The following is a 56,755-nucleotide window of genomic DNA, read 5'->3' as shown; positions in this document are numbered from 1 at the left end:
GCCACTGCTGAGGCGAGGAGGCCGCCCGGCGGGCCTGCGGCAGCTCGACGCGGATGCCCGCGACCAGACTCTCGCGGACGACCGGGGCGCCGGAGGACCCGTCCAGCCACTCCACGGGCCGGCGCAGCCCCCGTACGTGCTGGAGCATGTCGGCGACCGGGATGGGGCCCGCGCCGTAGCCGGGCATGGCCGTGTCGGCCACCCGCAGCTGGTCCATCGGGCGGAGCCGGGCGATGACGGGGACACCCGCCGTGTGGAAGCGGCTCAGCACGCTGCTGCTGACGACGTCCCGGGACGGCAGGACCACCGGGCGGGCCTCGGCGCCCCACTCCAGGGCCTCCAGGGCGGAGGCCGCGGCGCACTCTCCCGGCGACTCCTTCTCCACCCAGTCCGGGATGTCGGCGCGGCGCCGCTTCTCCTCGTTCTCCAGCCACGGCGCGGAGAGGTGCAGCCGCCAGTTGACCGGGGCGCTCATCGCCTCGGACGCCATCCACATGCCGAAGGAATGCTGGCCGTGGACGGAGTAGCCCAGTTCCGGGACGAAACGGCGGTCGATGCCCACCGTCTGCTCGCCGGCCTTCTGGATCGGCATGGACTGGACGACCCACGCCCGGGGCCGCACCGTGCGCTCGACGTGGCGGGTGAGGGCGGCGCGCATGGGAGCCCAGTTCCAGGTGGACTCGGTGATGAAGTGGTGCAGGGACTGTTCGGTGCCGGCCCCGCCGACGACCGTCGCCAGGTTGCGGATGGACTTGCGGCCCTCCGCGTACAGCAGACCGCGCAGGTACTGCTCACCGCGTGCGCGCTGGTCGCTGCGGCGCAGCGACGTGAAGAGCTGCGGGCCCAGCTCCGCGATCATGGCCTCGAGTATCTGCTCCCGCGGGTTCCCGGCCACCGCGGGCTGCGTCGGGGCGGCCGGGGCGAGGGGTGCCGGCTGGGCGGGGGGTACCGGCGCCTGGTAGGCGCTGTGCGCGGTGGCCGGCTTGGTACCGGCGTGGTTCGACGCACGGCGCAGTGTCCGTCGTGTGCCATTAAGGCCGAAAGTCTGCATCTCTGCTCCTGAGTCCGAGTCAGGACGCAACCTTCCGAGCTGCCGATACCGCATCGTTCCCGCTTCGCTACCCCTTCGCTAGGTAACGGCATAGGATCCGGAGAATGTGCTTCCCCACCAGGGAGTACTGAGGGGATCAGGGGCAAAGAGGTTCATGGGGGACCCATTGGAAGGCCAGGTGTGCTTCAACATTCTCGGACCACTAGAAGGCTGGACCGCGGGGGCGCGTATCAGACTCGGTGGCCAAATTCATGAGCGGGTTCTAGCCACGCTTCTGCTCGAATCGCGGAGCGTCGTCCCTGTTGCCCGGCTTGTGGAAGCAGTTTGGGACGAAGAACCGCCGGTAACCGCTTCCCATCAGATTCGGAAAGCCGTTGCAGAACTGCGCAGACGGATTCCCGATGGCGGGAAGTTGATCGTCACCGACGGCCCGGGGTACCGGGCCGACGTGGGCGACGGACGGCTTGATCTGAACGAGTTCTCCCGTCATCTGCGGCAGGCCAGGGGGGCCGCCGCCGACGGGCGCACTCCGGAGGCGGTGGCGGAGCTGCGCGCCGCGCTGGCGCTGTGGCGCGGCCCCGTCATGTCCGGAATCGGCGGTTCCGTGGTCGAGGCCGCGGCGGCCGTACTGGAGGAGCGGCGGCTCGGCGCCGCCGAGCAGCTCTTCGGCCTGCGCCTGGACCTGGGGGAGGCCGGCGAGCTGATCGGCGACCTGCGCACCCTCATCGCCCAGCACCCGCTGCGGGAGACCCTGCGCGGTCAGCTGATGCTGGCGCTGTACCGCTCCGGCCGGCAGGCCGACGCGCTCACCGAGTACGCCAAGGTCCGCGAGCTGCTCGTCGAGGAACTCGGCATCGACCCGAGTGCCCAGCTCACCAAGATGTACGAGGACATCCTGCGGGCGTCGCCCGAACTGGCGGGCCCGGCCGTCCCGCAGGCCGCCGCTGCGGCTGCCGCCGTCGAGCCGGCCTCAGAACCGGCGACGGGGCGGGTGCCGGTACCGGCACCCGCCGAGGGCGTGGCGGCCGCTGCCGCCGACGTCGTGGTTCCCGCGCCCGTTGCCCTTCCCGCGCCGGTTCCGGCGGCCAGGGAACAGCGCGGCTCCGCGCCCAGCACCCTGCCGCCGGACCTCGCGGACTTCACCGGACGCGAGCGCGAGCTGGCCGAGGTCCTGGAGGCCTGCCGCCGGGACACGAGCGGCGGCCCGCGGGTCGTCGCCGTCGACGGCATGGGCGGCTGCGGCAAGACCGTGCTCGCCGTCCGCGCCGCGCACCAGCTGGCCGAGCAGTATCCGGAGGGCCAGCTCTACGTCGACCTGCGCGGTTTCAGCCCGGGCGAGGAACCGCAGCGCCCGGCCGTGACCCTGAGCGGGATGCTGCGTGTCCTCGGCGTACCGGCCGACGGGATCCCGGACGAGGAGGCCGCGCTGATCGGGCTGTGGCGGGCCACGGTCTCGGGCCGCCGCCTGCTGTTCCTCTTCGACAACGTTTTCGACGCCGGCCAGGTGCTCCCGCTCCTGCCCCCCTCCGCCGACTGCCTGGTGCTCGTCACCAGCCGGGCCCGGGTGTGCGAACTCGACGGTGCCGCATGGATCTCCCTCGGCGTGATGCCGCCGCAGGAGAGCCAGGTGATGCTCGCCGAACTCCTGGGCAGCGACCGGGTGGCCAAGGAGCCCGAGGCGGCGGCAGAACTCGCCGCGCTGTGCGGGCACCTGCCGCTGGCCCTGCGGCTGGCGGGCGCGCGGCTGCGCAACCGGCCCCGGTGGACCCTGGGTTACCTGACGGAGCGGCTCGAGGACGAGACCCGCCGGCTGGACGAACTGAGCGCGGGCGAACGCAGCGTGGCCGCGACCCTGAGCCTCTCGTACAAGGCGATGGAGGAGAGCCTGCGGGACGCCTTCTGCCTGCTCGGCCTGCATCCCGGGGCGGAGGTCGACGTCTATTCGGCGGCGGCCCTGCTCGACACCCGGCTCCGGGACGCGGAGGACATGCTGGAGGACCTCCTCGACATGCACCTGCTGGTGCAGAAGGAACCGGGGCTCTACTCCTTCCACGATCTGGTGCGTACCTACGCGCTCTCCCTCGGGGACGGGCCGGCCGGACCGGAGGGACGGGCTTCGGGCGGGCGGCTGCTCGGCTACTACGCGATGGCGACCGAGGCCGCGTGCGTGGTGCTGTTCCCGATCCGGTCCAGCATGAAGCCGGCTCCGGGGCCGGAGTACGCGCTGCCACCGGTCGGCCGGGAGGACCGGGCCCTGGAGTGGTTCGACCGGGAGTCCGCGGGCATCCAGGCACTGCTGGCCCGGGACGGGTACGAAGGCTCCCCGGAGCAGGTGTTCGCGCTGGCCCGCAACGCTGCCTTCCATTTGAACTTCCGCAGCCGCTTCACCGAGTTCGAGGCCGTGTGCCGTGCGGGTCTGGCGGCCACCCGCAGCATGGGGGACCCGCAGCTGGTCTGCAGCATGCTCAACAACCTCGGGGTCGCGCGCTGGAAGCTCGGCCGGCTCGCGGAGGCGGTGGAGGCCAGCGAAGAGGCCCTCGAATGGGCCCGGCGGATCGGCGCCGAGGACGTCGAGGTGGTCAGCCTCGGGGTCCTCGGGCTCGTCCACTACGGGCTGGGGAACCTGACGAGTTCCTACGCGTACACCACGGAGGCCGTCAAGGCGCTCGAGGCGCGGGGGGCCGCCATGCCGCAGCAGCGGCTGGAGGACCTGAACACCCTCACCGCGGTGTGCACGGCCCTCGGCCGCCACGACGAGGCCGCAGATGCGGCGCGCCGGGCCATCGGTCTCTGCCGGGACTTCCACCACCCGGACCTGGAAGCCATTGCCCTCACGGGTCTGGCTCTGACGCAGTGCGCGACGGGCGACGCCAAGGAGGCCCGGACCAGTCTGGACCGGGCTCTGGCGTTGAGCTCCTCCTGTTCGACGGAGACGCTCGTGCTGGCGCTCGCCGTCTCGGCGGACGTGTGGGACCTCCTCGGCGAGACGGAATCAGCACTCGATCACGGCACCAAGGCATGGGAGCTGATCACCTCGACCATGTCGCCGCAGCGGCGTTCGCGCGTGGCCAACATCCTGGCGCTGGGGCTCGGCCGCCACGGTCGGCACGAGGAGGCCCTGCACCGGCACGAATGGGCCCTGAGCTGTGCCGAGGGATCCGGATACCGGGTCGAGATGGGCCATGCCCTCGACGGCATGGCGGCTGCCGCCGAGCACCTCGGGCTGGCGGAGGCGGCCGGGTACCGGGACCGGGCCGAAAGGCTCTTCGAGGCGATGGGAGTACCGCCGGGCGGCCGGCGGACCGCCTGAGCGGTGAACCGCGGCCCACGCGGGCAGGAACGGGCGGAGAACGCCGAAACCGCGGGGGGCCCGTCCGGATTCGGACGGGCCCCCCGCGGAGTTTCGGCAGCGGTTCAGCGGCGCGGGCTGGGCGCGGGGACCGGGGCGTGGGGGCCCTTGTCCTCGGCCAGGACGACGTGTCCGGTCGTCGTACCCTCCGCCTGCTCGTTCAGCTCGCCGGTGACACCCAGACCGAGCGCGAGGGCGACCGAGAAGATGCTGATCAGACCAGCGAGCTTGACGCGCATATCTATTTCCCCTTGGTTTTTGTTCGAGTGCCGCTTTCGACAGAACAGAGATTCGCTTGAGGAGTTCCCGGAAGGTTCCCGCCCGGTTCCCGCCCTGTGAGGGCGGTGGGAGCCGCCCGGTATTGGTGGCGGGAACTCGCGGGAACGACCGGAAACGCGTTCTGTCAGCGGAGAGGGGAGTCCGATTACTGGACGATGGAATTCCGGAGTTCGGCTTCGAGCCGTCCGAGATCACGGGCGTGACCATGGGCGACGATGTGCCCGTCGGGCCTGATCAGGTAGTAACCCGGTGCCCGGCACCCGGCCTGCGCTCCCGCGTCGCGGCGGCGCAGCGTCACCTGGCGCAGTCGTGGCCACCGGGCGACGACGTGCCCCAGCTCCTCCTCCCAGTCCCGGCTGCCGTCGGAGACGACCGCCAGGTTCCAGTGGTCCGGGGCGGCTCCCGGGCCGGAGATGCCGTACGCGAGGGCGAGCCGCCGGGGGAAGACGGCGCCGACCTCCAGCGCGCCCGGCAGGGCACGGCGTACGCGGCAGCCGGTCCAGCCCGAGGGCTGCTGGGTGTCGCGGACCGGCGGGTAGGACAGCCTGCGGCCGGCCATCACGGGGGCGTAGAACTCCGAGACGATGCCCGTCCGGTCGAGCAGACGGAACGCCGCGTCGCGCGCGGCGACCGTCACCTTCGCCTTGGCGAGCCAGGCGCGGGTCTGCAGGTCGGTGTCGCGGACGATCTGCCGGGTGACCTCCGAGCGCTCCTCGCCGTAGGAGGCGAGCAGCGAAGCGGGGGATTCCCCGCGGATGACCGCGGCGAGCTTCCAGGCCAGGTTGTGCGCGTCCTGGAGGCCGTTGTTCATGCCCTGGCCGCCGGCCGGGCTGTGGACGTGGGCGGCGTCGCCGGCCAGGAAGACCCGGCCGCGCTGGAACTCGCTGGCGCGCCGGGCGTGCACCCGGAACACCGCCTTCCAGACGGCCTCGTCGATCCGGACCCCGCGCGGGCCGCGCTCGTCGATGATGTCCTGCATCATCTGCGCGTCGACCTCGCCGCTGCCCTGCGGCATCACCGACAGGAACCGGAAGATGCCCCCCGGAATGGGGACGATCACCAGGGCGCCGTTCGCCGACTGGTAGAAGTGGCACTCGTCCGGCGGCAGGTACCCCTCGATGCGGGCATCGACCAGGGCGAACGCCATCTCGTACGTGGACCCCTCGAAGCCGATGCCCAGCTGGCCGCGGACCGCGCTGCCCGCGCCGTCGGCACCGACGACGAAGGGAACGCGGATCCGCTCCAGCCCCTCGGGCGTCTCCAGCACGGCGGTGACCCCGTCGGTGGCCTCGATCCGGCCGGAGAAGTCCACGCCGTCCAGGGCCAGGAGCCGCACACCGCGCTCGATCTTGCCGCCGAGCTCCTGGAAACGCTCGGTGAGCAGCCTCTCGGTGACGTGCTGCGGGAGGGTGCGGCACGCCAGGTCGTCCGAGAATCCGAAGGAGGCCAGGGGTCGCCTTTCGGAGAAGTAGCTCAGTGTGTTGATCCGTACGGACTCCCGCTGCACCGCCTCGCCCAGACCCGTGTCCTCGAGGATGTCGAGGGCACGGGGCCAGACGGACAGGGCCTTGGGCGTCAGCATGGGTTCGGTGGCCCGGTCGATCACCCGGACCCGGATGCCGCGCCGCAGCAGTTCGAGGGCGGTCAGCAGGCCGGTGGGGCCGGCTCCGACCACCAGGACATCCAGGTCGGACGCTCCGGACGCTGACACCGCTTCGTCTTCTCTCGTGGGCCGGCTCCCGCCGGCGATCAGGTCAGCCATGGCCTCTGGCACTCTCTCAGTCGGTACGGACGCCGGTGGTGGTGGAGTTCACCGGCTCGGCGGGCAGCACGTCGAGGCTGATGCCGAAGTGGGTCTTGTACGCCGCGATGACGTCGGCGTCGTCCTCCAGGACGGTCTTGGTGCGCTCGTCGCCGTTCACGACGTTCAGGTGGCGGCCCTTGAGGGTCACGAGGCCGTTCTCGGTCCGGATGGAGCAGAAGAGCGCCTGCAGGAACGAGGAGTCGGGCGCCGTGCGGTACCACCACAGCGAGGGCGCGTAGTCCTCGATGCGGACCGGGGTCTCGACCACCTGGTAGAGCGGGCGGCCGCCGAGCCACAGGTCGATCGTGCCGGCCTGGCCCTCGACGTCCTTGAGCTGGTACTCGCCGTGCGGGTCGCTCTGCACCTCGCGGCTGCCCAGGTCCAGCGGGAGGCGGCTGTTGCGGCCGAAGCCGGTGTCGACGAGGTAGGCGTCGTCCCCGATGGTCACCTTCAGGGCGAGGTGGCCGAGGAAGGGGCCGAGGCCCTCCGGGCGGTGGACGCGGCCCGGCAGGATGTCGACCTGGTAGCCCAGAGCCTCCAGGACGAAGCCGAGCGCGGGGTTGACCTCGTAGCAGCCGCCGCCGCGGCTCTCGCGGCCGACCTTGTCGACGGAACGCTGGTCCATGTGGATCTCGCGTCCCTCGAGGTGGTAGTCGAGGTTCTCGAACGGCACGGAGAGCACGGCGCGTTCGGTGAGGTGGCGCAGGCCCGCGAGGTCCGGGGCCGCGGGCCGGGTGGCGCCGATGCGGTTCAGGTAGGCGTCGACGGTGGCGTCGTCGATCAGGGTTGAGTCCAGCACGGGATCTCCTTGAGGGTGAGGTTTCCCCAGGGGTGGTCGGGGAGGGAGGGGGCCTACCAGCGGACGAGCGAGAGACCGAGGGCCATGCCGCCGCCGAAGCCGGCGAGCAGGACCAGGTCGCCGGCGGTCAGCCGGCCCGATCGCGCCGCGTGGTCGAGGGTGATGGGTACCGAGGCGGAACCCGTGTTGCCGTATTCCTCGTACGTCGCCCAGGTGCGGCCGGGACGGACGCCGAGTTCTGCGGAAAGGTTTTCCAGCATGCGGCCGTTGGCCTGGTGCGGAACGAAGTGGTCGAGGTCCGCCGGGGTGAGGTGCTGTTCCGCGAGGAATGCGCGGATCGCGGGAGGTACGTTGTCGGCCACGAAATCGCGGACCCCGCGGCCGTTCATGGTGAAGTACTGGAGTCCTTCGGCGAGGGTCTCCGGAGTCGTCGGAATGCGGCTGCCACCGCCGGGCACCTCGATGAGGTGCCGGTCGGCCGCGAAACTGGCGAGCCGGTTCGACAGGACCCCGCGTCCCGCTCCGGCGGCCGGGCCGATCACGGCGGCACCCGCCCCGTCGCCGAAGAGGATGGTGGTGCGCCGGTCCTGGGGGTTCAGGATGCGGCTGTAGACGTCGGCGCCGATGACGAGGGCGTAGCCGTCACCGCCCGCGGCGGCCAGCATGCTCTGTGCCGTGGCCAGCGCGAACAGGAAGCCGGTGCACACGCCGTTGACGTCGAAGGCGGCGGTCCCGTGGTCCGCGCCCAGCTCGCCCGCCACGACGGCGGCGGTCGGGGGCTGGGGCTGGTCGGGGGTGGAGGTCGCCACCACGACGAGGGAGAGCTGAGCGGCGCGGATCCCGGCGCTCTCCAGCGCCGCGCGCCCCGCGATCACCGCGAGGTCGGACGTGGCCTCATCGGCTTTCGCCCACCGGCGGTTACGGATTCCTGTCTTTCCGAAGATCCATTCGTGGTCGACTCCGGCCGGCGCCCCGACTTCGTCGTTCGTGACGACATGAGCCGGTACGTACGACCCCGTGCCCAGCACGCCGATTGAAAGAGCATTGCTCGCACTGCGAATTCCCGTCGTGATCATGTGGGCTGACTCCTCGCTGGGTGAAACTAATGGTTCCGGCCCGGGATGAGTTCAGCCAGGCGGGCCACGGGACCTTGTCAGGTTGGGCGGGTGGTACGGGGCGATCCGCTCGGGACCGCCCCGTACCGGTGTCGGGCGCGGGTCAGGCGGCGAGCATCCGGGCGGTCAGCGAGGCCAGTTGCTCCCCGATGATCTGCGGGCCGTTCTGCGTCAGCACCGACTCGGCGTGGAACTGCATCGAGGCGAAGTGCGGGCCGCGCAATGCGTGCACCTCGCCCGTCAGCGGGTCGCGGCTGATGTCCACGAGCCCGACGCCGGGCACGATCGCCGAGTCCACTGCGGAACGCGCGGCGAAGGTGTTGTAGAAGCCGACCCGTTCCCGTCTGCCGAAGAAGTCGATCTCCTTCTGCACGCCCTGGTTCGGTTCGCTGCGCCGCACGAGCTCGAAGCCGAGGGTGGTGGAGAGGACCTGGTGGCTGAGGCAGACGGCCAGGAAGGGCCTGCGCTCGTCCACGAGGGTCCGTACGGCCGACCGCAGGTGATCGATCTTGGGGTGGGCGGTGTCGCGCGGGTCGCCCGGGCCGGGGCCCATCACGACCAGGTCGTGGTCGGCGAACGCGTACGGTTCGTCGAACCGGCGGACGGTGACGTCCAGGCCCAGCGAATGGAGTTGCCGGGCGATCATCGCGGTGAAGGTGTCCTCGGCGTCGACGACCAGGACGCGCCGCCCGGCCAGTGCCGGGTTCACGGCGGCCCGCTCCTTCTCCTCCCCGAGCCAGTAGCCGGCGATGGTCCGGTTGCGCTCCTCCAGTGCCGCACGGACGTGGGGGTGCGAGGCGAACCGGGCCCGGCCGGCCGGCGACTCCAGCGCGGAGAGGATCCCGGCGGCCTTCGCCTTGGTCTCGGCCACCTCCGACCACGGGTCCGAGTGGCGCACGAGGGTGGCGCCGACGCCGATGCCGACCTCGCCGGCGGCGGAGATGTCGGCCGTGCGGATCAGGATGGACGAGTCCAGCGCGTGCCCGCCCTCCTCGTCGCGGCCGATCAGGGCCAGGACGCCGCTGTAGTAGCCGCGGCCCTGGGGCTCGTACGAGGCGATGACGGAGGCCGCGCTCTCCAGCGGGCTGCCGGTCACCGTCGGCGCGAAGAGGGTCTCGCGCAGGATCTCCTCCGGGGCGCGCTCGCTGCGCCCTTCGATGAAGTACTCCGTGTGGGCGAGGCGGGCCATCTCCTTGAGGTACGGGCCGTCCACGCGGGCGCCGCCCTCGCAGATCCGGGCCATCATCTTCAGTTCCTCGTCCACCACCATGTAGAGCTCGTCGACCTCCTTGGCGTCGGCGAGGAAGTCCATCACCTCCGGCAGGGAGGGCCCGGCCGCCGGATAGCGGTAGGTGCCGCTGATGGGGTTCATGACGGCGGCGCCGTGGTGCAGGCTGACGTGCCGTTCGGGGCTCGCGCCGACGAGGGTGCGCTCGCCGGTGTGCACGAGGAAGGTCCAGTACGCGCCGGACTCCCTCTCCAGCAGCCGCCGGAAGAGGGTCAGCGCGTGTCCGGTGGAGTACTCGCGGATGGTCGTGGACCACGAGCGCTTGATGACGAAGTTGGCACCCTTGCCCTCACCGATCTCGTCCGAGATCACCCGGCGCACGGTGTCGGCGTACTCCTCGTCGGAGACGTCGAACCGGCCGCCTTCCAGCTCGATCGGCAGGTCGGGGATGAGGGCGAGCGCCTCGACCAGGGAGACGCGCTCCTGGCCGGTGACGGTCATCGCGACCAGCGGGGTGTCCTCGTCGGGGGCGGCGAACCCACGCTCGGCGATCTGGCGATAGGGGACGAGCGCCAGTACCTCGTGGCGGGCGCCGGCCTCGCCCCGCGCCTCCTGGGCCCGCGGCGGGCGCAGCTGGGCCAGGGTCTCGACGGTGGCGGTGTCGCCGACGACGACCTCGAGGACCCCGGGGCCGGTGGCCTCGGGCCGGAAGAGCAGGGCGAAGGGGGGCGGGTTGGGGCCGAGGACGCGGGCCAGCAGCGGGGAGGTCATCCGGTGACCTCCTTCGCGGTGGTGACGACCGCGCAGCGCTTGGCGGCGTAGTCCACGGCCAGCTTGTGGTCGGCCTCGCTGAAGTCGCCGACGGCGTCCGCGACGAGGAAGGTCTCGATGTCGTGGCTGAAGGCCTCGATGGCGGTGGTCAGCACGCCGACGTGGGCGTACACGCCGCAGATGACGAGCTGGTCGCGGCCCGCCGCCCGCATCCGCTCCAGCAGGTCGGTGTTGAAGAAGGCGCTGTAGCGCCACTTCGTGCACACCCAGTCACCCTCGGCGGGGGCGAGCGGCGGGACGACTTCGCGGTCCTCGGGGCTCGTACGCATCCCGGGACCCCAGATGTCGGCCAGCAGGCCGCGCTGCTCGGGGGTCATGCCGCCGGGCTGGGCGGTGTAGGCGACGGGGGCGCCGGCGGCCGCGAAGTGCTCCCTCAGCAGGACGGCGTTGGCCGTCAGCTGCTCGCGCAGTCCCTCGGGGAACGGCGCGAGGAAGTAGCGCTGCATGTCATGGACGAGCAGCACGGCCCGGTCGGTGTCGAACGTCCACCGGGGCACGGACGGGGGCAGGTCTCCCGCGGTCGGGAGGGGATAGTGCTCGATGGTCGGTATGCCGGCCATGTTGGTCCTCTCGGAGGTGTCGTTCCTCAAAGGGCTGGGGCGATCGGGGGTCACGCGCCGAGCGTGGCCCCGCCGTCGACGGTCAGGACGTGCAGGGTGATGTGGGCCGCGCGGTCCGAGAGCAGGAAGAGCACGGCTTCGGCGATGTCGGAGGTGCGGGCGAGCTTGCCCAGCGGGATGCCGACCTTGTAGGACTCCGGATTGCCGGCGATGGTCTTGGCGGGTCCCTGCTCGTCCTCCCACATGGAGGCGAGCATCGCGGTGTCGGTGGAACCGGGTGCGACGACGTTGCAGCGGATGTTGTAGCGGGCGACTTCCAGGCCCAGGGACTTGGTGAGCATCGTGGCGGCGGCCTTGGAGGCCCCGTAGGCGGCCATCCCGGTCCGCGGGGTGCCGGCCGCGTTGGAGGCGACCGTCACGATGGCTCCGCGGTTGTACGGGACCATCCGGTTCACGGCCGCGCGCGACAGCCGGAAGACGCCGCTGACGTTGACCTCGAAGGTCTGCAGCCAGTCCTCGTCGCTGAAGTCGCGCACCTCGCCCATGCGCAGGATGCCCGCGGTGTTGACGAGGAAGTCCAGCGGACCCAGCTCGGTCTCGACCTGGTCGACGACCGCCTCCACCTGTTCGGTGCTGGTGACATCGGCAGGGTAGGCGCGGGCGTTGAGCCCGTCGGCGGTCAGCTTCTCCACCGCCTCTCGCAGCCGGGTCGCGTCGCGGTCCACGGCTGCGACCGCCGCGCCCTCTTCGGCGAGCCTGCGGGCTACGGCCAGGCCGATACCTCCCGCGGCTCCCGTGACGAGGGCGACCTTGTTGTCCATGTCCCATCTCCCTGCTTGTTCAGGCACGCCATTGAGACACCACGGCGTAGGCCTGGTGCGGATTGAGGCGCGGATCGCAGAAACTCGTGTACGTCTCGCCGACCCCGTCGAGGTGCTCCGCGCCGGTGGCGCACTCGGTGACCGCGTCCGGGGTCGTCTCCAGGTGCAGACCGCCCGCGACGCCGCCGCCCCGCACCACGGCCTCCTGGAAGCCCCGTACCTCTTCGACGACGGTGTCGACGAGGCGGGTCTTGAGGCCACCGGGGGCGCTGACGGTGTTGCCGTGCATCGGGTCGGTGAGCCAGATCGCCGGGTGACCGGCCTGCCGCACCGCGTCGACCAGCTCGGGCAGCCGCTCGGAGACCAGGTCGGCGCCCATGCGGGCGATCAGGGTCAGGCGGCCCGGCTCGCGCCACGGGTCGAGGCGCCGGCAGAGTTCGATCAGCTCCTCCGGGTCCATCGAGGGCCCGACCTTGCAGGCCACCGGGTTGACCACGCCGGCGAGCGTGTCCACGTGCGCGCCGTCGATCTGCCGGGTGCGCTCGCCGATCCACGGGAAGTGGGTGGAGGTCAGCAGCGGGTTGCCCTCCTCGTCCCAGCGCAGCATGGGCAGCTCGTAGTCGAGGAGCAGTGCCTCGTGGCTGGTCCACACCGGCGGGCAGATGCCGGAGCGGCGGGCCGGTTCGGTCCAGCCCAGGTGGGCCATGGCTCTGGACGCGGCTTCGTAGCCGGCCAGCAGGCGGTGCGGGTCCGGGATGCGCTCGGCGAGGCTGGCCTCGGGACCGTTGACCATGTGGCCCCGGAACACGGGCAGTTCGATCCCGCCGACCGTCTCCGTGGGACGCGAGCGCGGCTTGCCGAACTGGCCGGCGAGGCGCCCGATCCGGACCACCGGCTTGTGGGTGATCATCTTGAGGGTGCCGGCGAGCAGGTCGAGGAGCGCGGACTTGCGGGCGATGTAGCCGGCGTCGCACTCCGACGGGTCCTCGGCGCAGTCTCCGGCCTGGACGACGAACGCCTCGCCCTGCGCGACGCGGGCGAGGTGGGACCGCAGGCGGCGGACGTCCCCGGCGTTGACCAGAGCCGGCCGCTCGGAGAGCTGTTCCCGCACCTTCGGCAATTCCGGATTGTCGGCCCAATCCGGCTGTTGACGAGCGGTTTCTTTTCTGACGGTAAGTGCAGCTGTAACCACAGGAAACTCCCAAGGTATGTGCAGGCGTGGGTACTCGGGTGAAGACGAGGGACGACGGAATACGGATACTGCGCCGACCGGCCGAAAGTGACCATGCGCCACGGTGCATTACGTCAGGTGAGTAGAAGTGGATCGCAAGCCTGGTGCGGTGTGTCGGTTCCCAAACGGACGGGGGAGGGGTTCCGGTACTTTGTCCGGAACAAGCGGTGGTGTCCCCTCCGGATACTCCCCGGTGCTGCGGCACCTGACAGACGCCGGATTCAGGGTTTCCCGGGGCGGCCTTCCCGAACAGAATCCGACCCATGCATGCTGCCTATATCGAACAGCTCGGTCCCGCGGAGGTCATCCGCTTCGGTGAGCTCCCCGCTCCGCAGCCGGGGCCGTCCGACGTCCTCGTCGAGGTCGATGCCGTCTCCGTCAACCACGTCGACACCTTCGTCCGCTCGGGTGCCTGGCGCACCCCCCTCGACTTCCCCTTCGTCATCGGCAGGGACCTCGCCGGGACCGTGCTGCGCGCGGGATCCGCCGTCGCCCACCGCTTCGCGCCCGGCGACCGCGTCTGGTGCAACAGCCTCGGCCACGACGGGCGCCAGGGCGCCGCCGCGGAACAGGCCGTCGTCCCGGCCGAGCGCCTCTACCGGCTGCCCGACGGGGTGGACCCGGTGGACGCCGTGGCCCTCGCCCATCCGGCCGTCACCGCCTACCTCGCGCTCTTCGACCAGGGCGACATCACGGCCGGTGACACCGTGCTGGTGGCCGGGGCGGCGGGCAACGTCGGCAGCGCGCTGGTCACCATGGCCGCGCACGCCGGGGCCCGGGTGATCGCGACGGCCTCGCCGCGCGACTTCGCGTACGTACGGGAGCGGGGCGCGGCCGAGGTCGTCGACTACAACGACCCCGACCTGCCGGGCCGGATCCGCGCACTCGCCCCGGACGGGGTCGACATCCACGTTGACACCTCGGCGCGCAACGACCTGGAGACGGCGGTGGACCTGCTGGCGAGCCGCGGCCGGATCGTGGTGCTCTCCGGGATGCGCACCCGCCCGGTGCTGCCCGTAGGGCCGCTCTACCTCAAGGACTGTTCGGTCCGCGGCTTCGCCATCTCGCACGCCACCGCGGGCCGGCTCGCCGCGGCCGCCGCCTACGTCAACACGCTGACGGCGGCCGGCCTGCTCCGGCCGCGCGGAACCGAGGTGCTGCCGCTCTCGGAGGCGGCCCGCGCCCACCGGCTGCTGGACGAGGGCAAGGTGACGGGAAAGCTCGTCCTGCGGGTCAGGAGCTGAACCCGGAATTCCCGACGCGGCCGAGCATTTCGGACCCGGCCCGGAATTCCGAACCGGAATTCATTCGGCGGCGCCGCGACATTTCGTTGCGGCGCCGCTCCGGCATGCCCGTAAACGGTATGTGAAATGTGCTGCCCGGATGATTTTCCGGCACCTGACGGATCTGTTGGAAGGCTGTTGATCGCTGAATGCGCGGGCAGCAATATTTCGGCCATGACGAACTCCATCATCGACTCGACCCCGCTTTTCGAGGTCCGCGCGGACATTCCCGTCGCGGCCACCGCCCAGGAGATCTACGACGTCGTCAGCGACCTGACCCGGAGCGGCGAATGGAGCCCGGAATGCCAGGGCGGCGAGTGGATCTCCGGTGAGCCCTCCAGCGTCGGCTCCGTCTTCCGCGGCGAGAACCTGCGCGCCGAGGACGTCGTCGGCTGGGCCCCGCTGGTTCGCGGCACCTGGTACACCGAGGCGCGCGTCACGGCCGCCGAGCCCGGCCGCACCTTCCGCTGGATGATGCTGACGCACGCGCAGGAGGACCAGGAGTCCATCTGGGGCTTCGACATCGAGCCGGCCGAGCAGGGCTCCGGTTCGGTCCTCGTCCACCACTTCCGGATGGGCAAGGCGACCGCCGGCATCCACAAGATCGTGGCCGACCTCGACGAGGTCCAGCGCAAGCAGTTCATCACCGACTGGACCGAGAAGCTCGAGCAGGACCTCGACGCCACCCTCGCGCGGATCCGTGACGTCGTAGAAGGCCGCTGACCCCCCGCAGCCTCCCGCCTTCCGCCTCCCGCCTTCCCCTCCCCCCGCTTCCCGCTCCTCCCGCTCCACCCTTCTCCGCTCCACCTTCCATCTGGCCGCCGGCACCGGGGTGTCCCCCGTCCGGTGCCGGCCACTCCCCAGGCCAGCAGACACTCTTGAGAGAACGAGGCCATGCTTCTCCAGCGCATAGGAAACAAGGGCATCCGGCTGGGTACGCTCTTCGACCGAGCGGCTGCCCGGACCCCCGCGGGGCTCGTGGTCATGGACCACGACCTGGACATCGCCCCGCAGCTGGGGCGCCGTGCGACGTTCACCGAACTCGCCGACCTCATCGATGACTTCGCCTCCCGCCTGTGGTCGGTCGGCGTCCGTCCGAACCACCACGTCGTCGTGCACAAGTCCGACGGCTTCGACATCTCCCTGCTGGCCTGCGCGATCGCCCGCATCGGCGCCATCCCGGCCCTGCTGTCCCCCAAGCTCGACGGTGAGACGGTCGCCGTGCTGGTCAAGCGCATCGACCAGCCCTTCCTCATCACCGACCAGGACAAGCTGGACCACCACCTGCCGGCCGAGATCATGGACATCACGGCCAAGGTGCTGCTGACCACGGGCACCTACGAAGGCGCCCTGGCCCTGGCCTCGCTCGCCGGAGTGCCCCGCGTCCCGGCCATCCCGATGCCGCCGGACCACCCCACCCTGATCACGCACACCTCCGGCACCACCGGCACCCCGAAGCTCGCCGTGCACACCGGCCACACCTTCGAGGCCCGCTACCGCCCGCAGGCCACCGTCTTCTCGGCCGTCAGCAAGCGCGAACCCGTCGCCGTGCACGTCTCCTTCGTGCACTCCCGGATGTTCACCGCCATGCCGATCTCGATCCTCCAGGGACACACCCTCATCGTCCTGCGCGAGGACGAGCCGGAGACGGTCGGCGACATCTTCGCCCAGGTCCCGCCCGGCTTCATCGAGGCCCACCCCAACACCTTCCTGCGCTGGGAGGCCCTGGCGAAGGACCCGCGCGGCCCGCTCGCGAACGTCAAGTACTTCAGCTCGACCTTCGACGCGATCCACCCGCGCACCGTCTCCATCCTGCTCAACGCCACCGAGCGGAGCAACCCGCTCTTCGCCCAGGCCTACGGCCAGAGCGAGGTCGGCCCCATCGCGGCGCGCACCTACACCCGCAAGGGCGGCGCCGACTTCGACGGCCGCTGCGTGGGATCGCCGTTCCCCGGCATGACCAACGTCCGCGTCGTCAGCCGTGACGGCAACCCCGTCACCAAGACGAACCCCGGCTTCATCGAGATCAAGTCCGACGGCCGCATCATCACCTACCTCGACGAGCACGAGCGCTGGGAGAAGCAGGTCAACGACGGCTGGTGGCGCATGGGCGACCTCGGCTACCGCACCAAGTGGGGCTGCCTGCACCTGCTCGACCGCGAGGTCGACGAGATCCCCGGCATCGGCTCCACGCTGGAGATCGAGGACAAGCTCTTCAGCCGGCTGCACGAACTGATCGAGGTCATCATCATCCCCGGCGCCGACGGCGTCCCCGTGCCCGTCGTCTGCACCCGCGACGACGAGCCGCTCGACCCGATCGCCTGGAAGTCCGCGGTCGTCGGTCTGCCCCACATGGCCGACCCGGTCCAGTGGCGTCTCGAGGACGTCCCGCAGACCTCCACCACCAAGATCAAGCGCCTCGAACTCGCGCGCCTGGTCGCCTCCGCAGCCGCCACGGAGTAGCCCCACCCCGACCGTACGGGTACCCGCGGCGGCCCCGCCGCCTCCGAAGGCCGCAGGCCACCAGGAAGGACACCACGCATGCCCCATTCATCCGTCGAGATATGCGTCATCGGCGCCGGCCCCCGCGGGCTCTCCGTCGTCGAGCGGCTGACCGCCAACGAACGCCGGACACCCTCCCACGACTCGGTCGCCATCCACGTCGTGGACCCCTCCGTACCCGGCGCGGGCCAGGTCTGGCGCTCCAGCCAGTCCCGCCACCTGCTGATGAACACCGTCGCCTGCCAGATCACCGTCTACACCGACGAGAGCTGCACGATCGACGGACCCGTCGAGCCCGGCCCGAGCCTCTACGAGTGGGCCAAGTCCCTCTCCGTCCTCGGCCAGTTCGGTGACTACGACGAGGGCACCCTCGCCGAGGCCGCCGTCCTGGGCCCGGACACGTATCCCACCCGCGCCTTCTACGGCGCCTACCTCGGCGAGTGCTTCCAGCGCGTCGTCGTCGGCGCCCCCCAGCACGTCACGATCCACGTCCACGCCTCCCGCGCCGTGGCCCTCGCCGACACCCAGGGCATGCCCGGCGGCCCGCAGGGCGTCCGCCTGGAGGACGGCACCCGCCTGAACGACCTGGACGCGATCATCCTCGCCCAGGGCCACGTCCCGGCCCGCCTGACCCCCCGCGAGGCCCGTACGGCCTCCCTCGCCCGCATCCACTACCTGACGTACCTGACCCCGGGGAACCCGGCGGACGTCGACCTCGCGCGGGTCCGGCCCGGCCAGTCGGTGCTCCTGCGCGGCCTCGGACTGAACTTCTTCGACTACATGTCGCTGTTCAGCCACGGCCGCGGCGGCAGCTTCCTGCGCGGCGAGGACGGGAAGCTCACCTACCACCCCTCCGGGCAGGAGCCCCGGCTGTACGCCTTCTCCCGGCGCGGGATCCCGTACCACGCCCGCGGTGACAACGAGAAGGGCGCGTACGGCCGTTACTACCCCAAGCTCCTGACGCCGGACTACATCGAGGGCCTGCGCGAGCGCGCTGGGGACGGTGACCCGGTCACCTTCAACGCCGACCTGTGGCCCTACATCTCGCGGGAGGTCGAGAGCGTCTACTACGGGGCGCTGCTCGCCGCGAACGGCCGGCAGGAGGAGCGCGAGGCGTTCACCGAGCGCTACCTCGCCCTCGACGAGGCCGCCGACCGGGCCGCCCTGGTCGCCCGGTACGGCATCCCCGAGGAGCAGTACTGGAGCTGGGAGAAGCTCTCCGTCCCGTACGGCGACACCGAGTTCGCCGACCGCGACGCCTACCAGAAGTGGCTGATCGAGTACCTCGCGGCCGACGTGGTCGCCGCACGCGAGGGCAATGTGACCGGCCCGGTCAAGTCGGCCCTCGACGTCATGCGCGACCTGCGCAACGAGATCCGCCTCGCCGTCGACCACGGCGGTCTGGACGGCGACTCGCACCGCGACGACCTCGAAGGCTGGTACACCCCGCTCAACGGCTTCCTCTCCATCGGCCCGCCGGCCACCCGCATCGAGGAGATGATCGCCCTGATCGAGGCCGGCATCCTCACCGTCACCGGCCCCGGCACCCAGGTCCGCATCGACCCCGAGACGCAGACGTACCAGGCCGCGTCCACCACGGTGCCGGGCCCGGTCATCAAGGCGCAGGTCCTCATCGAGGCCCGGCTGCCCGAGCCCGACCTGCGGCGCACGGCCGACCCGCTGCTCCAGCACCTGCTGGACACCGACCAGGCCAAGCCGTTCGTCGTCACCGGCGGGCAGGGCGGCTACCAGACCGGCGGCCTCGCGGTCACCGAGCGGCCGTACCGGCTCCTCGACGCCCGCGGCACGGCCCACCCGCGCCGCTTCGCGTACGGCGTGCCCACCGAGTCCGTCCACTGGGTCACCGCCGCCGGCATCCGGCCCGGCGTGGACTCCGTGACCCTCGGGGACTCCGACGCCATCGCCCGGGCCGTCCTGGCCCTGCCGCCCGTCGCCCACGTCCCCACGGGCGTCCGAGCCGTCACCCAGGAGGCAGCCGACGACCATCTGCCCGGTGTGATCGTATGACGGACCCCTCCGAGGGGGCCCACCTGATGGATGCCGGCCTGCTCTCTCCCGTGCGGGCCGGCACCGCGGCCGAGGCGGCCGTCGGCGATCGGGCGTGGCTCCAGGCCATGCTCGACGCCGAGGCCGCCCTGGCCCGGGCACAGGCGGGACTCGGCACCCTGCCGAGGACCGCCGCCGACGCCATCACCGAGACCGCCCGGGCCGAGAACTTCGACCTCCGGGCCCTCGCCCTCGCCGCGAGGGAGACCGCCAATCCGGTCGTCGGCCTCGTCCAGGCACTCACCGAGGCAGTCCGCCGGCGCGACCCCCGGGCCGCGGACTACGTCCACCGGGGCTCCACCAGCCAGGACATCTTCGACACCGGAGCCATGCTGGTGGCGGCCCGGACCCTGCGCGTGGTCCGCGCCGACCTGGCGCGGACGGCCCGGGCCCTGGAGGCCCTGGCCGGCACCCACCGCGACACCGCGATGCCGGGCCGCACCCTGACCCTGCACGCCGTACCCACGACCTTCGGCCTCAAGGCGGCGGGCTGGCGCCGGCTCGTCCTCGACGCCGACACCCGGCTGGCCCGGGTCCTCGGCGAAGGCCTGCCGGTCTCCCTCGGAGGAGCCGCCGGCACCCTCGCCGGCTACCTGGAGTACGCCGACATCGACCGCCCCGAAGGGGACGCCGACGGCGAACGCGCCTACCTGGACCGGCTCGTCGACGCCTTCGCCGCCGAAACCGGACTCGCCCGCCCCGTCCTGCCGTGGCACGCGCTGCGCACCCCGCTCGCCGACCTGGCCGCGGCACTGGCCTTCACCGCCGGAGCCCTCGGCAAGATCGCCGTCGACGTGCAGTCGCTGACCCGCACCGAGGTCGGCGAGGTCGCCGAGCCGGCCGCCGCCGGACGCGGCAGCTCCTCCGCCATGCCCCACAAGCGCAACCCCGTGCTCGCCACCCTCATCCGCGCCGCGGCCCTCCAGGTCCCGGTGATCTCCGCCGGCCTGACGCAGTGCCTGGTCACCGAGGACGAGCGCTCCGCAGGCGTCTGGCACGCCGAATGGCAGCTGCTGCGCGAAGCCCTGCGGCTGACCGGCGGAGCGGCGCACACCGCCGTCGAGCTCGCCGAAGGACTGGAGGTCCGCACCGCACGGATGCACGAGAACCTCGGCCTCACCGGCGGTCAGATCGTCTCCGAGCGCATCGCCGCCAGACTCGCCCCGAGCCTGGGCAAGGCCGCCGCGAAACAACTCATGAGCGAGGCGTCGGCCGCCGCAGCGGCGAACGGGCAGACCCTGGGCGCCGTACTCGCGCAGATGCCCGGGCACGGGCTCGACCCCGACACCGTCGCCCGGTGGTGCGACCCGGCCGGCTACCTCGGTGCCGCGGGCGCGCTCGTCGACCGCGCCCTGGCCGACGTACCGCCGGTGCAGTGCCGTTGAACGCCGTGCCCGAACGCCAACCGCCCGAGAAACAAGGAGAACAGGTCAGATGAGTGCGAAGAGATCAGCCAAAGGGCGCTGGATCGAGGACTGGGACGCCGAGGACGAACAGCGCTGGGAGCGCGGCGGCAAGCGCATCGCCCGCCGCAACCTCTTCCTGTCCGTAGCCTCCGAACACATCGGCTTCTCCGTCTGGAGCATGTGGTCGGTCCTCGTCCTGTTCATGACGCCCGAGATCGGCCTCGGCTTCGCACCGGACGAGAAGTTCCTCCTCGTGGTCACCCCCACCCTCGTCGGGGCCCTCCTGCGCCCGCCGTACAGCTGGGCCGTCACCCGCTTCGGCGGCCGCAACTGGACCGTCTTCGCCTCGGCGATCCTCCTCGCCCCCACCCTGGCGACCGTCTACTTCATCCAGCAGCCCGGCACCCCGCTGTGGGTGTTCCTGCTGATCAGCGCCGTGGGCGGGGTCGGCGGCGGCAACTTCGCCTCCTCCATGACCAACATCACCAGCTTCTTCCCCCGCCGTCACCAGGGCTGGGCCCTCGGCCTCAACGCCGGCGGCGGCAACCTCGGCGTCGCAGCGGTCCAGCTGCTCGGCCTCCTCGTCATCTCCACCGTCGGCGACACCCACCCCGCCTACGTCGCCGCCGTCTACCTCCCGCTCATCGTCGGGATCTCCCTGCTGTGCGCGCTGAAGATGGACAACATCGCCGCAGTCAAGGCCGAACCCGGATCCCAGCGCCAGGCCTTCGCCCACCGCGACACCTGGGGGATCTCCCTCCTCTACGTCGGCACCTTCGGTTCCTTCATCGGCTACGGCTTCGCCTTCGGCCTGGTGCTGCAGACCCAGTTCGGTTCGACCCCCCTCGAAGCGGCCTCGTACACCTTCCTCGGCCCGCTGCTCGGCTCCTTCGCCCGCCCCCTCGGCGGCTGGTTCGCCGACAAGATCGGCGGAGCCCGGGTCACGCTCGCCACCTTCGGCGGGATGGGCGCCGGCACCGTCGTCCTGCTCGTGGCCTCCTCGCAGAACTCCCTGCCGCTCTTCATCGCCGGCTTCACCGCCCTCTTCGTCCTCAGCGGCATCGGCAACGGCTCCACCTACAAGCTGATCCCCACCGCCTTCGCCCGGGACGCCGAGGCCCGCATCGTCGCCGGCGGCGACGCCACCGAGGCCTTCGCCACCGCGCGCAGGCTGTCCGGCGCCGCCGTCGGCATCGCCGGAGCGGTCGGAGCGCTCGGCGGAGTCGCCATCAACCTGGCCTTCCGCGGGGCCTACAGCGGCGGCGAGGCCAACGGCACGCCCGCCTTCCTGTCCTTCCTCGGCTACTACGCGGTCTGCGCGGCCGTCACCTGGGTCGTCTACGTCCGCCGCGAGCGGGCCGGTGCCGCCGCCGCCCGCGCGGCCGCCGCACGGAACACCGCCGCCGCCGACTCCCGCCGGACGGAGTCCGTCCATGCGTGACACCGAACGCGTGCCGGCCCCCGCCGGCCAGGTGGCGACGCACTGCCCGTACTGCGCCCTGCAGTGCGGCACCCGGCTCACCGCCACGACGGCCCCCGGCGGGCCGTCGGGGCGGGGCGCCACCGTCGAACCCGACCCCGACTTCCCCGTCAACCGGGGCGGCCTGTGCCAGAAGGGCTGGACCGCCCCCGCCCTGCTCGGCACCCCCGACCGGATCACGACCCCGCTGGTCCGCGACGCCTCCGGGACGCTGCGCCCCACCGACTGGGACACCGCCCTCGACACGGTCGCCGCCTCCCTCGCCCGGCTCCGCGCCGAACACGGCCCCGACGCCGTCGGCGTGTTCGGCGGCGGCGGCCTCACCAACGAAAAGGCTTACCTGCTCGGCAAGTTCGCGCGCGTCGCCCTCGGCACGAGCCAGATCGACTACAACGGCCGCTTCTGCATGTCCTCGGCCGCCGCCGCCGGGAACGCCGCCTTCGGCCTCGACCGGGGACTCCCCTTCCCCGTCACCGACCTCGGCACCGCGGACACGGTCCTGCTCGCCGGCGCCAACCCCGCCGAGACGATGCCCCCGCTGATGCGGCACCTCACCGCCGCCCGACTGATCGTCATCGACCCGCGCCGCACCCCCACCGCCGAACGCGCCGCCCTCCACCTCCAGCCGCGCCCCGGTACCGACCTCGCCCTCGCGCTGGGCCTGTTCCACATCCTCGTCGTCGAGGGCCACACCGACCAGGCGTACGTCGACCGGCGCACCGCCGGCTTCGAGGCCGCCTGGAAGCGCGCCGCCTCCTGGTGGCCCGAGCGCGTCGAGAAGGTCACCGGCGTACCGGTCAGCGACCAGCGCGAAGCCGTCCGGATGCTCGCCGCCTCCTCCCGCGCCTACGTCCTCACCGGACGCGGCGCCGAGCAGCACAGCAAGGGCACCGACACCGTCGCCGCCTTCATCAACCTGGCGCTCGCCCTCGGTCTGCCCGGCCGCGAAGGCAGCGGCTACGGCTGCCTCACCGGCCAGGGCAACGGCCAGGGCGGCCGCGAGCACGGCCAGAAGGCCGACCAGCTCCCCGGCTACCGCATGATCACGGACCCGGCCGCCCGGGCCCACGTGGCCGGGGTCTGGGGCGTCGATCCGGACACCCTGCCCGGCCCCGGCCGCAGCGCGTACGAACTGCTCGACGCCCTCGGCACCGGGAACGGCCCCCGCGCCCTCCTCGTCTTCGGCGCCAACCCGGTCGTGTCCGCGCCGCGCTCCGAACGCATCGCCGCCCGGCTGTCCTCCCTCGACCTGCTCGTGGTCGCCGACTTCGTGCCCTCCGAGACCGCCCGCATGGCCGACGTGGTGCTGCCCGTCACCCAGTGGGCCGAGGAGGAAGGCACCATGACCAGCCTCGAAGGCCGCGTCCTGCGCCGCCGCAGACTCCTTGCCCCGCCAGTCGGAGCCCGCTCCGACCTGGAGGTCCTGCACGCCCTCGCCACCCGCCTGGGCGACCTGCCCGAGCGCTACCCGACCTCCCCGCGCGCCGTCTTCGAGGAGCTGCGCCGGGCCTCGGCCGGCGGCCCCGCAGACTACTCCGGCATCAGCTACGAGCGGCTCGACGCGGGGGAGGCCCTGCACTGGCCGTGCCCGGGCACCCCCGCCGGGGCGGGCGACCACCCCGGCACCCCCAGGCTCTTCCTGGAGCGCTTCGCGCACCCGGACGGGCGGGCCCGCTTCGCCGACGTCGAACACCGCCCGCCCGCCGAGGAGACGCACGCCGAACACCCGCTGTACGCCACCACCGGGCGGGTGCTGGCCCAGTACCAGTCCGGGGCGCAGACCCGCCGGGTGCCGCAGCTCATGGCCGCCTCCCCGGAGGCCCACGTCGAGGTGCACCCCGACACGGCGGCCCGGGCCGGCCTCACCGACGGAGACCGGGCCCGGGTGACCTCGGCCCGCGGTTCCACGCTCGCGCGGGTCCGCCTCGACCCCACCCTGCGCACCGACACCGTCTTCCTGCCGTTCCACTTCCCGGGCGAGGGCAGGGCCAACCTGATCACCAACGACGCGCTCGACCCGCGCAGCCGCATGCCCGAGTTCAAGGTGTGCGCGGTCAGCCTCGCGCGCGCGTCCGACCCGCTCCCCGCCGAGGCAGTCGTGCCCGACGGGGCCGCACTCCCCGAGGGGGCCCGATCATGACCACGACCGTGCCCGGCACCAGCCCGGCCGAACCGATCCTCGTCATCGGGAACGGCCCGGCCGCCCACCAGTTCGTCGACCGGCTGCGGCACGTCGGCCTCCAGGATCCCGTCACGATCCTGGGCGCCGAGGACGCTCCCGCCTACCACCGGGCGCTGCTCACCTCCGCGCTCGACGGGAGCCTGCCGCCCGCGGCGATGGAACTGCCCCCGCCGCCCGGCGACACCCGTGTCCGCACCGGCGTCTGCGCCGTCCGCATCGACCGCGCCGGCCGCCGCGTGCACACCGCCGACGGGCAGGCCCTCCCGTACGGCCTCCTGGTCCTGGCCACCGGGGCGACCCCGCTGCTCCCGAACCTGCCGGGCCTGCGGACCGCCGGCGGAGCCCTGGCCGAAGGCGTCGCCACGCTCCGTACGCTCGCCGACTGCGCCCGCCTGACCGACCCGGCGGCCGTCGACGCCCGGACCCCCGTGACGATCCTGGGCGCCGGATCCCTCGGCATGGAGGCGGCGTTCGCGCTGGCCGCCAAGGGCCGCCCGGTCACCCTCGTCCACCCCGGCGCCTGGCCCATGGAACACCTCCTGGACCGGACCGCCGGAGCCCTCGTGACCGACCGCCTCGTGGCGGCCGGGGTCGAGGTCGTCACCGGCCGGGCGGCCACCGCCTACGCGCCCGACGGCCTCACCCTCGCCGACGGCCGCACCCTGCCCGTCGACACCCTCCTGGTCTGCACCGGCGTCCTGCCCGAGACCGGACTGGCGCGCGCCGCGGGCCTGAGCGTGCGCACGGGCATCGTCGTCGACGACTGCCTGCGCACCGACGACCCGCTGATCCACGCCCTGGGCGACTGCGCCGAGCAGCGCGGCCGCCGCGGCGGCTCCCTGGCCTCCGGCTGGGCACAGGCCGAGGCCCTCGCCCGCCACCTCGCCACCGGCGAACGCGGCGTGGCCCCCGCCCGCCGTGTGCTGCGTCCCCGCATCGCGGGCCCCGGCCTGGTCGTCCTCGGGATACCGGGCGGTGACCCCGCCGACGAGGTGATCACCCTCAACGACCCGGCGAACACCCGCTACGCCCGCCTGGAGATCACCGGCGAGCGCATCGTCGCCGGCGTGCTGCTGGGCTTCGACCGGGCCATCGCCAGCACCACCGAGCTGTACGTCCACGACCTGCCCGTACCGCGCGACCGGCTGAGCCTGCTCCTGGGCCGCGCCCCCCGCGTGGCCAAGCCCGGCTCCCAGGAACTGTGCCCCGACACGGTCGTGTGCCTGTGCAACAACGTCACGCACCGGGACCTCACCGAGGCGTGGCACGCCGGCTCCCGAGAGATCCCCGAACTCGCCGCCGCCACCCGCGCCACGACGGGCTGTGGCGGCTGCACCCGCCAGGTGGAAGCGATCTGCGCCTCCCTGGCGTCCACCACACCTGCCGCGACCGGCAGCTGATCGAAGTGCACCCCTTAAGGACGGCACCGTATGACCATCCGCACCCTCGTCGTCATCGGCCACGGAATGACCGGCCACCGCCTCGTGGAGGAGGTCCGCTCCCGTGACCGGGACGGCACCTGGAAGGTGGTGGTCCTCGGAGCCGAGAGCCACCCCGCCTACGACCGGGTCAGACTCTCGTCCGCGCTGGACGGAGTGCCCCCCGCCGCGCTGAGCCTGGTGAAACCAGAACTGTACGAAGACGCCCTGGTGGAGTTCCGTCACTCCACCAGGGCTGTCGCCGTTGACAGGGCGGCCCGCACCGTGGTCCTGGAGGACGGCGGACGCGTCGCCTACGACGCGCTCGTCCTCGCCACGGGCTCCGTCCCCTTCGTCCCTCCCGTGCCCGGCCGCGATCTGCCGGGCGCCTGTGTGTACCGCACCCTCGACGACCTCGAAACGATCCGTGAGGCCGCCGCCCGCACCACCACCGGGGTGGTGATCGGCGGCGGCCTGCTCGGTCTGGAGGCCGCGAACGGCCTGCGGTCGCTGGGGCTGTCCCCGCACGTCGTGGAGATGGCGCCCCGGCTGATGCCCGTCCAGGTCGACGACGGCGGCGGGCAGGTACTCGACCGGCTCGTGCGCCGCCTCGGCGTCACCACCCACCTGGGCGTCGCGACCAGCCACATCGAGGCGGGCCCGGACGGCCGGGTGGCCCGCCTGGTGTTCGCGGACGGTACGTCGATCGAGACCGGCCTCGTCGTCTTCTCCGCCGGGGTCCGGCCCCAGGACTCCCTCGCGGAGCCCTCGGACCTGGCCCGCGGGGAGCGCGGCGGCTTCCTCGTCGACGACCACTGCCGCACCGCGGACCCGGCCGTCTGGGCCATCGGTGAGTGCGCGGCCGTCGAGGGCCGCTGTTACGGCCTGGTGGCCCCGGGATACCGGATGGCGGAGGCCGTGGCCGGCCAGCTCCTCGGTGAGGGCCCGACCCGCTTCCCGGGTGCCGACATGTCCACCAAGCTCAAGCTGATGGGTGTGGACGTCGCCTCCTTCGGTGACGCGCACGCGCAGACACCGGGCGCGCTGGAGTTCACGCGGCGGACCGCGGGCGGCGACGTGTACGCGAAGCTCGTCCTCGACTCGGAGGGGGACAGCCTGCTCGGCGGGATCCTCGCCGGGGACGCCGCCGCCTATCCGCTGCTGCGCTCCCTCCTGGGCCGCGAACTGCCCGACTCCGCCGAGGCCCTGCTCGCGAGCTCCTGACGGACGAAGGCCAACGGTGAGGGCCCCTACCCGATCGGGTAGGGGCCCTCACCGTTGGCGTCGGTTCCGAGCCGCGGACGTCGGATCAGACTCCGGCGGTCTCCGGAGCGCGCTCGGCCGAGGCGGCCGGGGCCGCCTGCTGCTCGGGCTTCTTCAGGCCCAGGGCGATCAGCGCGGTGATGACGATGCCGCCGGCGGCGATGAAGACCGCCGTGCGCAGACCGTCGGTGGTGGCGGCGCGGAGCGCCTCACCGGTCTGGCCCTCCAGGCCGGAGTTGGCGATGGCGACCAGGACGGCGAGGCCGACGGCGCCACCGATCTGCTGGGTGGTGGAGGCGACGCCGGAGGCGATGCCCTGGTCCTCGGGGGCGACGCCGATCGCGGCGGCACCGAACATCAGGGTGTAGCCGGCGCCCTGGCCCAGACCCATGATGACCAGGCCGGGGACGAGGATCCAGTACGAGGCGTCGGTCGCCATGGTGAGGCCGACGACCGCGGTGCCGATGACACCGACGACCATCGCGGCGACCATGATGGCGCGGATGCCGTGCTTGGTGGCGAGGCCGCCCGCGGTCTGGGCGCCGATGGCGATGGCGACCATCGGGACGAGGAAGGCGATGCCGGTCTGCAGCGGGCTGTAGCCGTGCACGCCCTGGAAGTAGACGGTCAGGAAGTAGAGCAGGGTGCCGAAGGTGGCCATGTAGAAGAAGGTCACGCCGACGGCGGTGGTCAGGTTGCGGTTCTTGAAGAGGCTCAGCGGCAGCAGCGGGTCCGAGGACTTCTTCTCGATGACGAAGAAGGCGACGAGGAGGACCACACCGATGGCGAGGGCGCTGAGGACGGAGGAGGAGGCCCAGCCGTGCTCCGGACCCTGGACCAGGGCGAAGACGATCGAGGTGATGCCGACGGTGGAGGTCAGCGCACCCAGCAGGTCGAAGCTGCGGCCGCTGCTGCCCTTGGTGTCGGGCTTGATGAGCGGGAAGGCGAGCAGCATCGCGATGCCGGCGAGCGGCACGTTGACGTAGAAGACGGACTCCCAGCCCAGGGACTCGGTGAGCACGCCGCCGAGCAGCGAGCCGACGATCATGCCGCTGCCGCCGGCGGTGCCCCAGACGGCGAAGGCGCGGTTGCGCTCCTTGCCCTCCGCGAAGCTGGTGGAGACCAGCGTGAGGGTGGCGGGGAAGAGGAAGGCGCCGCCGATGCCCTGGATCGCGCGGGCGGCGATGAGGACCTCCGGCGAGCCGGCGAGACCGCCGAGGAGCGAGGAGCCGGCGTACAGACCGAGACCGAGGACGAACATGCGCCGCGGGCCGAACAGGTCGCAGGCACGGCCGCCGAGGAGCAGGAACCCGCCGAAGGCGACGGCGTAGGCGCTGACGACCCACTGGAGGGTCTGGGCGGAGAAGCCGAGGCTCGACCCGATGTCCGGGAGGGCCACGTACACGATGTTGTAGTCGATGGAGATGATCAGCTGGGCGAAGGCCAGGAGAGCCAGGGTGAAGCCGAGGCGCTTGCGCCGGCCGTCCTGGGTCATGGGGGTCGAGGACATGATGTCTGCGTCTCCGGGGTGTGGTGGGCGGGAGATGGTGCCGGGTCGGACGCCGGGGGGTGGGCCACTTCGTCGGGGCTCGACGTCCGACCGGCGCTGGGGGGTCTGGTCAGGAAGCCAGTTCGTGGGTCACCTGGTCGGCCAGCCGGCGGGCCAGCTCAAGGCGCTTGATCTTGGCGGTGGCCGTCCGGGGAAGCTCGTTCAGCTTCATCTGGATCGGGTCCGCCATGTCCGACTGGTCCGCGATGGCGCGGCTCCAGCGGGCGAGGTCCAGGGGTGCGTCGTCCTTGGTGCAGACGACGGGCACCGGCTCCTGCTTCGGGCCCGGCACGATGATGAGCTCGGTGAGCTCCGGCAGCCGGTGCAGGACGGTGTCCTCGACCTCGAGGGTGGAGTGGATGGTCGGTATCTGGTCGACCTCGCGGTCGAGCAGGTGCAGGCAGCCCCACTTGGTGCGGTAGCCGACGTCGCCGCCGCGCCACCACTCGCCGTCGAGCTGCTTCTCGAAGCGCTCGGCCTCGCCGTAGTAGGTCAGGGCGCGGCCGGCGGTCTGCACGTCGATGTAGCCGGGGTTCTCGCGGGAGGGCTTCTTGCCGTTGCGGGGCACCAGGCGGTACTTGGTGATGCCCGGGGTCGCGTAGCCCTGGCAGCGGCCGTCGGCCTTCATGACGGTCTTGCGGGTGTACGGGCGGGCCACCAGCGGGCCGCACTCGCTCTGGCCGTAGACCTGGAGGAAGACCGGGTTCGAACGCTCCGAGGCGCGCAGGAACTTGTCCATGGTGCCCGGGTGGATGGCGTCGAAGGTGCTGTTGTAGAAGCGGACCGTGGAGAACGGCTTGCGCGGGTCGTCGAGGATCGACTCGCACTCCAGGAAGGAGTTCGGGTGCGTCTCGAACACGCCGGGACGGTACTTGACCATCGCGTCGGCGACCTTGGCCGGCTCGGCGTCGTCCAGGAACACCATCGGCTTGTTGCGCAGCATCATCGCGGCGATGCCGGGGTACATCCGCGAGTGCACGTAGCTGACGTGCATCAGGATCGGCTCGCGCTGGCGCAGCAGGCTGACGACCTTGTCCTGCCAGCGGTAGCGCGATCCGATGGAGCGGGCGGAGTGCACCACGAGCTTCGGGATACCGGTGGTGCCCGAGGTGTGGGTCATGATCGCGTGCGAGTCGGGGTGCAGGGTCACCGGCTCCCGCACGGGGGCGTCGGCCAGCTCGCGGAGGGTGATGGCGCCCTCGACCGGCTCGGTGACGGAGATGACCCGGGCGGTGAGGTCGTCCAGCGGCGAATCGGCCAGCGAACCGAGGAGCTTGGCCGCGTCCGTCAGCAGGGTGGGGGCGGGCAGGCGCTGGAGCAGCGCGTTGATGGTCTCCCCGTCGAGGTGCGCGGAGAGCATCACCGGTACGGCGCCCACGCGGGACGCCGCGCAGGCGAGCAGTGTGATGTCGAAGTTGTTGGTCTTGTGGATGACGACGTGGTCGCTCGGGCGCACACCCGTCGCCCAGAGGCGGTTGGCCATGTCGGCGATCAGTTCCGCGAACTGAGCGACCGTCAGGACGTTGCCGACCTCCGGGAGGGCGTCCATGGCGCGGTCGAGCGTGATGGTATTGGCGCCGAATCGGGCGGCAGCCTCCTCGGCTACCAGGCCGAGGTGGAGCGGCGTCTTGTTCTTGGGAATCCGGGGCATGTATTCACGTTCGCACCGCCGGTCCGCAGGCCCAATGGCCGTGTTTTCACTGTGTCAGCTCGACCGGATCAAGTCACCGTCCGCGGCTTGAATCCGCGGGTGGAGGCCAAAAGGAAATGCCCGGAGCGGGATTTCCCGCTTCGGGCATTTCCTGTCTCCGGCGCCGGTGGCCGGCGCCGGACGGACGGGTCTACTTGCCGAGGCCCTGCTTGATCGCCGCGGCGATCTCCAGGGTCCGCACGGTCTGGTAGCCGACGGCCGCCAGGTTGTCCTCGGTCACGTTCTGCGCGAGCTGGCCGGGAACGGCCTGCAGGCCGGACGTGGCGCTCACGCCGTACGGGTTGCCGTTGCTCGGCGCGAGCAGGATCGGGTCGGTGACGCCCGGCGGCACGATGATCGCGCCCCAGTGGTAGAAGACGTTCGACAGCGACAGGATCGTCGACTCCTGGCCGCCGTGCTGGGTGCCCGTGGAGGTGAACGAGGACATGGCCTTGTTCTTCAGGCCGGCCCGGGCGTGCAGTTCGAAGGTCTGGTCGATGAAGTGCTTGAGCGGGCCAGCCATCGCGCCGTAGCGGCCCGGGGTGCCCCAGATGACCGCGTCGGCCCAGTCCAGGTCGTCGATGGTGGCGATCTCGACGTCGCGGCTGCTGCCGCCGGTGTGCTCCTCGTACGCCTCGGTCCACGCGGCGTAGTTGGGCGCGAGCGTGCCCTCCTGGATCTCGGCGACGCGGCGCAGCCGGACCTGGGCGCCGGCCTTCTCGGCGGCCTCGGCGGCGGCGACCGCGAGCTTGTGGATGTTTCCGGTGGCGGAGTAATAGACGATGGCGACGTTGGTCATGGGCTTTCAGTCTCTCTTCGTAAGAATTCCGGATTGCCGGTCGTCAGGGCTTCGCGGTCACACGGTCGATGCCCGGCGGATTGTCGATCGCATAGCGCCACACACCGTCGGCGCCCCGGCGCACCACGTCCGTGGCGGTTCCCTCGTGGTGCACGGACGTCCCGTCCGGCTTGGCGCCCTTGATCAGGTAATCACACAACAGCAGGGCCAGGTCCCCGTATTCGTAGCAGTGCCGCACCGTGAGCTTCATGGGTATGCCCAGGGCGAGGAAACTGGCGGTCGCCGCGCGCCGGCCGTCCCCGGTCACGACCTCGCCCGGGGTGAGGACGCGTACCGCGCCCGGCTCGAAAAGGCGGTCGATGGCTTCCAGATCGCGTGCGTTGAAGGCACGCAGGAAGGCATTGGGCAGTTCCGACGGCGCGGTGACGGGCGCGGTGACGGACGCGGTCATCGTGGCTCCTGATGAGGGGGAGAGATGTTGTGGGAGTGGACGGGTGAGGGGGAGGGGGTTGCACAGGAGGCCGCGGACGGAGCGGCGGAGGGGATGAGGAGGGGAGCGGCGGAGGGGGCTACTCGACGGCGATGCCGGTGGAACCCTCCGGCCGCACCGGCTCCGCGGGGAGCCGGTCCAGCGTGAACCCGAAGTGCTTGGCGTAGGCCTCGAACACCTCGGTGTCGTCGGTGAGGTGTTCCACCAGGACCTCGTCGTGGACGCGCCGGGTCAGGGTCCGGCCCTTGAGCGTGACGCGGCCCTCGACCGTCGGCAGGGAGCAGAACACGTCCTGGAGGAACGGCGAGTCGGGGCAGGTGCGGAACCACCACAGCGACGGCCTGAACTCGGCCAGCTCACGGGCCCGTCCGTCCACGCGGTACAGCGGCTCGCCGTCGCGCAGCAGGTCGAACTCGCCCTGGCTCTCCGGGCCGAAGCGGAAAGCGCCGTCCGGGTCGTACTGCACGGCTTCGCTCCCCAGCAGCAGCGGCCGCCGCGGGTTGCGCCGGAAACCGACGTCCACGAGGTACGCGGACCCCGCCACGGTGACGCGCAGCGCCAGGTGGCCCAGCGGAGCACCCAGCCCGTCGGGACGGCGGACGCGCGCGGAAAGGATCTCGACCTGGTAGCCGAGCGCCTGGAGGAGGAACCCGAAGGCCGGGTTCACCTCGTAACAGGCACCGCCGCGCCCCTGGTGCACGATCTTCTCGACGACCCGCTCGTCCATGTGGACCGGCTGGTCCAAGTGGTAGTCGAGGTTCTCGAACGGCACCGTGAGGACGTGCCGTTCCGTCAGCTCCGCGAGTGCCGCCAGGTCCGGCCGGGCGGGGCGCGAGGCGCCGATCCGCGCCAGGTAGGCGGTGGCCAGCACGTCGGAGATCATCGGCCGTCCAGGGTCTTCATGACGGAGGCGACCTCGAGGGTGCGGCGCGCCTGGAAGGCCGCGGCCTCCAGGTTCTCCTCCGGGACCTGGCCCGGGTTGCCGCCGACGACGGCGGAGGCGCCGTACGGGTTGCCGTTCTTCGCCGTGTACAGGATCGGGTCCGTCGAGCCCGTGGAGACGACGACCGAGCCCCAGTGGGTGATCGCGTTGTGCAGGGCGAGGATCGCGGAGACCTGGCCGCCGTGGGCCGCCGAGCCCGAAGCGAAGGCGGAGACCGCCTTGTTGAGCAGCTTGCCCTCGATGGACAGCTTCGAGGTGGAGTTGATGAAGTGCATCAGCTGCGGGGCGGCGAGCCCGAAGTGCACCGGGGTGCCGAGGAGGATGCCGTCGGCCCACTCCAGGTCCGCGAGGGTGGCCACGGGTATGTCCTGGGTGGCGTCCTGGTGGCCGGCCGCACCCTCGCGGCTCGCGGCCTCGCCGTTCGGCGCGATCTCCGCGATGCGCAGGAGGCGCACCTCCGCACCCGCCTTCTCGGCCCCGGTGGCGGCGGCCTCGGCGAGCTTGTGGGTGGAGCCGGTGGACGAGTAGTAGATGACAGCGATGTTCGTCATGACGTGTGGAACTCCCTTTCGACCGCCCCCGCTCAGATCCGGACTGCCAGGTGCCGGGGCCTTGGGACGATCCTGTTCCGTCCGCCGCGCCCTGCCGAGGACCGCGCTTCCAGTCCGTCAGGTCGGCGGAGCCACGGCGCGGACGCGGGCGGAACGCGTGCGGCGGCCCGTCGTCACCAGCAGCACCACACAGCCCCCGAGCAACAGCGACATGAACAGCCCGACGCCCCTGACCCCGTCGAACGCCAGGGGGATCTGCGCGCCCAGGCCGCCGCCGATGTTGAGGGTGAACCCGTACAGCGCGGTCGCCATGACCCCGTGGGCGGTGCCGGCCGCAGCGCCGATCTCCTGCACCAGGGCGGGCCCGATCGCGGCGACGCCGAGCATGAAGACGAACATGGAGGCGGCCAGTCCGGCGGTGGTCCCGCCGACCAGCCCGGCACCGCAGATGCCCGCCGCCGCCACCGTGAACGCGCCGGCTCCGCGCGGCCGCGCCGGGATCCGGCCCAGCAGCGGCGCCATCAGCACGCCCAGCACCAGCGAGGGGATGGCGGTGGCGCGCAGCATCAGCATCGCCTCGCCGTCGCCGACGAGCTCCGGGGGCCCGTAGAGCTGCACGCTCGTGTACACGGCGGTCATGGTGGTGGAGCAGGTGAGTCCGACGACGTACAGCGGCAGGAGGCGTTTCCACAGCCTGCCGCCCCCGGCACCGGACGCCGGGGAACGGTCGGGGTCCCGGGCCGGATCCACGGCCGACAGCACCCGCCGCAGCACGAGCGCACCCGCCAGCAGCAGCGGCGCGGTCACCCAGAAGGTGCCGCGCCATCCGACGACGGCGGCGAGCAGCTGCGACTCCACCTGCCCGATCACGATCGTCCCCGCCATGCAGGCGGAGACGATCGTGAGGGCGGTGGGCAGCTTCGACGGCGGCACGTGCGCGTTCAGGTACGCGTAGACGAGCGGGACGTAGACGCCTGCGAACAGGCCCTGCGCGGCCCGCAGCGACAGCCCCGCACCGAACGTCTCGGCGAAGGGGACGCAGGCGGTCGCCACCGCCAGCGCGGCCACCCCCGCGACCAGCACCGTCCGGGTGCCGAACCGGCGGGCGAGCGCCCCGCTGAAGAGCGAGACGATCGCGTACGTGACCGCGTACGCGGAGGTCGCCCAGGTCGCCGACTCCTGGTCCACCCCCCAGGCCCGCCCGACCTCGGGGAGCAGGGGGATCGCCACGTACAGCTGGCCCACCACCAGCATCCCGAGCAGGGATATCGCCGTCACGACGGGGGCGACGGACCGCCCCGGAGGCGGGGCGGTCCTTTCGTGCCGGGGGGTGTCCCCGGTGCTCGGGATGCCGGCGGCGGGCGTGCGGAGGCTCATGTCCTGCTCCTGGGGCTCGGGGTGTCCGGCGGATCAGGGTCGGACAGCCCTGGGGCACCCCGGGAGGGTGGGCCGGTCGGCGTGCGGGTGGTGGGGCCGGGGGTCAGCCGCCGTACGGGACCTGCGCCTTCTTCGCCTTCAGCGCGGTGCCCCACCACTCCACGGCGTCGAGGAGCGTCTTGGCCGCGGCGTTCGCCTCGGTCGGGTCGATCAGGTTGCCCTGCTCGTCGAACTGGCCCCAGGGACCGTGGAATCCGACGGTGTCGCGGACCGTCACCATGTGGCACTCGGCGAAGATCTGGCGCAGGTGCTCGACGGCGCGCATGCCGCCCGCGAGACCGCCGTAGCCGACGAAGCCGACCGGCTTGGCCTGCCACTCGGTGGTGTGCCAGTCGATCAGCGACTTCAGCGAAGCCGGGAACGAGTGGTTGTACTCGGGCGTGACGACGATGAAGGCGTCGGCCTGGGCCAGTCGCGGCGAGACGCCCGCGAGGACGGCCTGGGTGGCCTCCGAAGGAGTGGCCGACAGCTGGTTCGGCAGGTCGTGGTCGATCAGGTCGATCACGTCGATGTCCAGGTTCCCGCGCTCACGGGCGACACCGGTGAACCAGTTCGCGATCGTCGGGCCGAACCGGCCGTCACGGACACTTGCGATGATGACTGCGACGCGGAGCGGCTCAGACATGGGAAATACCTCCAGTTATTAGCGGCGGCGCCCCGGCCTTGGGTCGAGGAGGAGGCGCTTCCCGCATGTACGGTTCCACCCTCACCGGCCAGGATCAGGAAGGACAAATTCCGGACTGTTAGTCCGTCAGCTCCGGCGGTGCGGTGTTCAACGGATCTGCAAGTGGGCGAGATACGCATCGACGTTGCGCCGCGTCTCGGTGACCGAGTCCCCGCCGAACTTCTCGGAGACCGCGTCCGCCAGCACCAGCGCGACCATGGCCTCGGCCACGATGCCCGCGGCCGGTACGGCGCACACGTCGGAGCGCTGGTGGTGGGCCACCGCCGCCTCGCCGGTGACCACGTCGACGGTGGCCAGCGCGCGCGGCACGGTAGCGATGGGCTTCATGGCGGCCCGCACGCGCAGCAGTTCGCCGGTGCTGATGCCGCCCTCGGTGCCGCCGGAACGGCCGGAGGTCCGCCCGATGCCCGTCGCGGTCGGGACCATCTCGTCGTGCGCCAGCGATCCGGGGAGCCGGGCGAGACCGAAGCCGTCGCCGACCTCCACCCCCTTGATGGCCTGGATGCCCATCAGCGCAGCGGCCAGACGCGAGTCCAGCCGTCTGTCCCAGTGGACGTGTGAACCGAGTCCGACCGGGACCCCGTACGCCAGCACCTCCACCACGCCGCCGAGCGTGTCGCCGTTCTTGTGCGCCGCGTCGATCTCCGCGACCATCGCCCGGCCCGCTCCGGCGTCCAGGGCCCGCACCGGACTGGCATCGAGTTCCTCCACATCACCGGGGACCGGGTAGAGGCCGTAGGGGGCCGCGGCCGCGCCGAGTTCCACCACGTGCGAGACGATCTCGATGCCGGCGGCCCGGGCCAGGAACGACCGGGCGACCGCGCCGAGCGCCACCCGCGCGGCGGTCTCCCGCGCACTCGCCCGCTCCAGGACCGGACGGGCTTCGCCGAAGCCGTACTTCTGCATCCCGGCGAGGTCGGCGTGGCCGGGCCGGGGGCGGGTCAGCGGGGCGTTGCGCCCCGTGCTCTTCAGTTCGGCGGGGTCGACCGGGTCGGCGGACATGACCTTGTCCCACTTCGGCCACTCGGTGTTGCCGATCATCACCGCGACGGGCGACCCCAGGGACAGCCCGTGCCGGACCCCGCTCAGGAAGGTCACCTCGTCCCGCTCGAACGCCATCCGGGCGCCGCGGCCGTGGCCGAGCCGACGCCGGGCCAGGTGGTCTGCGACCAGGTCGGTGGTGACGGGAACGCCGGCGGGAAGTCCCTCCAGTGTCGCCACCAGCGCCGGTCCGTGCGACTCACCTGCTGTCAGCCAACGCAACGTGCCCATGCGGACGATCACCCTTGCTCAAATGGACGGGAGCGTCACCTTAGGCAGGGCCCGCCGCACGGCCCGCGGACCGCGGAGGCAATCCGTCAACTCACCGGGCACGGGCGTGCCCCGTCACCGGGGAAGGTGCCCGACGCCTGCCGGCGGGACCGCAACGCGCGGCCGTGCCCCGCCGGGGCGTCCGCGCTCCTGCCCGCCGGGACCACGGCCGCCCGGCCGACGTCCGCGTCCCGCTGCCGTCCCTGACCCGGCCCTGGCGGCGTGGCTCGTACGCCGGCGGCCAGGACCCGCCCGGCCGCCCGGTGTGAGGCCGCAGGCGTGCCCTGGACCACCCTCAGGATGCGCCGCGCCCCGGTCCGCCGACGGACCGTACGAGGGTGAACACCGCGCCCTCCGGGTCCGCGACCGTGGCCTGCCGGCCGATCGGACCCTCCCGGGGCGGGTCCACGACCCGGCCGCCGAGCTCGCGGACCCGGTCGGTGGCCAGGTCGGTGTCCCCGACCTCGAAGTACGCCATCCAGTGCGGGCCCCGGTCGTGCGGCAGCGAGCGCCCGACACCGCGCACGGCGGCCACCGGGCGGCCCTCCAGGCGCAGGGTCAGGTAGTCGAACTCCTCGGAGGCCGCACCGTGGCTGTACGCCTCGTGGCCGAATACGTGCTCGTAGAACTTGCCGACCGTCGAGGTGTCCTGCGTGATCAGCTCGTTCCAGACCGGGGTGCCCGGCTCGCCGTGCAGCCAGGTGCCGAGGCGGGCTTCGGCCTGCCAGATCCCGAAGATCGCGCCCAGCGGGTCGGAACAGATCGCCACGCGCCCCGCGGCCCCCGCGTCCAGCGGGCCCACCGCGACGGTGCCGCCGCAGGAACGGATCGCCTCGGCCGTGGCGTCGGCGTCGTCCGTGGCGAGGTACGTGGTCCAGGCCACCGGAAGATGCCGGTCCGGCGGCATCTCGCCGATGCCGGCCACCTCGTGCCCGGCCAGCAGGGCCTGGACGTACGGCCCGAGCTGTTCGGGGCCCGGCACGTACTCCCAGCCGAACAGGTCGGCGTAGAAGTCCTCCGTGGTCCCGAGGCCGTGCACCATGAGGCTCACCCAGCACGGCGTGCCCGGCGTGCGCCGCGTAGATCCCGTTGCCTCGGTCATGTCAAGCGTCTCCTCCGTCGTGGCGCTTCCCCGTGCCGCTGACGATGCTTGCACTCCGCGCGGCCCGGCGCGCCCCGACCGCGCCGCATCGTGGGGGCACCGGAGTGAGTTGACCGGAACGCTGTGCCCCGCCGATGACGGGCTTGTCACGGGGGTTTGGGGCGGGGAGGAAGATGGCTCCCATGACTGCGAATTCTGCGATCCTCTCCGTCGCCGAACTGGCGAGCGAACTGTCGGGTGCGAGGCCGCCGGTACTGCTGGACGTCCGCTGGCAGCTGGGCGGTCCCGACCAGCGGCCCGCGTACGAGGCCGGGCACCTGCCCGGCGCGGTGTACGTCGACCTCGACCGCGAACTGGCAGGTCCGCCCGGGTCCGGCGGACGCCACCCGCTGCCCGACCCGGAGGCGTTCGGGGCGGTCATGCGGCGGGCCGGTGTCGCCTCGGACGGGCCGGTGGTCGTGTACGACGGCGGCCAGGGCTGGGCGGCCGCCCGGGCGTGGTGGCTGTTGCGCTGGACGGGTCACCCGGACGTGCGCGTGCTGGACGGGGGGCTGGCCGCGTGGACGGAGGCGGGTGGCGCGGTGACGGCCGATCGGGTGGCGCCCCCCGAGGGCGATTTCAAGCCAACTCCGGGGGCGCTGGGCCTGCTGGACGCCGACGGAGCGGCCGCACGCGCCCGTACGGGGGTCCTGCTGGACGCACGGGCGGGGGAGCGCTACCGGGGCGAGGTCGAGCCGATCGACCCGGTGGGCGGTCACATCCCGGGCGCGCTGTCGGCCCCGACGACGGAGAACGTCGGCCCGGACGGCCGGTTCCTGCCGGCCGATGCCCTGCGGGCGCGCTTCGCCGGGCTGGGCGCGGCGGACGGCGCCCCGGTGGGCGTGTACTGCGGCTCGGGGGTGTCCGGCGCGCACGAGGTGCTCGCGCTGGAGGTGGCGGGGATCGCCGCCGACCTGTACGCGGGCAGCTGGTCGCAGTGGTCCTCCGACCCGGCCCGCCCGGTCGCGACGGGCCCGGACCCGCAGTAGCCGGGGCCGCCGCCCGGTCGGCCGGCGCCTCCAGGACAGCCGGCCCTCCGCGACGTCCGGCCCCCGGCCCCCCGAGGCCGCCGGATGTCCTGCACCGTCCGGGGCTGCCGGACCGTGCCGGGTCCGGCCGGACACACCGGGGCGGCCCGGGTGGTCCGGGCGGACCCGGCGGCGGGTTACTCCTGCTTCTTGCGGCGCGTGCCGAAGACGATCTCGTCCCAGCTCGGCACCGCCGCACGGCGTCCGGGGCGGACCCCGTCGGCCTCGGCCTGCCGGTCGGTGGTGCCGGTCAGCCGGTCGCGGTGGCCCGCCACCGTGCGGGGCATCAGTACGTCGGCGTACGCCGAGCCCGCGCCCGCCGAGGCGGCCGGGGCCGGCGGCTCCTCCGCCTCGGACTCCTCCGCGGGCGGCTCGGTCCGGTCCGGGACGACCATGTCGCCGCGGAAGCTCGGGACCGCCTCCAGCAGGCTCGTCAGGGTGTCCCGCTCCTCCTCCGCATCCGGGACCGGCGGGGCGGGCCGCTCCAGCTGCCGGTCGAGGGCGCGGTCCAGCGGCCGGTCGCGCGGCAGCCGCGCGATCCTCGGCACGAAGGGGAAGCTCGGCTCGGGCGTCGCGGGCAGGTCGTCCGACTCACCGATGAGGGAGCGGGCCTCGTCGTCCACGGCGACGACCAGCCGGCGCGGCGGGTCGTAGGTCCAGCTCGCCGAGTGCGGTTCGCCCGCGACGAGGTAGACGAGGAGGACCTCCCAGGTGCCGTCGTCGCGGCGCCAGGAGTCCCACTGGACGGATTCCTTCTCGGCCCCGCGCAGGGTCAGCCGCTCCTGCACGGCCTCGCCGAGCTGGGGTCCGGTGTTCTCGCCGGGACGGCGCACGGGCGTCTTGCGGGCCCGCTCGGCCATGAAGGCGCGCTCGGCGAGCACGGGGCCCTCGAAGCGGCGTACGCGGTCGACGGGGATGCCGGCGAGCTGGGCGACCTCCTCAGCGGAGGCACCGGCTCGTATGCGGGCCTGGATGTCACGGGGGCGGAGGTGGCTCTCCACCTCGATCTCGATCTGGTTCAGGCGCGCGCGGTCGTTGCGCACCGCGGCGCGCAGGCGCTCGTCGATCGGAAGCGTGTACTCCGTGCTGTCCCCAGCCTTGAGCACCAGTCGTGTGCCGTCATTTGAGACGGCCACGACACGCAGTTCGGGCATGGGGACCTCCCGGGTGGTGCCTGCCGACGTCACGTGCGTCGCTGCTTCCGCTAGTCGAGTGTGGCCTGCCCGGGTGCAGCCTGCCACAACCTTGCCGAGTTAAACCGGCGTGTCGGGCATGCGCCCTTGATCGCCGTTATGGCACGGTTACCTGTTGGGCACGCACAGTGACCGAACGGTTACTGTGCGCAGCAGGAGCCCGTGCAATACCGCGGCATCACCGGTCTTGAGTGCCGTTTTCCATCAGCCGGCCCCCTCTCCCGAGTCCGGACATCCGAAAGGAAGGACGGCCCCAGGGCTCGCCACAGTACTCCATTCGGGCCACCTGGGTGGACCGCCGCGCCGCCGAACTTCTCTCGGACGGCGGGAGTTGGGCTGCCCTCTGTCGGCCCCCACCTGCGCTCGAACGCATTTTCAGGTGTCGTGCTTCACAGAATCCCCAGAAATGGAACTTTCCGTTTCGCTCAGCGGTCAGTAACTGCTGAAGGCGTCCGACGCGTGAGAGGCAGGACACACAGGGGATGGCGATGGGGCAGAAGACGGCGCACGAGGCCGAACCGGAAGAACCGGCGGGGAAGAGGCTCGACCTGAGCGCCGCTCAGGTGGCCGGCAGCTCCCTCGCCACCGTCGTGGCGGCCCTGCTCGCCTCGGAGATGGGTGTCTACGGGACCATCCTGGGCGCCGGCGTGGTGAGCGTGGTCGCCACCGCGGGCGGACCCGTCATCCAGCACTTCTTCCGCCGCACCGGCGACCAGCTGCGCGGCACGGCCCGGCCGAAGGCCCGTCAGGTGCCGTCGCCGGCCGCCGCTGCACCCGCGGAGGAGTTCGGCGAGGGCACCGTCCACGGCACCCGGGTGCGGGGCTGGAAGCGTACGGCGCTCGCCGCGGGCACCGCCTTCGCCATCGCCCTGGGCGCGCTGGGGACGTACGAGGCGGTCGCGGGCACCTCCGTCAGCAGCGGCGGCGGCACCATCTTCTCCGGCGGCACCCGCACGGTGCACGAGGACCCGCCCGCGCCGCCCGCGGAGCACCCCGGCCCGGGGACGGGCACGGGGCAGGGCGAGGGGGAGAAGGGCGGGAAGAGCCCCGGGGCCGGGACCTCGCCGGCCCCTTCCGGCTCACCCGGTCGCGGCAGCAGCGCCGCCCCGGACCCCAGTACCTCGCCCTCCGCAGGGCCGGACCCCACCCCGAGCGGTCCCCCGGCGCCCGCACCGACACCCCCGCCGTCCACCGGGACGCCGAGCCCGGGCGCCGGGTCTCCCGGCGCCGGGACGGGCACCGGCACCGGTCGGCCGGAGCAGGACGCCCCCTGACCCGCCGGGCCGGGCGGGCTCAGCCGCCCAGGACCCGCCGCAGGTAGTCGTTGCCGAACAGGCGGTCGGGGTCCAGCCGGTCGCGGAGCGCGGTGAACTCGCCGAACCGCGGGTAGACCCGCTCGAAGTACTCCGCGTCCCGCGTGTGCACCTTGCCCCAGTGCGGGCGCCCGCCGTACTCGGTGAAGATCCGCTCGGCCGCCGTGAAGTAGGCCTGGTAGGGGGTCCCCCGGTACATGTGCACCGCGATGTAGGCGGTCTCGCGGCCCGAGGCCGTCGACAGCGCGATGTCGTCCGCCGGAGCCGTGCGCACCTCGACCGGGAAGCTGATCCGCATCCCGGAGCGGTCCACCACCGCCTTGAGTTCGCGCAGCGCCTCGACCACCCGCTCGCGCGGGAGGGCGTACTCCATCTCCACGAACCGCACCCGGCGCGGGCTGGTGAACACCTTGTACGGGATGTCCGTGTAGGTGCGCGCCGACAGGGCGCGGCTGGCGACCCGGGCGATCGAGGGAATGGCGGCGGGGACCGCGCGGCCGAGGGAGTTCACGGCCTGGAAGACGCCGTTGGACAGCAGCTCGTCCTCTATCCAGGCGCTCACCGCTCCGGGCGGGGCGGCGGGGCCCTGGCTGCGGTTGTTGCGCTTGGTGTTGCAGTTGCCCGTGTGCGGGAACCAGTAGAACTCGAAGTGCTCGTTCTCCGCGAAGTGCTGGTCGAACTCGGCCGTCACCCGGTCGAAGCCCATCGGCTCTTCACGGGCCGTCAGGAAGAAGACCGGTTCGACGGCGAAGGTGAGCGAGGTGACGATGCCGAGCGCGCCGATGCCGATCCGGGCCGCCGCGAAGACCTCGGGGTTCTCCTTCCCGGAGCACTTCAGCAGCCCCCCGTCGGCCGTGACCAGCTCCAGGCCGCGGATCTGGGTGGAGAGGGAGGCCGAGTCGCGGCCGGTGCCATGGGTTCCGGTGCTGGTGGCGCCCGCCACCGTCTGCTCCATGATGTCGCCCATGTTGGTGAGCGAGAGGCCGTCCGCGGCGAGGGCCCGGTTCAGGTCCTTGAGCACCGTGCCCGCCGCCACCGTGACGGTGCCGGCGGCCCGGTCGATCTCCCGGATCCCGGACAGGGCCTGCGGGCGGACGAGCACGCCGTCGGTCGCCGCGGCCGCGGTGAAGGAGTGGCCCGTGCCGACCGCCTTGACCCTCAGGCCCTGTTCGGCGGCCCGGCGGACCGCCTCCTGGAGCTCCCCCACGGAGCGGGGGGCCACCGTACGGGCGGGCGTGGCGGTGACGTTGCCCGCCCAGTTACGCCACGCGGCCGGACCGTTCTTCCCTGCTGTCCCCGCTGTCGTCCTCGTCGGTGTGTCCGCCATCGCTAGAGGGCTCCTCCCCTTGCGCCGGCCTCGTCAGCCGGCGGTATCCCGCGAACGCCACCGCCGCCGCGGCCGCTCCCGCCGAGAGGGAGACGACGTACCCGCTGCGCGCCCCGGCCGCGTCGATGACCAGACCGGTCACCGAGGAACCGACCGCGACGCCGACCGCGAGGCCGGTACTGATCCAGGTCATGCCCTCGGTCAGCTTCGCGCGTGGTACGTGCGCCTCGATCAGGGCCATCGTGGTGATCATCGTGGGAGCGATGGCGAGGCCCGAGACGAAGAGCGCCACGGCCAGGATCGGAAGGTTCCCGGCCAGTAGGAGGGGGATCATACTCACGGCCATCGCACATACGCCCAGTACCCAGCGGATCTCGGTCCGGCCCTTGAGATGGAGCAGGCCGAAGACGATGCCGGCCAGGCAGGACCCGAGTGCCCAGACGGCCAGGACGAAACTGGCCGAGGACTTGTGGCCCTGCTCCTCGGAGAAGGCCAGCGTGGCCACGTCGATGGAGCCGAAGATCGCACCGGTGGCCACGAAGGTGCCGGCCAGCACCTGGAGCCCGGGGGAGCGCAGGGCGGAGGTGCGGTCGGTGTGCTCGCCGCGCGGGTGCGGTGCGGGCTCGGTGGACCGCTGCGCGGTGAGCAGCCACACGCCGGCCAGCAGGCAGAGGGCGGCGACGAGCGGGCCCGCCTCCGGGAACCAGGTGGTGGACAGTCCGATGGCCAGGATCGGGCCGAAGATGAAGCAGACCTCGTCCAGGACCGATTCGAGGGAGTAGGCCGTGTGCAGTTCGCGCGGGGACTCCCGGTAGATCACCGTCCACCGGGCCCGGACCATCGCGCCGACGCCGGGCACGCAGCCCGCGATCGCCGCGAACAGGAACAGGGTCCAGTCCGGCAGCCCCCGGGCGGCGGCCACGAGCAGTCCGGCCACCGCGGCCACGGAGACCAGCGTCGCGGGGCGCAGCACGCGCCGCTGCCCGTACTGGTCCACCAGGCGGGAGATCTGCGGCCCGATGACCGCGGCAGCCAGGGCGAGGGTTCCGGTGAGGGCGCTCGCCAGCGCGTAGCGGCCGGTGATCTCGGAGATCATCGTCAGGATGCCGACGCCGACCATGGAGATGGGCATGCGGCCCAGCAGTCCGGCGGCACTGAATCCCTTGGTGCCGGGGGCGGCGAAGATCGCGCGGTAGGGACTGGGCAAGGTGTCTCCGTAAGGGACGTCAGCGGCCCATACAGGTTACGGCCGCCCCGGGCACCCCCGCGCGGTGAAACGCGGGACCCGGCGGACGGACGGCCTCCCGCGACGCGGCTCCCGGGGGCGGACGGCCGGGCCGGTTCCCGCCCGAGGGCGCCGGGTGGCAGGATTCGGTGCATGTCAGACCAGCTCTCCCCGCCGGCCGGCGGGCCCGCCGCCCCGTATGACGCCCTCCTGCTGCTGTCCTTCGGCGGCCCCGAGGGACCCGACGACGTCGTGCCCTTCCTGGAGAACGTCACGCGCGGCCGCGGCATCCCGCGCGAGCGCCTCAAGGAGGTCGGGCAGCACTACTTCGGCTTCGGCGGGGTCAGCCCGATCAACGGCCAGAACCGCCGGCTGCTGGACGCGCTGCGCAAGGACTTCGCGGAGCACGGGCTGGACCTGCCGGTCTACTGGGGCAACCGGAACTGGGCGCCGTACCTGACCGACGTGATGCGCGAGATGGCCGCCGACGGCCGCCGCCGCATCGCCGTCCTCGCGACCAGCGCCTACGCCTCCTACTCGGGCTGCCGGCAGTACCGCGAGAACCTGGCCGACGCGCTCGCCGCACTGGAGGCCGAAGGCGTGGCGCCGCTGCCGCGGGTGGACAAGCTGCGGCACTACTTCAACCACCCCGGCTTCGTGCAGCCGATGATCGACGGCGTGCTCGCCTCGCTGGACTCGCTGCCCGCGGAGGTCCGGGACGGCGCCCACCTGGTCTTCACCACGCACTCCATCCCCGAGGCGGCGGCGGACGCCTCCGGCCCGGCCGGGGAGCACACGGGCGGCGGCGAGGGCGGGGCCTACGTCAAGCAGCACCTGGACGTGGCCACGGTGATCGCGGACGCGGTACGGGCCGAGACGGGCACCGCACTGCCCTGGGAGCTCGTCTACCAGTCGCGCAGCGGCGCCCCGCACGTCCCCTGGCTGGAGCCGGACGTCTGCGACCACTTGGAGGCCCTGCACGCGGCCGGGGCCCCCGCGGCCGTGATGGTGCCCATCGGCTTCGTCTCGGACCACATGGAGGTCCTGTACGACCTGGACACGGAAGCCACCGCGAAGGCGGCCGAGCTGGGACTCCCCGTCGCGCGCTCCGCGACGGTGGGCGACGACCCGCGGTTCGCCGCGGCCGTACGGGACCTGGTGCTGGAGCGGGCCGCGGCCGAGCGCGGGGAGCCCGTGCAGCGGTGCGCGCTGGGCCTGCTCGGGCCGAGCCACGACCTGTGCGCCGTGGGCTGCTGCCCGGCCCGGGGCCCCCGGCCCGCGGCGGCCGGAGCGGACAGCCCCTACGCCTGAGGGTCCGCCGTACCGATCGGGCATGATCGGTACGGACCCCCGGAGGAGTGAGACCAGTGATCCCTGAAGAGCTGAAGGCCGAGCTGCTGGACGTCGGCCTGGAGGCGGCCCGGCTGGCCGGGACCCTGCTGCGCGACGGCCGGCCGGCCGATCTGGCGGTGGCGGCGACCAAGACCAGCCCGATCGACGTGGTCACCGAGATGGACATCGCCGCGGAGAAGCTGATCACCGGCCTCCTCGCGGAGCGGCGGCCCGAGGACGGGCTGCTGGGCGAGGAGGGCTCGGACACCCCGGGGACCAGCGGCGTGCGGTGGGTCATCGACCCGCTGGACGGCACTGTGAACTACCTCTACGGCCTGCCGAGCTGGGGCGTGTCGATCGCGGCCGAGTACCGGGGCGAGACCGTGGTGGGCGTCGTGGCGGCCCCGATGCGCGGGGAGACCTGCCACGCCGTCCTGGGCGGCGGCGCCTGGCGGGGCACGGTCCGCCTCGCCTGCCGGGAGGCCGCCCCGCTCGACCAGGCGCTGATCGGCACCGGTTTCGCGTACGTCCAGACCAGGCGGGCGCACCAGGCGGACGTCGCCCAGCGGATCATCCCCCTGGTACGGGACATCCGCCGGGGCGGCTCCGCGGCGCTGGACCTGTGCGACGTGGCCGCCGGCCGGCTGGACGGCTACTACGAGCGCGGGCTGAACCCGTGGGACCTGGCGGCCGGCGAGCTGATCGCCCGGGAGGCGGGCGCCCTGACCGGCGGCCGCCCGGGGGAGCCGGCCTCGGGGGCGCTCACCCTGGCGGCGAGCCCGGCGGTCTTCGCCTCCCTCCAGCCGCTGCTGGACGAGGCCGGGGCCTGGCACGACTGACGGCGCCGCGGGCCGCGGCACGCGACATGACGGAACCCCGGCCGCCGGGGCGGCGGCCGGGGTTCCGGTGTGTGCAGAGTGGGTCGTGCGCGTCAGCAGACCGGGACGGACACGGGTACCCCGTGCTCGGCGGCGAGGCGCTGGAGATCCTCCAGCTCCGCCTGTTCCACTTCCGCGAGGAAGTCGTCGCCCGTCAGGCGGGCCTGCTCGAGGTCCGACTGCGTGGCCCTGATGCGCTGCAGGAGACCCGCGGTGAATGCGTCCATGATGGGTTCGCCCCCTCTTCGTGGGTCGGCGGCGGCACGTGGCAGTCCGCCGTCAGGGAGTGGATGGGGTGTGCTGACGTCCTCCCCGGCACCCTGGGCCCAGAAACCTCGCAGGGCCGAGGAATCCTCACTTCCACCCCCTGCGCCCCGTGCGGGTGACGCCTTACAGCCGGTTTACCGCGGAAACGGGCAGGATGGGCGACGCACTGGACGTCTGCCCTGCTGGGCTCGGAGGAAGGAAACGACGTGCGCGTACTCGTCGTCGAGGACGAGCAGCTGCTCGCCGATGCGGTGGCCACCGGACTGCGCCGGGAGGCCATGGCCGTGGACGTCGTGTACGACGGCGCCGCCGCCCTGGAGCGGGTCGGGGTGAACGACTACGACGTGGTGGTGCTCGACCGCGACCTTCCCCTCGTGCACGGTGACGACGTCTGCCGGAAGATCGTCGAGCTCGGCATGCCCACCCGCGTGCTGATGCTGACGGCGTCCGGCGACGTGAGCGACCGGGTGGAGGGACTGGAGCTCGGGGCCGACGACTACCTCCCCAAGCCCTTCGCCTTCACCGAGCTGACCGCCCGGGTCCGGGCGCTCGGACGGCGGACCACCGTCGCCCTGCCGCCCGTCCTGGAGCGGGCCGGGATCAAGCTGGACCCCAACCGGCGTGAGGTGTTCCGGGAGGGCAAGGAGGTGCAGCTGGCGCCCAAGGAGTTCGCGGTGCTGGAGGTCCTCATGCGCAGCGAGGGGACCGTCGTCTCCGCCGAACAGCTGCTGGAGAAGGCCTGGGACGAGAACACCGACCCGTTCACCAACGTCGTGCGGGTCACCGTCATGACCCTGCGGCGCAAGCTCGGCGAGCCTCCGGTCATCGTGACCGTGCCCGGATCCGGGTACCGGATCTGAGGATGGCAGCGATCCCGGCGCCACCCGCGGCGCCACCGAAACCGACCTGGGACCCCGGTCCGCACGAGGGTCCCTTCCCCTGGCTGCGGCCGACCATCCGGATACGCCTCACGCTGCTCTACGGCGGGATGTTCCTGATCGCGGGCATCCTGCTGCTGTCGATCATCTACCTGCTGGCGGCGCAGGCCCTGCGGGAGGGCAACGCGCTGCCGTTCACGATCGTGGACGGGGGCCCGATCCGGGTCACCAGCACCACCTGCCCCGGGCTGGCCACCGGCGTCGGCACCGGCCTGACGCCCGAGGCGTTCCAGTCCGCGATCAGCCAGTGCGCCCTCGACCAGCGACGGCACGCCCTGGACGACCTGCTGAGCCGGTCGCTGATGGCGCTGCTGGGGCTGAGCATCATCGCCTTCGCCTTCGGCTACGCCATGGCCGGCCGGGTGCTCTCGCCGCTCGGCAAGATCACCCGGACCGCCCGCCGGGTGGTCGGCTCCGACCTGACCCGGCGGATCGAGCTGGACGGGCCGGACGACGAGCTGAAGGAGCTGGCCGACACCTTCGACGAGATGCTCGACCGCCTGGAGCGGGCCTTCACGGCCCAGCAGAGGTTCGTGGCGAACGCCTCGCACGAGCTGCGGACCCCGCTGGCGATCAACCGGACGCTGCTGGAGGTGCACCTCTCCGATCCGGGCGCGCCCGTCGAGCTCCAGCAGCTCGGCAAGACGCTGCTCGCCACCAACGAGCGCAGCGAGCAGCTGGTCGAGGGCCTGCTGCTGCTGGCCCGCAGCGAGAACCAGATAGTGGAGCGCAAGCCCGTGGACCTGGCGGAGGTCGCCTCGCGGGCCATCGAGCAGGCGCGCGGCGAGGCCGAGGCCAAGGGCGTGGAGGTCCGCGGCGAGCGGGCGCTCGCCGTGGTCCAGGGCAACGGCGTGCTGCTGGAGCGGATCGCCCTCAACCTGGTGCAGAACGCGGTGCGGTACAACGTGCCGGAGGGCGGCTGGGTGGAGGTCACCACCGAGGTCCAGCACGGCGAGGCGGTGCTCCTCGTCTCGAACACGGGTCCCGTGGTTCCCGCGTACGAGGTGGACAACCTCTTCGAGCCCTTCAGGCGGCTGCGTACCGAGCGAACGGGCAGCGACAAGGGTGTCGGGCTCGGTCTCTCCATCGCGCGCTCCGTGGCCCGCGCCCACGGCGGAAGGATCCAGGCGATACCCCGCGAGGGGGGTGGCCTCGTGATGCGTGTCACTCTTCCCTTGTGACACCGCCGCCCCGTGTTCGCTGGTGGCTGAATCCGTGGTCCATGAAAACACTTCCTCCTGTGTGATCGATCACAGTGTCGAGTGTCGGCCCATGTGCGTTCAGTGACCCCAGGAAGGCCGGAACGCCCGGGAAGTCCGGGTTTCCGGTCCCCCTGATGGCGGTAAATGCACGGGGTGGCGTTTGTGCAAGACGACCCCCGGACCGTGTACGGTCCCGGTCGTCATCCCAGCCAATCGCTCCTGAGGGCGGGCGGCTGGGTGTCGATTGAGTAACAGACCTTGATGTGAGGCAAAATCTCCGCCTCAGGTCGGGCACAAGTCCGGCCTCTCGCGCGTTACGTGCGCTGAGACACCGCTAACACCCAGAGGGGGAGAGCGAACAATGGCAACGGACTATGACACCCCACGCAAGACCGACGACGACGTCGACAACGACAGCATTGAAGAGCTGAAGGCCCGACGTAACGAGAAGTCGTCCTCGTCCGTGGACATGGACGAGTTCGACTCGGCCGAGAGCCTGGAGCTTCCTGGTGCGGACCTCTCCAACGAGGAGCTGGCCGTCCGGGTCCTGCCCAAGCAGGCCGACGAGTTCACCTGCATGAACTGCTTCCTGGTGCACCACCGCAGCCAGCTGGCACGCGAGAAGAACGGTCAGCCGATCTGTCGCGACTGCGACTGAGAGGCGTCGGCCGTGGCTGGCTCGACACCCTTCCGGAAGCGACGCTTCCGAAAGTCTGGTGATCCGGCGGAGACGCAGGCGGCGACCACGGGCCCGGAAACGGGTCCTGGAGCCCCCGGCGTACCCGCCGTGCCCTCCGACACCGCCCCGGCGGTGCCGTCGGCCACAGAGGTCGGCGAGGGGCCCCGGCAGCGGTCCGGGACTCGTCGGCTCCAAGCCGTCAAGAACGGTGTACGCAAGGGCGGCGATGGTGCCAGGGCCGCCGTCCTGTACGTCACCGACCTGATCATCGAGAACGCCCCGCGCGTTCCGGTTCGGGACCTCGCGACCCTGCGCGCGCAGTTCCCGGGCCTCGGTCCCGATCAGCTTGCCGACAAGCTGATCGCGGGCGCTGCCCATGCCACGTCGACCGTCGGCGCGGGCATCGGCGCGGCGGCCATGCTGCCCGTTCCGCCCGCCATGCCGGCGGAGCTGGCCGCGGAGGTCACCGGCGTCGCGGCGATCGAGCTGAAGCTCGTCGCCGAACTCCACGAGGTGTACGGCCTGCGACCGCCCGGCGGCCTCAAGGCCCGCAGCCTCGCCTACCTGACCGCCTGGACGGAGGAGCGCGGGGTCGACCTGACCAAGCCGACCACGCTGAACGCGGCGCTCGGCGGCCAGATGAAGCGCGAACTGCGCCAGCAGATCACGAAGCGGATGTTCCGCAACCTGCCGAACCTCATGCCCTTCATGGTGGGAGCCGCCGTCGGAGCCGTCATGAACCGCCGCGACACCCGGAAACTCGCCGAGAAGGTGCGCGGGGACCTGCGGAGCCGCGCGGTGCCCTGGGACGCACTGAAGGCGCTGCCGCCCCTGGAGCAGCCCTCCAAGCCCCTTCCCGAGGCCGTCCAGGACGCCATCGAGGGACGCCCGCCCCGCCACGACTGAGCAGCCGCCGCCGACCGGCTCCGCCTCAGGCGGCGGACGGCCCGGCCTGCGCCGCGAGGACGGCTGCCCGCAGGGCCTCGGGCTCGCGGGTCGACAGGTAGACGTACGGGGTCGGATCGGCCGGGTCGGTCACCTCGATGCGGACCGCCGTCGGCACGTAGCTGCGCATCAGCATGAAGGCGCGCGTGTCGGCCTTGTACGTGCGCCAGGCGCGCGACTCCTCGGCGTCCAGCACGTCGGGCTCGCCCAGGGCCGTCACCGGGATCCGGGCCTCCCCGGCGGCCAGCGCCCCGTTCACCACGCGCACGCGCGCGGAGCCGTACGAACTGACCAGCAGCCCCGACAGCGCCGTGCCTCCGACGAGTCCGGCGAGCAGCGGCAGCGTGCCCAGCGGCAGCAGCATCAGCGCACACGCCAGCCCGATCAGTACGGAGATGCCCCACCAGGAGCGGGGGGCGGTCAGGCGTTCGTCGTGGTGCGCGGGGGAGAGCTGCATGCGAACAAGCCTGCCACGAGGCGACCGGCGGGTAGCCGCGCGGGTAAGGTCTGCGGCTGTGAGTGGACGAAACACAGCGTTGACGCCCCCGGCCGATGCCACCGCGCCGGTCCGGCACCCCGAAGCCCCGGCGCCCGGCGAGCTCCTCGGAGCGCACTACGAGCACTGTTTCGGCTGCGGTGCGGGCCAGCCCCACGGACTCCACCTGGAGGCCCGGGCCGGCGAGGGCGTGCGCGTCACCGCCGAGTTCACCGTCAAGCCCGCCCATCAGGGCGCACCCGGCCTCGCCCACGGCGGCGTCCTGGCCACCGCGCTCGACGAGGCGCTGGGCTCCCTGAACTGGCTGCTGCGCGTCATCGCCGTGACGGGGCGGCTGGAGACCGACTTCGTACGGCCCGTGCCCGTGGGCACCGTGCTGCACTTCGAGGCCGAGGTCACCGCCGTCGCCGGCCGGAAGATCTACTGCACGGCCGTGGGCCGGATAGGCGGCCCGCAGGGCCCGGTCGCGGTGCGCGCCGACGCCCTCTTCATCGAAGTGAAGGTCGACCACTTCATCGACAACGGTCGGCCCGAGGAGATCCAGGCGGCCATGGCCGACCCGGACCAGGTCAGGCGCGCACGCGCCTTCGAGGTGAACCCCTGATGTCCCTGAACCACAACGCGGCGCGTCACGACATCGACGTGCTGATCCGCCGGATCGACCCGGAGGTCCCGATCCCGGCCTACGGTCACCCCGGCGACGCCGGCTGCGACCTGGTGACCACCGAGGCCGCCGAACTGGCGCCCGGTGAGCGCGCCGTGCTCCCCACCGGCGTGTCCATCGCCCTGCCCGACGGGTACGCGGCGTTCGTGCACCCCCGGTCCGGCCTGGCCGCCCGCTGCGGGCTCGCGCTCGTGAATGCCCCGGGGACGGTGGATGCCGGGTACCGTGGGGAGATCAAGGTGATCGTGGTCAATCTCGACCCTCGCGAGAGCGTCCGGTTCGAGCGTTTCGACCGCATTGCCCAGCTGGTTGTCCAGCGAGTCGAGAAGGTGCGCTTCCACGAGGTGGCGGAACTTCCCGGCTCGGCCCGGGCCGAGGGGGGTTTCGGCTCCACCGGCGGTCATGCGGCCGTGGCCGGATCCGGCGCTGGTCAGCAGGGTGGGAATGGCTACGCTTCGGTCGTAACCGACCGGGAAGGACAGTGACGTGTTCGGACGTCGCAAGAAGAACGACTCCGCCAAGGACGGCGGCGCGGCCGAGCAGGTCGTTGACGGCGCCGGCGCCGACGAGCTCGACGACGCCGAGGCACAGGACACCGACGCCAAGCCGCGCCGCGTGAACCTGCCGCCGGCCCCGCGACCCGACGGCCCCTGGGACGTCTCCGAGGTACTCGGGAACCCGGCCGACGGCCGGGTCGACCTCGGCGGCATCCTCGTACCCGGTGTCGAGGGCATGGAGCTGCGCGTCGAGGTCGCCGGTGACGCGATCGTGGCCGCCACCGTGGTCCTCGGCGACAGCGCCGTGCAGCTGCAGGCCTTCGCCGCCCCCAAGAAGGAGGGCATCTGGGGCGAGGTCCGCGACGAGATCGCCACGGGCATCACCCAGCAGGGCGGCATCATCGACGAGGCCGAGGGTCCGCTGGGCTGGGAACTGCGCGCCCAGGTGCCGGTACCGCTCCCCGACGGGCAGACCGGCGCCCAGCTGGTGCGCTTCGTCGGCGTCGACGGCCCGCGCTGGTTCCTGCGCGGTGTCATCTCCGGCCAGGGCGCGGTGCGCCCCGAGTCGGCGGGCGTGCTGGAGCAGATCTTCCGGGACACCGTCGTCGTCCGCGGCGACGGCCCGATGGCCCCCCGCGACCCCATCGTGCTGAAGCTGCCGAACGACGCCCAGATGGTGCCGGACGGCGTGCAGACCGAGGAGCAGGAAGGGTCCCGCTTCGGCGGGGGCATGGGCCAGCTGGAGCGCGGCCCGGAGATCACCGAGGTCCGCTGACCTCGCGCCGCCCCTTCGCAGGCGGGGCAGACGCATGTTTCCGGCCGGTGGGCCGGCGGTGGGCCGTACTCCTTCGGGGGGACGGCCCACCGGCCTTCCGTACGGGCGCGTCAGGGATCCGTCAGGGATCGTCGCCCCGGGCCCCGTCCGGGCGTGCACGGCCCGGTCGTCCCTGAGAATGGGCGCATGGGACGCGGCAGGCTAAGGATCTATCTCGGCGCGGCACCCGGTGTGGGCAAGACCTACGCGATGCTCTCCGAGGGCCACCGCCGGGCGGAGCGGGGCGCCGACTGCGTGGTCGGCTTCGTCGAACACCACGGGCGGCCGCGCACCGAGGTGATGCTGCACGGCCTGGAACGGGTGGAGCGCAAGGAGCTGGCGTACCGGGGCGCGGCCTTCACCGAGATGGACGTCGACGCGGTCCTCGCCCGCCGGCCCGCCGTGGCCCTCGTGGACGAGCTCGCGCACACCAACGTGCCGGGCTCGCGCAACGCCAAGCGCTGGCAGGACGTGGAAGAGCTGCTGCGGGCCGGCATCGACGTCGTGTCCACGGTCAACATCCAGCACCTGGAGTCCCTCGGGGACGTGGTGGAGTCGATCACCGGCGTACGGCAGCGGGAGACCGTGCCGGACGAGGTGGTCCGCCGGGCGGACCAGATCGAGCTCGTCGACATGTCCCCGCAGGCCCTGCGCCGCCGGATGGCGCACGGGAACATATACAAGTCCGACAAGGTCGACGCGGCCCTGTCCAACTACTTCCGCCCCGGCAACCTCACCGCCCTGCGCGAGCTCGCGCTGCTGTGGGTGGCCGACCGGGCCGACGAGTACCTCCAGCAGTACCGGGGCGAGCACGGCATCCGTTCCACCTGGCAGGCACGGGAGCGGATCGTCGTCGGGCTGACCGGCGGGCCAGAGGGGCGCACGCTCGTCCGCCGCGCCTCCCGGATGGCTGCCAAGAGCTCCGGCAGCGAGATCCTCGCCGTCTACATCGCCCGCAGCGACGGGCTCACCGCGGCCTCACCGAAGGAGCTAGCCGTCCAGCGGACGCTGGTCGAGGACCTCGGCGGAACGTTTCATCATGTGATCGGCGACAACATCCCCGACGCCCTGCTCGCCTTCGCCCGCGGGGTCAACGCCACCCAGATCGTGCTCGGCTCCAGCCGCCGCCGTTCCTGGCAGTACGTCTTCGGGCCCGGGGTCGGCGCCGGCGTGGCCCGCGACTCGGGCCCCGACCTCGACGTCCACATCGTCACGCACGAGGAGGCCGCCAAGGGGCGCGGCCTGCCCGTGGTCCGCTCGGCGGCACGCCTCGGCAGGCCCCGCATCGTGGCCGGCTGGGTGGCGGGCGTGGTGCTCCCCGCGCTGCTCTGCCTGCTGCTCACGCACATCGAGGCGGACCTCGGCCTCGCCAACGACATGCTGCTGTTCCTGGCGCTGACGGTGGCCGCCGCGCTGCTGGGCGGGCTGTGGCCGGCGCTGGCCTCGGCCGCCTTCGGGTCCCTGCTGCTCAACTACTTCTTCGCGCCGCCCCTGCACCGGTTCACGGTCTCCGACCCCAGGAACATCGTGGCCATCGCCGTCTTCTTCGGCGTCGCCGTCTCCGTGGCCTCGGTGGTGGACCTGGCCGCCCGGCGCACCCACCAGGCCGCGCGGCTGCGCGCCGAGTCCGAGATCCTCTCCTTCCTGGCCGGCAGCGTGCTCCGCGGTGAGACCACGCTCGACGCCCTGCTGGAACGGGTACGGGAGACCTTCGCCATGGAGTCCGTGGCCCTCCTCGAACGCGCGGGCGGCGTCGACCCCTGGACGCCGGCCGGCAGCGTCGGCCCCCGCCCCGCCGTCCGGCCCGAGGACGCCGATGTGGACATGCCCATCGGGGACCACATGGCGCTGGCCCTGTCCGGGCGGGTGCTGCCCGCCGAGGACCGCAGGGTGCTCGGCGCCTTCGCGGCACAGGCCGCCGTGGTCCTGGACCGGCAGCGGCTGGTCGGGGAGGCCGAGGAGGCCCGCCGGCTGGCCGAGGGCAACCGGATCCGGACCGCGCTGCTGGCCGCCGTCAGCCATGACCTCCGTACGCCCCTGGCCTCGATCAAGGCCTCCGTCTCCTCCCTGCGCTCCGACGACGTGCAGTGGTCCGAGGAGGACCGGGCCGAGCTGCTCGAAGGCATCGAGGACGGCGCCGACCGGCTCGACCACCTCGTGGGCAACCTGCTGGACATGTCCCGGCTGCAGACCGGCACGGTCACCCCGCTGATCAGGGAGATCGACCTCGACGAGGTGGTCCCGATGGCGCTGGGCGGCGTACCGGAGGACAGCGTGGTGCTGGACGTGCCCGAGACGCTGCCGATGGTGGCGGTGGACCCGGGGCTGCTGGAGCGCAGCGTGGCCAACGTGGTGGAGAACGCCGTCAAGTACAGCCCGCAGGGCGTGCCGGTCCTGGTGGCTGCCAGCTTCCTCGGGGACCGGGTCGAGGTACGGGTCGTCGACCGCGGGCCGGGCGTGCCGGACGAGGCCAAGGACAAGATCTTCGCCCCCTTCCAGCGGCACGGGGACGCGCCGCGCGGAGCCGGGGTCGGCCTCGGACTCGCGGTGGCCCGCGGCTTCGCGGAGTCCATGGGCGGCACCCTGGCCGCCGAGGACACCCCCGGCGGCGGACTGACCATGGTGCTCACCCTGCGCGCCGTGCGCCGGGGCGCCGGGCCCTCCCCCGGGGCGGCGGACGGGACGGACCGCACCGGCGGCGCCGACCCACTGGAACGTGATCACGACCGTGATCGGACCGTGCGACAGAAGGCAGGACCTCAATGACCCGGGTGCTCGTGGTGGAAGACGAGCCGCAGATCGTCCGAGCCCTCGTGATCAATCTGAAGGCACGCAAGTACGAGGTCGACGCCGCCGCCGACGGAGCGGGCGCCCTGGAGCTGGCGGCCGCCCGTCACCCCGACGTGGTCCTCCTCGACCTGGGTCTCCCCGACATGGACGGCATCGAGGTGATCAAGGGGCTGCGCGGCTGGACCCGGGTGCCGATCCTCGTCCTCTCCGCCCGCCACACCTCCGACGAGAAGGTCGAGGCCCTGGACGCGGGCGCCGACGACTACGTCACCAAGCCCTTCGGCATGGACGAACTGCTGGCCCGGCTCCGCGCCGCCGTCCGCCGGGCCGAGCCCGCCGCCGGTTCAGGCGGGGACGAGGTGGTCGTGGAGACCGAGGGCTTCACGGTGGACCTGGCCGCGAAGAAAGCCGTGCGCGAGGGCCGTGACGTACGGCTCACGCCCACCGAGTGGCACCTGCTGGAGGTCCTGGTCCGCCACGCCGGCAAGCTGGTCGGCCAGAAGCAGCTCCTCCAGGAGGTCTGGGGGCCCTCGTACGGCACCGAGACCAACTACCTGCGGGTCTACATGGCGCAGCTGCGGCGCAAACTGGAGGCGGACCCCTCGCACCCGCGGCACTTCATCACGGAACCGGGCATGGGATACCGCTTCGAGAGGTAGTGGGGGCGCCGGTACGCTTCCTGTATGAGTGCTGAACCGCGTCCCGGGAAGCCCGCCAAGCCGGTCAGGCCGGCGGGCCGGTTCCGCCGGATGATAGAGCGGCTGTCCACCTCCCAGGAAGAGCTGCATTCGGCGGAGCTCCAGGAGGACGCAGAAGCCGCGGGGTGCACGCGGATCTGCGACTGCCACGACCGCCAGATAGTCAAGGTGACCGGAACCCTGCGTACCGTCACCCTGCGGCCGCGGGCGGGCGTCCCCGCCCTGGAGGCCGAGCTGTTCGACGGCTCGGCCGGTCTGGACGTGGTCTGGCTCGGGCGTCGCTCGATCGTGGGAATCGAGCCCGGGCGCCGCATGATCGCCTCCGGGCGCATCTCCATGAGTCACGGCCGCCGGGTGCTCTTCAACCCGAAGTACGAACTCCGACCGCTCGGACAGGAGCAGTAACCGGTGATGCGACTCGATAAACCGACCACCCCGCAGGACCCCGCCGCCGCGTCCTCGCAGGACCAGCACGCGGTGACCCAGGCAGCGCTCTTCGACGCCTTCGGCGGCGTCCGGGGCACCGTGGAGACGATGCTCCCCGGGCTGCTCTTCGTGATGATCTACACGATCAACAAGGACGTGAAGCTCTCCGCCGTCGCGGCGGGCGCGGTCGCGGTCCTGCTCGTGATCGTGCGGCTGGCGCGCAAGGACACGGTCAAGCACGCCTTCAGCGGTGTCTTCGGCGTGGGCGTGGGCGTGGCCTTCGCCCTCTTCACGGGCAGCGCGAAGGGCTTCTACCTGCCCGGCATGATCTACGGCGCCGGACTGGGCGTGGCCTTCACCGTCTCCGCGCTGGTCGGCTTCCCGCTGCTCGGCGTGATCCTGGGGCCGGTGTTCAAGGAGAACCTGTCCTGGCGCACCCGCAACCCGGGACGGAAGAAGGCCTACATCAAGGCCAGCCTGGCCTGGGGGATCATCTTCCTCGCCAAGTACGCCATCCTCTTCCCGCTGTACTGGTGGGGGGACGCGACGCAGCTGGGCTGGGTCCTGATCGCCCTGAAGCTCCCGCCGATGGTGCTCGCGGTGTACTTCACCTGGGTGTTCCTGGCGAAGGCCCCGCCGCCGATCGACGTGATCGCGGAGTACGAGGAGCAGGAGGCGGCCGAAAAGGCGGCGAAGGCGGCCCGGGCGGCCACGAAGGAGCCCGGCCTCTGACACCGGCCGGGGACGAAGGAGGGGGGCGGGACGACCGTGGTCGTCC

General features: G+C 72.3%; 49 protein-coding genes (1 of these 49 cut by a window edge). 25 read left to right on the top strand and 24 right to left on the bottom strand.

The window, feature by feature from the left end; translation table 11 throughout:
• Positions 1 to 859, bottom strand: partial view of an IS701 family transposase gene (locus tag ACFWUZ_RS18705; RefSeq protein ID WP_384373490.1) — the 5' portion only. It extends 320 nt beyond the left edge of the window; the window shows 859 of its 1,179 coding nt (coding positions 1–859); its start codon is at positions 857 to 859; its stop codon lies beyond the left edge, outside the window.
• Positions 860 to 1,205: 346 nt separating this feature from the next.
• Here ACFWUZ_RS18705 and ACFWUZ_RS18700 point away from each other — a divergent pair, with 346 nt between their 5' ends.
• Positions 1,206 to 4,361, top strand: a complete 3,156-nt coding sequence (locus tag ACFWUZ_RS18700; RefSeq protein WP_384373487.1) for a BTAD domain-containing putative transcriptional regulator — start codon at positions 1,206 to 1,208, stop codon at positions 4,359 to 4,361.
• 104 nt (positions 4,362 to 4,465) lie between these two features.
• On the opposite strand, the gene ACFWUZ_RS18695 is transcribed toward ACFWUZ_RS18700, so the two are convergent.
• The 8 genes from ACFWUZ_RS18695 to ACFWUZ_RS18660 form a co-directional block, all read right to left on the bottom strand.
• Positions 4,466 to 4,639, bottom strand: a complete 174-nt coding sequence (locus tag ACFWUZ_RS18695) for a hypothetical protein (RefSeq protein WP_384373484.1) — start codon at positions 4,637 to 4,639, stop codon at positions 4,466 to 4,468.
• A 185-nt stretch (positions 4,640 to 4,824) separates the two neighbouring features.
• A complete protein-coding gene (locus ACFWUZ_RS18690; RefSeq protein WP_384373481.1) occupies positions 4,825 to 6,390 on the bottom strand; it encodes an FAD-dependent oxidoreductase in 1,566 nt (521 codons plus the stop codon).
• 67 nt (positions 6,391 to 6,457) lie between these two features.
• Positions 6,458 to 7,282, bottom strand: a complete 825-nt coding sequence (locus tag ACFWUZ_RS18685) for an arylamine N-acetyltransferase (RefSeq protein ID WP_384373478.1) — start codon at positions 7,280 to 7,282, stop codon at positions 6,458 to 6,460.
• Positions 7,283 to 7,335: 53 nt separating this feature from the next.
• Positions 7,336 to 8,358: a 3-oxoacyl-ACP synthase III family protein gene (locus ACFWUZ_RS18680; protein WP_384373475.1), complete on the bottom strand. Its 1,023-nt coding sequence runs from the start codon at positions 8,356 to 8,358 to the stop codon at positions 7,336 to 7,338.
• Positions 8,359 to 8,500: 142 nt separating this feature from the next.
• On the bottom strand, positions 8,501 to 10,396 hold the full coding sequence (locus ACFWUZ_RS18675; protein WP_384373472.1) for an anthranilate synthase family protein: 1,896 nt from the start codon (positions 10,394 to 10,396) through the stop codon (positions 8,501 to 8,503).
• The gene (locus ACFWUZ_RS18670) at positions 10,393 to 11,016 is read right to left on the bottom strand and encodes an isochorismatase family protein (RefSeq protein ID WP_384373794.1); all 624 of its coding nucleotides are present in this window, start codon (positions 11,014 to 11,016) and stop codon (positions 10,393 to 10,395) included. Before ACFWUZ_RS18670 ends, ACFWUZ_RS18675 begins: the two co-directional genes overlap by 4 nt.
• 50 nt (positions 11,017 to 11,066) lie before the next feature.
• Positions 11,067 to 11,837 (bottom strand): 2,3-dihydro-2,3-dihydroxybenzoate dehydrogenase, encoded by a 771-nt coding sequence (locus ACFWUZ_RS18665; RefSeq protein ID WP_384373469.1) that lies wholly within the window; start codon positions 11,835 to 11,837, stop codon positions 11,067 to 11,069.
• A 19-nt stretch (positions 11,838 to 11,856) separates the two neighbouring features.
• Positions 11,857 to 13,029 carry a 3-deoxy-7-phosphoheptulonate synthase gene (locus ACFWUZ_RS18660; protein WP_384373465.1) on the bottom strand — a complete coding sequence of 391 codons (1,173 nt, stop codon included), beginning with the start codon at positions 13,027 to 13,029 and terminating at the stop codon, positions 11,857 to 11,859.
• A gap of 302 nt (positions 13,030 to 13,331) precedes the next feature.
• Here ACFWUZ_RS18660 and ACFWUZ_RS18655 point away from each other — a divergent pair, with 302 nt between their 5' ends.
• The 9 genes from ACFWUZ_RS18655 to ACFWUZ_RS18615 all read left to right on the top strand — a co-directional run bounded on the left by ACFWUZ_RS18655 (position 13,332) and on the right by ACFWUZ_RS18615 (position 26,630).
• Positions 13,332 to 14,312 carry an NADPH:quinone reductase gene (locus ACFWUZ_RS18655; protein WP_384373462.1) on the top strand — a complete coding sequence of 327 codons (981 nt, stop codon included), beginning with the start codon at positions 13,332 to 13,334 and terminating at the stop codon, positions 14,310 to 14,312.
• Positions 14,313 to 14,525: 213 nt separating this feature from the next.
• Positions 14,526 to 15,074 carry an SRPBCC family protein gene (locus ACFWUZ_RS18650; RefSeq protein ID WP_384373459.1) on the top strand — a complete coding sequence of 183 codons (549 nt, stop codon included), beginning with the start codon at positions 14,526 to 14,528 and terminating at the stop codon, positions 15,072 to 15,074.
• Between the two features lie 171 nt (positions 15,075 to 15,245).
• Positions 15,246 to 16,814, top strand: a complete 1,569-nt coding sequence (locus ACFWUZ_RS18645) for a class I adenylate-forming enzyme family protein (protein WP_384373456.1) — start codon at positions 15,246 to 15,248, stop codon at positions 16,812 to 16,814.
• 78 nt (positions 16,815 to 16,892) lie between these two features.
• Positions 16,893 to 18,881: an FAD/NAD(P)-binding protein gene (locus ACFWUZ_RS18640; RefSeq protein WP_384373453.1), complete on the top strand. Its 1,989-nt coding sequence runs from the start codon at positions 16,893 to 16,895 to the stop codon at positions 18,879 to 18,881.
• On the top strand, positions 18,878 to 20,305 hold the full coding sequence (pcaB, locus tag ACFWUZ_RS18635) for a 3-carboxy-cis,cis-muconate cycloisomerase (RefSeq protein ID WP_384373450.1): 1,428 nt from the start codon (positions 18,878 to 18,880) through the stop codon (positions 20,303 to 20,305). The genes ACFWUZ_RS18640 and pcaB overlap by 4 nt, the downstream gene beginning before the upstream one ends.
• A 49-nt stretch (positions 20,306 to 20,354) precedes the next feature.
• Positions 20,355 to 21,767: an MFS transporter gene (locus tag ACFWUZ_RS18630; protein ID WP_384373447.1), complete on the top strand. Its 1,413-nt coding sequence runs from the start codon at positions 20,355 to 20,357 to the stop codon at positions 21,765 to 21,767.
• Positions 21,760 to 23,946: a molybdopterin oxidoreductase family protein gene (locus tag ACFWUZ_RS18625; protein WP_384373443.1), complete on the top strand. Its 2,187-nt coding sequence runs from the start codon at positions 21,760 to 21,762 to the stop codon at positions 23,944 to 23,946. The genes ACFWUZ_RS18630 and ACFWUZ_RS18625 overlap by 8 nt, the downstream gene beginning before the upstream one ends.
• The gene (locus ACFWUZ_RS18620) at positions 23,943 to 25,388 is read left to right on the top strand and encodes an FAD-dependent oxidoreductase (RefSeq protein ID WP_384373440.1); all 1,446 of its coding nucleotides are present in this window, start codon (positions 23,943 to 23,945) and stop codon (positions 25,386 to 25,388) included. The genes ACFWUZ_RS18625 and ACFWUZ_RS18620 overlap by 4 nt, the downstream gene beginning before the upstream one ends.
• A 30-nt stretch (positions 25,389 to 25,418) precedes the next feature.
• Complete coding sequence (locus tag ACFWUZ_RS18615) at positions 25,419 to 26,630, top strand: NAD(P)/FAD-dependent oxidoreductase (RefSeq protein ID WP_384373437.1); 1,212 nt, start codon at positions 25,419 to 25,421, stop codon at positions 26,628 to 26,630.
• A gap of 85 nt (positions 26,631 to 26,715) precedes the next feature.
• Here the strand turns inward: ACFWUZ_RS18615 and ACFWUZ_RS18610 are convergent, their stop codons facing one another.
• The 10 genes from ACFWUZ_RS18610 to ACFWUZ_RS18565 all read right to left on the bottom strand — a co-directional run bounded on the left by ACFWUZ_RS18610 (position 26,716) and on the right by ACFWUZ_RS18565 (position 37,226).
• The gene (locus ACFWUZ_RS18610; RefSeq protein WP_384373434.1) at positions 26,716 to 28,179 is read right to left on the bottom strand and encodes an MFS transporter; all 1,464 of its coding nucleotides are present in this window, start codon (positions 28,177 to 28,179) and stop codon (positions 26,716 to 26,718) included.
• A gap of 109 nt (positions 28,180 to 28,288) precedes the next feature.
• Positions 28,289 to 29,869, bottom strand: a complete 1,581-nt coding sequence (locus ACFWUZ_RS18605; RefSeq protein WP_384373430.1) for a class I adenylate-forming enzyme family protein — start codon at positions 29,867 to 29,869, stop codon at positions 28,289 to 28,291.
• Between the two features lie 190 nt (positions 29,870 to 30,059).
• Complete coding sequence (locus ACFWUZ_RS18600; RefSeq protein ID WP_384373427.1) at positions 30,060 to 30,707, bottom strand: NAD(P)H-dependent oxidoreductase; 648 nt, start codon at positions 30,705 to 30,707, stop codon at positions 30,060 to 30,062.
• Between the two features lie 43 nt (positions 30,708 to 30,750).
• Positions 30,751 to 31,158 (bottom strand): YybH family protein, encoded by a 408-nt coding sequence (locus tag ACFWUZ_RS18595; RefSeq protein ID WP_384373424.1) that lies wholly within the window; start codon positions 31,156 to 31,158, stop codon positions 30,751 to 30,753.
• Between the two features lie 118 nt (positions 31,159 to 31,276).
• Positions 31,277 to 32,080 (bottom strand): arylamine N-acetyltransferase, encoded by an 804-nt coding sequence (locus ACFWUZ_RS18590; protein ID WP_384373421.1) that lies wholly within the window; start codon positions 32,078 to 32,080, stop codon positions 31,277 to 31,279.
• Entirely contained in the window at positions 32,077 to 32,691 is a 615-nt protein-coding gene (locus tag ACFWUZ_RS18585; protein WP_384373418.1) for a flavodoxin family protein, read from the bottom strand. Before ACFWUZ_RS18585 ends, ACFWUZ_RS18590 begins: the two co-directional genes overlap by 4 nt.
• Positions 32,692 to 32,808: 117 nt before the next feature.
• Positions 32,809 to 34,068 carry an MFS transporter gene (locus ACFWUZ_RS18580; protein ID WP_384373415.1) on the bottom strand — a complete coding sequence of 420 codons (1,260 nt, stop codon included), beginning with the start codon at positions 34,066 to 34,068 and terminating at the stop codon, positions 32,809 to 32,811.
• Positions 34,069 to 34,171: 103 nt separating this feature from the next.
• Positions 34,172 to 34,753 carry an NADPH-dependent FMN reductase gene (locus ACFWUZ_RS18575; protein ID WP_384373412.1) on the bottom strand — a complete coding sequence of 194 codons (582 nt, stop codon included), beginning with the start codon at positions 34,751 to 34,753 and terminating at the stop codon, positions 34,172 to 34,174.
• A gap of 147 nt (positions 34,754 to 34,900) precedes the next feature.
• Positions 34,901 to 36,085, bottom strand: coding sequence for a chorismate synthase (gene aroC / locus ACFWUZ_RS18570; RefSeq protein WP_384373409.1), 1,185 nt, complete (start codon positions 36,083 to 36,085; stop codon positions 34,901 to 34,903).
• Between the two features lie 334 nt (positions 36,086 to 36,419).
• A complete protein-coding gene (locus ACFWUZ_RS18565; RefSeq protein WP_384373406.1) occupies positions 36,420 to 37,226 on the bottom strand; it encodes a VOC family protein in 807 nt (268 codons plus the stop codon).
• Between the two features lie 173 nt (positions 37,227 to 37,399).
• Here ACFWUZ_RS18565 and ACFWUZ_RS18560 point away from each other — a divergent pair, with 173 nt between their 5' ends.
• A complete protein-coding gene (locus tag ACFWUZ_RS18560; protein WP_384373403.1) occupies positions 37,400 to 38,254 on the top strand; it encodes a sulfurtransferase in 855 nt (284 codons plus the stop codon).
• Between the two features lie 176 nt (positions 38,255 to 38,430).
• Here the strand turns inward: ACFWUZ_RS18560 and sepH are convergent, their stop codons facing one another.
• Positions 38,431 to 39,480, bottom strand: coding sequence for a septation protein SepH (gene sepH / locus ACFWUZ_RS18555; protein ID WP_384373400.1), 1,050 nt, complete (start codon positions 39,478 to 39,480; stop codon positions 38,431 to 38,433).
• 494 nt (positions 39,481 to 39,974) lie between these two features.
• Between sepH and ACFWUZ_RS18550 the strand changes: the two genes are divergently transcribed.
• Complete coding sequence (locus ACFWUZ_RS18550; protein ID WP_384373398.1) at positions 39,975 to 40,760, top strand: hypothetical protein; 786 nt, start codon at positions 39,975 to 39,977, stop codon at positions 40,758 to 40,760.
• Between the two features lie 19 nt (positions 40,761 to 40,779).
• Here the strand turns inward: ACFWUZ_RS18550 and ACFWUZ_RS18545 are convergent, their stop codons facing one another.
• Positions 40,780 to 42,126: a D-arabinono-1,4-lactone oxidase gene (locus ACFWUZ_RS18545; protein WP_384373396.1), complete on the bottom strand. Its 1,347-nt coding sequence runs from the start codon at positions 42,124 to 42,126 to the stop codon at positions 40,780 to 40,782.
• Positions 42,059 to 43,333 carry an MFS transporter gene (locus ACFWUZ_RS18540; protein WP_384373394.1) on the bottom strand — a complete coding sequence of 425 codons (1,275 nt, stop codon included), beginning with the start codon at positions 43,331 to 43,333 and terminating at the stop codon, positions 42,059 to 42,061. The genes ACFWUZ_RS18545 and ACFWUZ_RS18540 overlap by 68 nt, the downstream gene beginning before the upstream one ends.
• Positions 43,334 to 43,504: 171 nt before the next feature.
• Between ACFWUZ_RS18540 and ACFWUZ_RS18535 the strand changes: the two genes are divergently transcribed.
• Both ACFWUZ_RS18535 and ACFWUZ_RS18530 read left to right on the top strand, forming a co-directional pair.
• Complete coding sequence (locus tag ACFWUZ_RS18535) at positions 43,505 to 44,662, top strand: ferrochelatase (protein WP_384373392.1); 1,158 nt, start codon at positions 43,505 to 43,507, stop codon at positions 44,660 to 44,662.
• A 56-nt stretch (positions 44,663 to 44,718) separates the two neighbouring features.
• On the top strand, positions 44,719 to 45,522 hold the full coding sequence (locus ACFWUZ_RS18530) for an inositol monophosphatase family protein (protein ID WP_384373390.1): 804 nt from the start codon (positions 44,719 to 44,721) through the stop codon (positions 45,520 to 45,522).
• 92 nt (positions 45,523 to 45,614) lie between these two features.
• On the opposite strand, the gene ACFWUZ_RS18525 is transcribed toward ACFWUZ_RS18530, so the two are convergent.
• Complete coding sequence (locus tag ACFWUZ_RS18525; RefSeq protein ID WP_384373388.1) at positions 45,615 to 45,788, bottom strand: hypothetical protein; 174 nt, start codon at positions 45,786 to 45,788, stop codon at positions 45,615 to 45,617.
• A 246-nt stretch (positions 45,789 to 46,034) separates the two neighbouring features.
• Between ACFWUZ_RS18525 and ACFWUZ_RS18520 the strand changes: the two genes are divergently transcribed.
• From ACFWUZ_RS18520 to ACFWUZ_RS18505, 4 genes are all read left to right on the top strand, one after another.
• Complete coding sequence (locus tag ACFWUZ_RS18520) at positions 46,035 to 46,688, top strand: response regulator transcription factor (protein WP_030008767.1); 654 nt, start codon at positions 46,035 to 46,037, stop codon at positions 46,686 to 46,688.
• Positions 46,689 to 46,690: 2 nt separating this feature from the next.
• Entirely contained in the window at positions 46,691 to 47,947 is a 1,257-nt protein-coding gene (locus ACFWUZ_RS18515) for a sensor histidine kinase (protein ID WP_384373385.1), read from the top strand.
• A gap of 382 nt (positions 47,948 to 48,329) precedes the next feature.
• Entirely contained in the window at positions 48,330 to 48,626 is a 297-nt protein-coding gene (locus tag ACFWUZ_RS18510; RefSeq protein ID WP_384373383.1) for a DUF4193 domain-containing protein, read from the top strand.
• A 12-nt stretch (positions 48,627 to 48,638) separates the two neighbouring features.
• Complete coding sequence (locus ACFWUZ_RS18505) at positions 48,639 to 49,553, top strand: hypothetical protein (RefSeq protein WP_384373381.1); 915 nt, start codon at positions 48,639 to 48,641, stop codon at positions 49,551 to 49,553.
• A 25-nt stretch (positions 49,554 to 49,578) separates the two neighbouring features.
• Here the strand turns inward: ACFWUZ_RS18505 and ACFWUZ_RS18500 are convergent, their stop codons facing one another.
• Positions 49,579 to 50,049: a DUF3093 domain-containing protein gene (locus tag ACFWUZ_RS18500; protein ID WP_384373379.1), complete on the bottom strand. Its 471-nt coding sequence runs from the start codon at positions 50,047 to 50,049 to the stop codon at positions 49,579 to 49,581.
• A gap of 58 nt (positions 50,050 to 50,107) precedes the next feature.
• Here ACFWUZ_RS18500 and ACFWUZ_RS18495 point away from each other — a divergent pair, with 58 nt between their 5' ends.
• The 7 genes from ACFWUZ_RS18495 (at position 50,108) to ACFWUZ_RS18465 (ending at position 56,709) form a co-directional block, all read left to right on the top strand.
• A complete protein-coding gene (locus ACFWUZ_RS18495; protein WP_384373377.1) occupies positions 50,108 to 50,692 on the top strand; it encodes a PaaI family thioesterase in 585 nt (194 codons plus the stop codon).
• Positions 50,692 to 51,237 carry a dUTP diphosphatase gene (gene dut, locus ACFWUZ_RS18490; RefSeq protein ID WP_384373375.1) on the top strand — a complete coding sequence of 182 codons (546 nt, stop codon included), beginning with the start codon at positions 50,692 to 50,694 and terminating at the stop codon, positions 51,235 to 51,237. Before ACFWUZ_RS18495 ends, dut begins: the two co-directional genes overlap by 1 nt.
• Position 51,238: 1 nt before the next feature.
• The gene (locus tag ACFWUZ_RS18485; RefSeq protein WP_384373373.1) at positions 51,239 to 52,024 is read left to right on the top strand and encodes a DUF3710 domain-containing protein; all 786 of its coding nucleotides are present in this window, start codon (positions 51,239 to 51,241) and stop codon (positions 52,022 to 52,024) included.
• A gap of 186 nt (positions 52,025 to 52,210) precedes the next feature.
• The gene (locus ACFWUZ_RS18480; RefSeq protein WP_384373371.1) at positions 52,211 to 54,829 is read left to right on the top strand and encodes a DUF4118 domain-containing protein; all 2,619 of its coding nucleotides are present in this window, start codon (positions 52,211 to 52,213) and stop codon (positions 54,827 to 54,829) included.
• A complete protein-coding gene (locus tag ACFWUZ_RS18475) occupies positions 54,826 to 55,512 on the top strand; it encodes a response regulator (protein ID WP_384373369.1) in 687 nt (228 codons plus the stop codon). Before ACFWUZ_RS18480 ends, ACFWUZ_RS18475 begins: the two co-directional genes overlap by 4 nt.
• Before the next feature lie 24 nt (positions 55,513 to 55,536).
• Positions 55,537 to 55,956, top strand: a complete 420-nt coding sequence (locus ACFWUZ_RS18470) for an OB-fold nucleic acid binding domain-containing protein (RefSeq protein ID WP_384373367.1) — start codon at positions 55,537 to 55,539, stop codon at positions 55,954 to 55,956.
• A 3-nt stretch (positions 55,957 to 55,959) separates the two neighbouring features.
• Positions 55,960 to 56,709 (top strand): DUF3159 domain-containing protein, encoded by a 750-nt coding sequence (locus ACFWUZ_RS18465; protein WP_384373365.1) that lies wholly within the window; start codon positions 55,960 to 55,962, stop codon positions 56,707 to 56,709.
• Positions 56,710 to 56,755 lie beyond the last annotated feature (46 nt).

The sequence above is a fragment of the Streptomyces sp. NPDC058646 genome, from assembly GCF_042716875.1.
Classification (GTDB): domain Bacteria; phylum Actinomycetota; class Actinomycetes; order Streptomycetales; family Streptomycetaceae; genus Streptomyces.
The sequence above is the reverse complement of the archived record's forward strand: the minus strand, read 5'-3'. Positions and strand labels throughout refer to the sequence as shown.

Coding starts and splice junctions, on each gene's coding strand:
- ACFWUZ_RS18545 (WP_384373396.1), bottom strand. CDS start 42,126: ATGGCGGACACACCGACGAGGACGACAGCGGGGACAGCAGGGAAGAAC.
- ACFWUZ_RS18615 (WP_384373437.1), top strand. CDS start 25,419: ATGACCATCCGCACCCTCGTCGTCATCGGCCACGGAATGACCGGCCAC.
- ACFWUZ_RS18610 (WP_384373434.1), bottom strand. CDS start 28,179: ATGTCCTCGACCCCCATGACCCAGGACGGCCGGCGCAAGCGCCTCGGC.
- ACFWUZ_RS18560 (WP_384373403.1), top strand. CDS start 37,400: ATGGCTCCCATGACTGCGAATTCTGCGATCCTCTCCGTCGCCGAACTG.
- ACFWUZ_RS18535 (WP_384373392.1), top strand. CDS start 43,505: ATGTCAGACCAGCTCTCCCCGCCGGCCGGCGGGCCCGCCGCCCCGTAT.
- ACFWUZ_RS18645 (WP_384373456.1), top strand. CDS start 15,246: ATGCTTCTCCAGCGCATAGGAAACAAGGGCATCCGGCTGGGTACGCTC.
- ACFWUZ_RS18605 (WP_384373430.1), bottom strand. CDS start 29,869: ATGCCCCGGATTCCCAAGAACAAGACGCCGCTCCACCTCGGCCTGGTA.
- ACFWUZ_RS18595 (WP_384373424.1), bottom strand. CDS start 31,158: ATGACCGCGTCCGTCACCGCGCCCGTCACCGCGCCGTCGGAACTGCCC.
- ACFWUZ_RS18630 (WP_384373447.1), top strand. CDS start 20,355: ATGAGTGCGAAGAGATCAGCCAAAGGGCGCTGGATCGAGGACTGGGAC.
- ACFWUZ_RS18670 (WP_384373794.1), bottom strand. CDS start 11,016: ATGGCCGGCATACCGACCATCGAGCACTATCCCCTCCCGACCGCGGGA.
- ACFWUZ_RS18525 (WP_384373388.1), bottom strand. CDS start 45,788: ATGGACGCATTCACCGCGGGTCTCCTGCAGCGCATCAGGGCCACGCAG.
- ACFWUZ_RS18700 (WP_384373487.1), top strand. CDS start 1,206: ATGGGGGACCCATTGGAAGGCCAGGTGTGCTTCAACATTCTCGGACCA.
- ACFWUZ_RS18655 (WP_384373462.1), top strand. CDS start 13,332: ATGCATGCTGCCTATATCGAACAGCTCGGTCCCGCGGAGGTCATCCGC.
- ACFWUZ_RS18550 (WP_384373398.1), top strand. CDS start 39,975: ATGGGGCAGAAGACGGCGCACGAGGCCGAACCGGAAGAACCGGCGGGG.
- ACFWUZ_RS18470 (WP_384373367.1), top strand. CDS start 55,537: ATGAGTGCTGAACCGCGTCCCGGGAAGCCCGCCAAGCCGGTCAGGCCG.
- dut (WP_384373375.1), top strand. CDS start 50,692: ATGTCCCTGAACCACAACGCGGCGCGTCACGACATCGACGTGCTGATC.
- ACFWUZ_RS18580 (WP_384373415.1), bottom strand. CDS start 34,068: ATGAGCCTCCGCACGCCCGCCGCCGGCATCCCGAGCACCGGGGACACC.
- ACFWUZ_RS18515 (WP_384373385.1), top strand. CDS start 46,691: ATGGCAGCGATCCCGGCGCCACCCGCGGCGCCACCGAAACCGACCTGG.
- ACFWUZ_RS18510 (WP_384373383.1), top strand. CDS start 48,330: ATGGCAACGGACTATGACACCCCACGCAAGACCGACGACGACGTCGAC.
- ACFWUZ_RS18585 (WP_384373418.1), bottom strand. CDS start 32,691: ATGACGAACATCGCTGTCATCTACTACTCGTCCACCGGCTCCACCCAC.
- ACFWUZ_RS18675 (WP_384373472.1), bottom strand. CDS start 10,396: ATGACCTCCCCGCTGCTGGCCCGCGTCCTCGGCCCCAACCCGCCCCCC.
- ACFWUZ_RS18500 (WP_384373379.1), bottom strand. CDS start 50,049: ATGCAGCTCTCCCCCGCGCACCACGACGAACGCCTGACCGCCCCCCGC.
- ACFWUZ_RS18475 (WP_384373369.1), top strand. CDS start 54,826: ATGACCCGGGTGCTCGTGGTGGAAGACGAGCCGCAGATCGTCCGAGCC.
- ACFWUZ_RS18590 (WP_384373421.1), bottom strand. CDS start 32,080: ATGATCTCCGACGTGCTGGCCACCGCCTACCTGGCGCGGATCGGCGCC.
- aroC (WP_384373409.1), bottom strand. CDS start 36,085: ATGGGCACGTTGCGTTGGCTGACAGCAGGTGAGTCGCACGGACCGGCG.
- ACFWUZ_RS18575 (WP_384373412.1), bottom strand. CDS start 34,753: ATGTCTGAGCCGCTCCGCGTCGCAGTCATCATCGCAAGTGTCCGTGAC.
- ACFWUZ_RS18680 (WP_384373475.1), bottom strand. CDS start 8,358: ATGATCACGACGGGAATTCGCAGTGCGAGCAATGCTCTTTCAATCGGC.
- ACFWUZ_RS18625 (WP_384373443.1), top strand. CDS start 21,760: ATGCGTGACACCGAACGCGTGCCGGCCCCCGCCGGCCAGGTGGCGACG.
- ACFWUZ_RS18600 (WP_384373427.1), bottom strand. CDS start 30,707: ATGACCAACGTCGCCATCGTCTATTACTCCGCCACCGGAAACATCCAC.
- ACFWUZ_RS18640 (WP_384373453.1), top strand. CDS start 16,893: ATGCCCCATTCATCCGTCGAGATATGCGTCATCGGCGCCGGCCCCCGC.
- ACFWUZ_RS18695 (WP_384373484.1), bottom strand. CDS start 4,639: ATGCGCGTCAAGCTCGCTGGTCTGATCAGCATCTTCTCGGTCGCCCTC.
- ACFWUZ_RS18665 (WP_384373469.1), bottom strand. CDS start 11,837: ATGGACAACAAGGTCGCCCTCGTCACGGGAGCCGCGGGAGGTATCGGC.
- ACFWUZ_RS18650 (WP_384373459.1), top strand. CDS start 14,526: ATGACGAACTCCATCATCGACTCGACCCCGCTTTTCGAGGTCCGCGCG.
- ACFWUZ_RS18480 (WP_384373371.1), top strand. CDS start 52,211: ATGGGACGCGGCAGGCTAAGGATCTATCTCGGCGCGGCACCCGGTGTG.
- ACFWUZ_RS18620 (WP_384373440.1), top strand. CDS start 23,943: ATGACCACGACCGTGCCCGGCACCAGCCCGGCCGAACCGATCCTCGTC.
- ACFWUZ_RS18565 (WP_384373406.1), bottom strand. CDS start 37,226: ATGACCGAGGCAACGGGATCTACGCGGCGCACGCCGGGCACGCCGTGC.
- pcaB (WP_384373450.1), top strand. CDS start 18,878: ATGACGGACCCCTCCGAGGGGGCCCACCTGATGGATGCCGGCCTGCTC.